This is a genomic window from Campylobacter sp. CFSAN093224 (genome assembly GCF_012897395.1).
Classification (GTDB): Bacteria; Campylobacterota; Campylobacteria; order Campylobacterales; family Campylobacteraceae; genus Campylobacter_D; species Campylobacter_D jejuni.
In genome coordinates this window covers 632940-690610 of record NZ_CP040607.1, presented here as the reverse complement: position 1 = coordinate 690610, position 57671 = coordinate 632940, and the positions used below count along the sequence as shown (strand labels likewise).

The 57671-nt window shown below is 30.5% G+C and carries 58 protein-coding genes and 2 pseudogenes (1 of these 60 only partly in view); 18 read left to right on the top strand and 42 right to left on the bottom strand.

The genetic code is table 11. From position 1 onward, the window contains the following. The first annotated feature begins 24 nt into the window (after window positions 1-24). The 3 genes from tet(O) (at window position 25) to FBF11_RS08630 (ending at window position 2524) form a co-directional block, all read left to right on the top strand. Window positions 25-1944, top strand: coding sequence for a tetracycline resistance ribosomal protection protein Tet(O) (gene tet(O), locus FBF11_RS03600; protein WP_002857791.1), 1920 nt, complete (start codon window positions 25-27; stop codon window positions 1942-1944). 51 nt (window positions 1945-1995) lie between these two features. Continuing rightward, complete coding sequence (locus tag FBF11_RS03595) at window positions 1996-2169, top strand: cysteine-rich KTR domain-containing protein (protein WP_002779755.1); 174 nt, start codon at window positions 1996-1998, stop codon at window positions 2167-2169. Window positions 2170-2338: 169 nt separating this feature from the next. After that, entirely contained in the window at window positions 2339-2524 is a 186-nt protein-coding gene (locus FBF11_RS08630; RefSeq protein WP_237930813.1) for a hypothetical protein, read from the top strand. Here the strand turns inward: FBF11_RS08630 and FBF11_RS03585 are convergent. The 6 genes and pseudogenes from FBF11_RS03585 to FBF11_RS03560 all read right to left on the bottom strand — a co-directional run bounded on the left by FBF11_RS03585 (window position 2483) and on the right by FBF11_RS03560 (window position 8175). Beyond that, complete coding sequence (locus FBF11_RS03585; protein ID WP_227575071.1) at window positions 2483-3367, bottom strand: ABC transporter ATP-binding protein; 885 nt, start codon at window positions 3365-3367, stop codon at window positions 2483-2485. The two genes, FBF11_RS08630 and FBF11_RS03585, sit on opposite strands and share 42 nt — an antisense overlap. 6 nt (window positions 3368-3373) lie before the next feature. Further along, a pseudogene (locus tag FBF11_RS03580) lies at window positions 3374-4150 on the bottom strand (ABC transporter permease); the annotation flags it as partial. Then, the gene (locus FBF11_RS03575) at window positions 4151-4990 is read right to left on the bottom strand and encodes an ABC transporter permease (RefSeq protein ID WP_002784190.1); all 840 of its coding nucleotides are present in this window, start codon (window positions 4988-4990) and stop codon (window positions 4151-4153) included. Then, on the bottom strand, window positions 4987-5796 hold the full coding sequence (locus tag FBF11_RS03570) for an alkaline phosphatase family protein (RefSeq protein WP_010891882.1): 810 nt from the start codon (window positions 5794-5796) through the stop codon (window positions 4987-4989). The genes FBF11_RS03575 and FBF11_RS03570 overlap by 4 nt, the downstream gene beginning before the upstream one ends. After that, entirely contained in the window at window positions 5793-7118 is a 1326-nt protein-coding gene (locus tag FBF11_RS03565; RefSeq protein ID WP_002793291.1) for an esterase-like activity of phytase family protein, read from the bottom strand. Before FBF11_RS03565 ends, FBF11_RS03570 begins: the two co-directional genes overlap by 4 nt. A 10-nt stretch (window positions 7119-7128) precedes the next feature. Next, window positions 7129-8175, bottom strand: a complete 1047-nt coding sequence (locus FBF11_RS03560; protein ID WP_002852095.1) for an extracellular solute-binding protein — start codon at window positions 8173-8175, stop codon at window positions 7129-7131. A gap of 116 nt (window positions 8176-8291) precedes the next feature. On the opposite strand from FBF11_RS03560, the gene corA reads away from it, so the two are divergent. Next, on the top strand, window positions 8292-9275 hold the full coding sequence (gene corA / locus FBF11_RS03555) for a magnesium/cobalt transporter CorA (RefSeq protein ID WP_002799370.1): 984 nt from the start codon (window positions 8292-8294) through the stop codon (window positions 9273-9275). 20 nt (window positions 9276-9295) lie between these two features. After that, window positions 9296-9838 (top strand): molybdopterin adenylyltransferase, encoded by a 543-nt coding sequence (mog, locus tag FBF11_RS03550; RefSeq protein ID WP_002842823.1) that lies wholly within the window; start codon window positions 9296-9298, stop codon window positions 9836-9838. Here mog and FBF11_RS03545 read toward each other — a convergent pair. Continuing rightward, complete coding sequence (locus tag FBF11_RS03545; protein ID WP_002825403.1) at window positions 9835-10020, bottom strand: hypothetical protein; 186 nt, start codon at window positions 10018-10020, stop codon at window positions 9835-9837. The genes mog and FBF11_RS03545 overlap by 4 nt on opposite strands. Before the next feature lie 127 nt (window positions 10021-10147). Between FBF11_RS03545 and FBF11_RS03540 the strand changes: the two genes are divergently transcribed. From FBF11_RS03540 to FBF11_RS03520, 5 genes are read left to right on the top strand one after another with little or no spacing between them, the layout of a single operon-like run. Further along, the gene (locus FBF11_RS03540) at window positions 10148-11335 is read left to right on the top strand and encodes a M48 family metallopeptidase (protein ID WP_038816928.1); all 1188 of its coding nucleotides are present in this window, start codon (window positions 10148-10150) and stop codon (window positions 11333-11335) included. Continuing rightward, complete coding sequence (locus FBF11_RS03535; RefSeq protein ID WP_038816929.1) at window positions 11332-12147, top strand: HemK/PrmC family methyltransferase; 816 nt, start codon at window positions 11332-11334, stop codon at window positions 12145-12147. Before FBF11_RS03540 ends, FBF11_RS03535 begins: the two co-directional genes overlap by 4 nt. Before the next feature lie 12 nt (window positions 12148-12159). Then, window positions 12160-12630, top strand: coding sequence for a DUF4149 domain-containing protein (locus FBF11_RS03530; RefSeq protein WP_168977455.1), 471 nt, complete (start codon window positions 12160-12162; stop codon window positions 12628-12630). A gap of 38 nt (window positions 12631-12668) precedes the next feature. Then, complete coding sequence (gene flaC / locus FBF11_RS03525) at window positions 12669-13418, top strand: flagellin C (RefSeq protein ID WP_168977454.1); 750 nt, start codon at window positions 12669-12671, stop codon at window positions 13416-13418. A 34-nt stretch (window positions 13419-13452) separates the two neighbouring features. Continuing rightward, window positions 13453-14085 carry a YggS family pyridoxal phosphate-dependent enzyme gene (locus tag FBF11_RS03520; RefSeq protein ID WP_002852054.1) on the top strand — a complete coding sequence of 211 codons (633 nt, stop codon included), beginning with the start codon at window positions 13453-13455 and terminating at the stop codon, window positions 14083-14085. 11 nt (window positions 14086-14096) lie between these two features. Here FBF11_RS03520 and dnaE read toward each other — a convergent pair whose 3' ends face one another. Continuing rightward, window positions 14097-17699 (bottom strand): DNA polymerase III subunit alpha, encoded by a 3603-nt coding sequence (gene dnaE, locus FBF11_RS03515; RefSeq protein ID WP_002852165.1) that lies wholly within the window; start codon window positions 17697-17699, stop codon window positions 14097-14099. A gap of 192 nt (window positions 17700-17891) precedes the next feature. Here dnaE and FBF11_RS08575 point away from each other — a divergent pair, with 192 nt between their 5' ends. Continuing rightward, window positions 17892-18134 (top strand): SelT/SelW/SelH family (seleno)protein, encoded by a 243-nt coding sequence (locus FBF11_RS08575; RefSeq protein ID WP_257406500.1) that lies wholly within the window; start codon window positions 17892-17894, stop codon window positions 18132-18134. Window positions 18135-18146: 12 nt separating this feature from the next. Here the strand turns inward: FBF11_RS08575 and FBF11_RS03505 are convergent, their stop codons facing one another. From FBF11_RS03505 to FBF11_RS03420, 18 genes are all read right to left on the bottom strand, one after another. After that, window positions 18147-18476, bottom strand: a complete 330-nt coding sequence (locus tag FBF11_RS03505; RefSeq protein ID WP_002854966.1) for an ArsC/Spx/MgsR family protein — start codon at window positions 18474-18476, stop codon at window positions 18147-18149. Continuing rightward, entirely contained in the window at window positions 18473-19813 is a 1341-nt protein-coding gene (locus FBF11_RS03500) for a 3-deoxy-7-phosphoheptulonate synthase class II (RefSeq protein ID WP_057042317.1), read from the bottom strand. Before FBF11_RS03500 ends, FBF11_RS03505 begins: the two co-directional genes overlap by 4 nt. A 23-nt stretch (window positions 19814-19836) precedes the next feature. After that, a complete protein-coding gene (gene uraH, locus FBF11_RS03495) occupies window positions 19837-20250 on the bottom strand; it encodes a hydroxyisourate hydrolase (RefSeq protein WP_002852246.1) in 414 nt (137 codons plus the stop codon). A 132-nt stretch (window positions 20251-20382) separates the two neighbouring features. Beyond that, entirely contained in the window at window positions 20383-20739 is a 357-nt protein-coding gene (gene rplS / locus FBF11_RS03490; protein WP_002852307.1) for a 50S ribosomal protein L19, read from the bottom strand. Window positions 20740-20749: 10 nt separating this feature from the next. Beyond that, a complete protein-coding gene (gene trmD / locus FBF11_RS03485) occupies window positions 20750-21454 on the bottom strand; it encodes a tRNA (guanosine(37)-N1)-methyltransferase TrmD (protein WP_002868040.1) in 705 nt (234 codons plus the stop codon). Continuing rightward, window positions 21451-21990, bottom strand: coding sequence for a ribosome maturation factor RimM (rimM, locus tag FBF11_RS03480; RefSeq protein WP_002852323.1), 540 nt, complete (start codon window positions 21988-21990; stop codon window positions 21451-21453). Before rimM ends, trmD begins: the two co-directional genes overlap by 4 nt. After that, window positions 21983-22225 (bottom strand): KH domain-containing protein, encoded by a 243-nt coding sequence (locus FBF11_RS03475; RefSeq protein WP_002852144.1) that lies wholly within the window; start codon window positions 22223-22225, stop codon window positions 21983-21985. The genes rimM and FBF11_RS03475 overlap by 8 nt, the downstream gene beginning before the upstream one ends. A gap of 2 nt (window positions 22226-22227) precedes the next feature. Next, the gene (gene rpsP / locus FBF11_RS03470) at window positions 22228-22455 is read right to left on the bottom strand and encodes a 30S ribosomal protein S16 (protein WP_002852274.1); all 228 of its coding nucleotides are present in this window, start codon (window positions 22453-22455) and stop codon (window positions 22228-22230) included. A 64-nt stretch (window positions 22456-22519) separates the two neighbouring features. Beyond that, window positions 22520-23857 (bottom strand): signal recognition particle protein, encoded by a 1338-nt coding sequence (gene ffh, locus FBF11_RS03465; protein ID WP_057097092.1) that lies wholly within the window; start codon window positions 23855-23857, stop codon window positions 22520-22522. Between the two features lie 67 nt (window positions 23858-23924). Then, the gene (locus tag FBF11_RS03460; protein WP_002868042.1) at window positions 23925-24677 is read right to left on the bottom strand and encodes an RluA family pseudouridine synthase; all 753 of its coding nucleotides are present in this window, start codon (window positions 24675-24677) and stop codon (window positions 23925-23927) included. Beyond that, on the bottom strand, window positions 24658-25815 hold the full coding sequence (waaA, locus tag FBF11_RS03455) for a lipid IV(A) 3-deoxy-D-manno-octulosonic acid transferase (protein ID WP_002868043.1): 1158 nt from the start codon (window positions 25813-25815) through the stop codon (window positions 24658-24660). Before waaA ends, FBF11_RS03460 begins: the two co-directional genes overlap by 20 nt. Further along, entirely contained in the window at window positions 25812-26528 is a 717-nt protein-coding gene (locus FBF11_RS03450; RefSeq protein WP_002868044.1) for a zinc ribbon domain-containing protein, read from the bottom strand. Before FBF11_RS03450 ends, waaA begins: the two co-directional genes overlap by 4 nt. A 9-nt stretch (window positions 26529-26537) precedes the next feature. Further along, complete coding sequence (locus tag FBF11_RS03445; protein ID WP_002868045.1) at window positions 26538-27263, bottom strand: Nif3-like dinuclear metal center hexameric protein; 726 nt, start codon at window positions 27261-27263, stop codon at window positions 26538-26540. Next, window positions 27250-28113 carry a glycine--tRNA ligase subunit alpha gene (glyQ, locus tag FBF11_RS03440; protein ID WP_002868046.1) on the bottom strand — a complete coding sequence of 288 codons (864 nt, stop codon included), beginning with the start codon at window positions 28111-28113 and terminating at the stop codon, window positions 27250-27252. The genes FBF11_RS03445 and glyQ overlap by 14 nt, the downstream gene beginning before the upstream one ends. 11 nt (window positions 28114-28124) lie before the next feature. After that, window positions 28125-28661: a DUF3972 domain-containing protein gene (locus FBF11_RS03435; protein WP_002871931.1), complete on the bottom strand. Its 537-nt coding sequence runs from the start codon at window positions 28659-28661 to the stop codon at window positions 28125-28127. Between the two features lie 9 nt (window positions 28662-28670). Next, on the bottom strand, window positions 28671-29165 hold the full coding sequence (purE, locus tag FBF11_RS03430) for a 5-(carboxyamino)imidazole ribonucleotide mutase (RefSeq protein ID WP_002868048.1): 495 nt from the start codon (window positions 29163-29165) through the stop codon (window positions 28671-28673). Next, window positions 29166-30419 carry a peptidase U32 family protein gene (locus tag FBF11_RS03425; protein WP_002868049.1) on the bottom strand — a complete coding sequence of 418 codons (1254 nt, stop codon included), beginning with the start codon at window positions 30417-30419 and terminating at the stop codon, window positions 29166-29168. It abuts the gene before it with no gap. Beyond that, window positions 30416-31111, bottom strand: a complete 696-nt coding sequence (locus FBF11_RS03420; RefSeq protein WP_002852254.1) for a chemotaxis protein — start codon at window positions 31109-31111, stop codon at window positions 30416-30418. The genes FBF11_RS03425 and FBF11_RS03420 overlap by 4 nt, the downstream gene beginning before the upstream one ends. 203 nt (window positions 31112-31314) lie before the next feature. On the opposite strand from FBF11_RS03420, the gene glnA reads away from it, so the two are divergent. Next, on the top strand, window positions 31315-32745 hold the full coding sequence (glnA, locus tag FBF11_RS03415; protein ID WP_002868405.1) for a type I glutamate--ammonia ligase: 1431 nt from the start codon (window positions 31315-31317) through the stop codon (window positions 32743-32745). Between the two features lie 66 nt (window positions 32746-32811). Here glnA and flgG read toward each other — a convergent pair whose 3' ends face one another. From flgG to FBF11_RS03390, 5 genes are all read right to left on the bottom strand, one after another. Next, complete coding sequence (gene flgG / locus FBF11_RS03410; protein WP_002852142.1) at window positions 32812-33603, bottom strand: flagellar basal-body rod protein FlgG; 792 nt, start codon at window positions 33601-33603, stop codon at window positions 32812-32814. A 30-nt stretch (window positions 33604-33633) separates the two neighbouring features. Continuing rightward, a complete protein-coding gene (locus tag FBF11_RS03405) occupies window positions 33634-34446 on the bottom strand; it encodes a flagellar hook-basal body protein (protein ID WP_002868406.1) in 813 nt (270 codons plus the stop codon). 155 nt (window positions 34447-34601) lie between these two features. Next, window positions 34602-35714 (bottom strand): cell division protein FtsZ, encoded by a 1113-nt coding sequence (gene ftsZ / locus FBF11_RS03400; RefSeq protein WP_002852071.1) that lies wholly within the window; start codon window positions 35712-35714, stop codon window positions 34602-34604. Between the two features lie 15 nt (window positions 35715-35729). Further along, window positions 35730-37118, bottom strand: a complete 1389-nt coding sequence (gene ftsA / locus FBF11_RS03395; RefSeq protein WP_072223311.1) for a cell division protein FtsA — start codon at window positions 37116-37118, stop codon at window positions 35730-35732. After that, the gene (locus tag FBF11_RS03390; RefSeq protein ID WP_002874881.1) at window positions 37115-38605 is read right to left on the bottom strand and encodes a peptidylprolyl isomerase; all 1491 of its coding nucleotides are present in this window, start codon (window positions 38603-38605) and stop codon (window positions 37115-37117) included. Before FBF11_RS03390 ends, ftsA begins: the two co-directional genes overlap by 4 nt. A 158-nt stretch (window positions 38606-38763) precedes the next feature. Here FBF11_RS03390 and rsmH point away from each other — a divergent pair, with 158 nt between their 5' ends. Together rsmH and FBF11_RS03380 are read left to right on the top strand one after the other, a co-directional pair. Next, window positions 38764-39702 carry a 16S rRNA (cytosine(1402)-N(4))-methyltransferase RsmH gene (rsmH, locus tag FBF11_RS03385; RefSeq protein WP_002859605.1) on the top strand — a complete coding sequence of 313 codons (939 nt, stop codon included), beginning with the start codon at window positions 38764-38766 and terminating at the stop codon, window positions 39700-39702. After that, window positions 39702-40640, top strand: coding sequence for a hypothetical protein (locus FBF11_RS03380; protein ID WP_002868409.1), 939 nt, complete (start codon window positions 39702-39704; stop codon window positions 40638-40640). Before rsmH ends, FBF11_RS03380 begins: the two co-directional genes overlap by 1 nt. On the opposite strand, the gene FBF11_RS03375 is transcribed toward FBF11_RS03380, so the two are convergent. Further along, window positions 40628-41119, bottom strand: a complete 492-nt coding sequence (locus tag FBF11_RS03375) for a hypothetical protein (RefSeq protein ID WP_002852223.1) — start codon at window positions 41117-41119, stop codon at window positions 40628-40630. The genes FBF11_RS03380 and FBF11_RS03375 overlap by 13 nt on opposite strands. 149 nt (window positions 41120-41268) lie before the next feature. On the opposite strand from FBF11_RS03375, the gene FBF11_RS03370 reads away from it, so the two are divergent. Then, the gene (locus tag FBF11_RS03370; protein ID WP_002868410.1) at window positions 41269-45021 is read left to right on the top strand and encodes an Eco57I restriction-modification methylase domain-containing protein; all 3753 of its coding nucleotides are present in this window, start codon (window positions 41269-41271) and stop codon (window positions 45019-45021) included. 27 nt (window positions 45022-45048) lie between these two features. Here the strand turns inward: FBF11_RS03370 and FBF11_RS03365 are convergent, their stop codons facing one another. Beyond that, a complete protein-coding gene (locus FBF11_RS03365; RefSeq protein ID WP_057097091.1) occupies window positions 45049-46239 on the bottom strand; it encodes an acetate kinase in 1191 nt (396 codons plus the stop codon). 13 nt (window positions 46240-46252) lie between these two features. Further along, window positions 46253-47758, bottom strand: coding sequence for a phosphate acetyltransferase (gene pta, locus FBF11_RS03360; RefSeq protein ID WP_072223312.1), 1506 nt, complete (start codon window positions 47756-47758; stop codon window positions 46253-46255). An 89-nt stretch (window positions 47759-47847) separates the two neighbouring features. Between pta and flgH the strand changes: the two genes are divergently transcribed. Further along, a complete protein-coding gene (gene flgH, locus FBF11_RS03355; RefSeq protein WP_002852146.1) occupies window positions 47848-48546 on the top strand; it encodes a flagellar basal body L-ring protein FlgH in 699 nt (232 codons plus the stop codon). 29 nt (window positions 48547-48575) lie between these two features. Here the strand turns inward: flgH and ispG are convergent, their stop codons facing one another. After that, window positions 48576-49649, bottom strand: a complete 1074-nt coding sequence (ispG, locus tag FBF11_RS03350; protein WP_002854766.1) for a flavodoxin-dependent (E)-4-hydroxy-3-methylbut-2-enyl-diphosphate synthase — start codon at window positions 49647-49649, stop codon at window positions 48576-48578. 145 nt (window positions 49650-49794) lie between these two features. On the opposite strand from ispG, the pseudogene FBF11_RS03345 reads away from it, so the two are divergent. Continuing rightward, a pseudogene (locus FBF11_RS03345) lies at window positions 49795-51193 on the top strand (DUF2972 domain-containing protein). A gap of 9 nt (window positions 51194-51202) precedes the next feature. Here the strand turns inward: FBF11_RS03345 and FBF11_RS03340 are convergent. The 4 genes from FBF11_RS03340 to FBF11_RS03325 are packed head-to-tail and all read right to left on the bottom strand — an operon-like array spanning window position 51203 to window position 53934. Beyond that, the gene (locus FBF11_RS03340) at window positions 51203-53056 is read right to left on the bottom strand and encodes a primosomal protein N' (RefSeq protein ID WP_002860009.1); all 1854 of its coding nucleotides are present in this window, start codon (window positions 53054-53056) and stop codon (window positions 51203-51205) included. Then, window positions 53038-53475 (bottom strand): prepilin-type N-terminal cleavage/methylation domain-containing protein, encoded by a 438-nt coding sequence (locus FBF11_RS03335; RefSeq protein ID WP_002852324.1) that lies wholly within the window; start codon window positions 53473-53475, stop codon window positions 53038-53040. The genes FBF11_RS03340 and FBF11_RS03335 overlap by 19 nt, the downstream gene beginning before the upstream one ends. After that, on the bottom strand, window positions 53472-53714 hold the full coding sequence (locus tag FBF11_RS03330) for a hypothetical protein (protein WP_002854947.1): 243 nt from the start codon (window positions 53712-53714) through the stop codon (window positions 53472-53474). The genes FBF11_RS03335 and FBF11_RS03330 overlap by 4 nt, the downstream gene beginning before the upstream one ends. Further along, window positions 53704-53934, bottom strand: coding sequence for a hypothetical protein (locus FBF11_RS03325; RefSeq protein ID WP_002852327.1), 231 nt, complete (start codon window positions 53932-53934; stop codon window positions 53704-53706). Before FBF11_RS03325 ends, FBF11_RS03330 begins: the two co-directional genes overlap by 11 nt. A 153-nt stretch (window positions 53935-54087) precedes the next feature. Here FBF11_RS03325 and uvrB point away from each other — a divergent pair, with 153 nt between their 5' ends. After that, window positions 54088-56061 carry an excinuclease ABC subunit UvrB gene (gene uvrB / locus FBF11_RS03320; RefSeq protein WP_043012826.1) on the top strand — a complete coding sequence of 658 codons (1974 nt, stop codon included), beginning with the start codon at window positions 54088-54090 and terminating at the stop codon, window positions 56059-56061. A gap of 101 nt (window positions 56062-56162) precedes the next feature. Here uvrB and FBF11_RS08470 read toward each other — a convergent pair whose 3' ends face one another. From FBF11_RS08470 to FBF11_RS08460, 3 genes are all read right to left on the bottom strand, one after another. After that, entirely contained in the window at window positions 56163-56315 is a 153-nt protein-coding gene (locus FBF11_RS08470) for a hypothetical protein (protein ID WP_237916088.1), read from the bottom strand. 80 nt (window positions 56316-56395) lie between these two features. After that, complete coding sequence (locus FBF11_RS08465) at window positions 56396-56806, bottom strand: DUF4118 domain-containing protein (RefSeq protein ID WP_237916087.1); 411 nt, start codon at window positions 56804-56806, stop codon at window positions 56396-56398. A gap of 23 nt (window positions 56807-56829) precedes the next feature. Then, a protein-coding gene (locus tag FBF11_RS08460; protein WP_237916086.1) for a sensor histidine kinase KdpD crosses the window boundary here: on the bottom strand, window positions 56830-57671 show its 3' portion. Its footprint extends 310 nt past the window's final position; the window shows 842 of its 1152 coding nt (coding positions 311-1152); its start codon lies beyond the right edge, outside the window; the stop codon is at window positions 56830-56832.

Genomic DNA, 57671 nt, shown 5'->3' with positions numbered 1-57671 from the left:
GGGTGTTGATAGGAGGAAAATTACATGAAAATAATTAACTTAGGCATTCTGGCTCACGTTGACGCAGGAAAGACAACATTAACGGAAAGTTTATTATATACCAGTGGTGCAATTGCAGAACTAGGGAGCGTAGATGAAGGCACAACAAGGACAGATACAATGAATTTGGAGCGTCAAAGGGGAATCACTATCCAGACAGCAGTGACATCTTTTCAGTGGGAGGATGTAAAAGTCAACATTATAGATACGCCAGGCCATATGGATTTTTTGGCGGAAGTATACCGTTCTTTATCCGTTTTAGACGGAGCAGTATTATTAGTTTCTGCAAAGGATGGCATACAGGCACAGACCCGTATACTGTTTCATGCACTACAGACAATGAAGATTCCGACAATTTTTTTCATCAATAAAATTGACCAAGAGGGGATTGATTTGCCAATGGTATATCGGGAAATGAAAGCAAAGCTTTCTTCGGAAATTATAGTGAAGCAAAAGGTTGGGCAGCATCCCCATATAAATGTAACGGACAATGACGATATGGAACAGTGGGATGCGGTAATTATGGGAAACGATGAACTATTAGAGAAATATATGTCAGGGAAACCGTTTAAAATGTCAGAACTGGAACAGGAAGAAAACAGGAGATTCCAAAACGGAACGTTATTTCCCGTTTATCACGGAAGCGCTAAAAACAATCTGGGGATTCGGCAGCTTATAGAAGTGATTGCCAGTAAATTTTATTCATCAACGCCTGAAGGTCAATCTGAATTATGCGGGCAGGTTTTTAAGATTGAATATTCAGAGAAAAGGCGGCGTTTTGTTTATGTGCGTATATATAGCGGAACATTGCATTTGAGGGATGTTATTAGAATATCTGAAAAAGAGAAAATAAAAATCACAGAGATGTGTGTTCCGACAAACGGTGAATTATATCCATCCGATACAGCCTGCTCTGGTGATATTGTAATTTTACCAAATGATGTTTTGCAGCTAAACAGTATTTTGGGGAACGAAATGCTGTTGCCGCAGAGAAAATTTATTGAAAATCCTCTCCCTATGCTCCAAACAACGATTGCAGTAAAGAAACCTGAACAGCGGGAAATATTGCTTGGGGCACTTACAGAAATTTCAGATGGCGACCCTCTTTTAAAATATTATGTGGATACTACAACGCATGAGATTATACTTTCTTTTTTGGGGAATGTGCAGATGGAAGTCATTTGTGCCATCCTTGAGGAAAAATATCATGTGGAGGCAGAAATAAAAGAGCCTACTGTTATATATATGGAAAGACCGCTTAGAAAAGCAGAATATACCATCCACATAGAAGTCCCGCCAAATCCTTTCTGGGCTTCTGTCGGGTTGTCCATAGAGCCGCTCCCTATTGGAAGCGGAGTGCAGTATGAAAGCAGAGTTTCACTTGGATATTTAAATCAATCGTTCCAAAATGCGGTTATGGAGGGGGTTCTTTATGGCTGCGAGCAGGGGCTGTATGGATGGAAAGTGACAGACTGTAAAATCTGTTTTGAATATGGATTGTATTATAGTCCTGTAAGTACCCCCGCAGACTTTCGGCTGCTTTCCCCTATCGTATTGGAGCAGGCTTTAAAAAAAGCAGGGACAGAACTATTAGAGCCATATCTCCACTTTGAAATTTATGCACCGCAGGAATATCTCTCACGGGCGTATCATGATGCTCCAAGGTATTGTGCAGATATTGTAAGTACTCAGATAAAGAATGACGAGGTCATTCTGAAAGGAGAAATCCCTGCTAGATGTATTCAAGAATACAGGAACGATTTAACTTGTTTCACAAATGGGCAGGGAGTCTGCTTGACAGAGTTAAAAGGATACCAGCCAGCTATTGGTAAATTTATTTGCCAACCCCGCCGCCCGAATAGCCGTATAGATAAGGTTCGGCATATGTTCCACAAGTTAGCTTAACAGCTTGCAAAAGTCATATAAAATGAGATTTGAAAGGATTAGAGACTAATTATGATGAAATGCGAATGGATATTGTGTCCTGTTTGTGGGAGCAAAACCCGTAATAAAATTAGGAAGGACACTGTTTTGGAGAATTATCCCCTTTATTGTCCAAAATGCAGACAAGAAAGATTGATTAAAGTTGACAACTTGAAGATAACTGTCATCAAAGAGCCAGACGCTTAAGACGCAGAGCCGATGAAATTGTGGAACAATTCACGAATCATCGGCTCTTTTTGTTTCGTATTTGAAAGAACAAACTCACCAAATAAAAAAAACGATATTCGGGTGGGTTATTTTGTTATACCCTAAATTACCCTCTGAGTAAGCACGACCTTAAAGACTTAAAGGAACGGTGCAACGAGCAGAGCTGGGAACAGGGCTTGCATGTGCCGGAGAAAGGAAAGACATTTGCTGGAGAAGTCCGGGAAGAAACGGTGGCATGGAGCAAAGACACCTACCAGCTTTTGAAACAGGCAGAGCAGGGAAAGGTCAAAAGCTATGTGCAGGATATTGCCCTATAGCGTATGATATTACCTAGCAATGATTTTTCTTTGATCTTAGCCTCTAAGCCTTCGTTAGAAATTTCTATGGTTTCAGGACGCAAGGCTATATCTTTTTTAAAATCGTGTTTTAAACCCAAGCTATCAAGCTCTTTAGGGCTTAAAATATTGTAATTTCCTATAAAGCTAGCCACAAAATGAGATTCTGGCAAAAGATAAAGATTGTTTGCGTTGGAATTTTGTATGATTTTACCCTCATTCATTAAAATAATCCTATCGGATAACTCTAAAGCTTCTTCTTGATCGTGCGTTACAAAAATAGTGGTGAGTTCAAGTTCTTTTTGAATTTCTTTAATTTGCACCCTTAAATGCTTACGAATTTTAGCATCAAGTGCCGATAAAGGCTCATCAAGCAAAAGTAAATCAGGTTTAGTCACCAAAGATCTTGCTAAAGCCACTCTTTGCATTTGTCCGCCTGAAAGCTTATGTGGATAAGTTTTAGCGTATTCTTCAAGCTCGACGAGTTTTAACATTTTTTTCACTCTTTTTTCTATGTCCTTTTTATCCATTTTTTTGATCTTTAAACCAAAAGCTACATTTTCAAAAACGTTAAGATTTGGAAAAAGAGCGTAATTTTGAAAAACCATACCTATATTTCTTTTTTGAGGACTTAATTTAGTAAGATCTTTATCATTTGAAGAAATTTTTCCTCCATTAATTTGGCTAAGCCCTGCTATACACCTTAAAAGAGTGGATTTTCCACAGCCACTTGGGCCCAAAAGGGTTATAAACTCACCCTTTTTAGCACTAAAATTAATATCTTCAAAAATAATTTTATCCCCATAAGCTTTTTTAAAATTTTTAATCTTTAAATAAGCCATTTTGTACTCCTTAATCAAACTAGCTATAAAAGTTGTTATAAAAATTAACACAAAATAAACTATTACCAAAGCACTAGAATAATGCCCACTTTGATTTTTGATATTATAAAGATAAACTTGCAAAGTCTCATAAGCACTTCCTACAAGAATATTTGCGTATAAAAATTCGCCTATTAAAAAAGAAAAACTTAAAAAAACTGCCACCAAAATTCCATTTCTTAAATTAGGCAAGACAAGCTTAAAAATCGCTCCCATTAAAGAACCTCCAAGCATAGCATTAGATGTGATGAGTTCATTTAAATTGACATTAGATATAGCATTATCTAAAGCCCTATATATAAAAGGTAAAGCTATAGTAAAATAAGTAAAAATGAGTATCCAAGCTGTGCCTCCTATATTGTCAGCATAAAGTTGCAAAAGCCCCACACAGCTAACTATAGGAGGTACAGCAAAAGGCATGATAATAAGTATATTTACAAAGGCTTTTAATTTTAAAAAATAATAATTTAGCACAAAAACCAAAGGGAAAACAAGAATCACAGAAAGTAAAATACTGCCCACACAAACAAGCAAAGAATGCCAAAGAGCAAGTAAAAATCTTTCGTCATGAAAAAGTTCTTGATACCATTTAAGCGTAAGATCATCAGGCAAAACACTTACACCCCAAGAAGTGGAAATAGAATATAAAAAAGTAGCCATTAAAGGCAAAGCTAAAAATAAAAAAACCAAAAACAAAACTGCATAATGATAAATTTTAGCTTTTAAACTCAAATTTTCATTCATTTAAAGCACCTTAAAATTATATTTTTTAGAAAGGAAATTGGCTATAAAGGTAACAACAAGCATGATAATAGTTATAATGATGCTTAAAGCACTAGCCATATAAGGATCAAGATTGATATCGCCTGCGATTAAAGCAGCGATTCTTACAGGAGCGACATTAAAATTTCCCGAACTTAAAGCATAAATAGTCGCATAAGCTCCAAAAGCATTGGCAAATAAAATCACAAAAACACCAAACAAAGCAGGAGCGAGCAAAGGCAAAGCTATTTTTAACCAATATAAAAAATTGCCTCCACCTAACATTTTACAAGCATTTAAATGTGAATTTTCAAGACTTTTAAAAGCTGGAAGCAAAAGCAAGATTGCCAAAGGAATTTGAAAATACACATAAACAATATTTACCCCGAAATTAGCATAAACACTAACAAAAGGCTCTATGCCTAAATTTTTCAAAAACACATTAACTACACCATTGCTTCCAAGAACTATAATGAAAGCAAAAGCTAAAGGAACTCCTGAAAAATTACTTATCATAGTATTTAAAGAAAAAAGAAATTTACATATTTTTGATGGAGCTAAAACAAATAAAGAATAGCTCGCCAAAAGCCCTATTAAAAGTCCAAAAATACTAGAAATAAAACTGATTTGTAAAGAATTTATAATGCTTTGTAGATAGAATTTGGACTCAAAAATATGTATAAAATTGGCTAAAGAATAAATTTCATCCTCTTCTACATAAAAAGCATTAAAAACAATCCAAATCAAAGGCGCTATCATAAAAAAAGTAAAAACTATAAAAAAAGGTAAAATACTTAAAAAGGCTAGAAATTTTTCTTTCATTTTTTGGCCTTTAAAATTTCATCATTATATCTCTTATCGTGTTTAAGTCCTAAAATTTCACAGATACTGCCACAAATTTCATCCTGTTTTATCTTGGCATTTTCATACGAAAAAGCACTACCAAAAGTGAAAAAAGGCACTAAAATTTCATCTTCACTTAAGCCTCCATGACTTTTACCCTCTGTCATACCATGATCGCTTGTGATGATTACATTAATACCTTGTTCTAACCAAGTAGGCAAATACTCAGAAATCAAAATATCAACTTTTTTGGTTTTATTAGCATACTCAATAGAGTGTGAGCCAAATTTATGTCCTGCATCATCTATATTCATAGAATGTATAAGAGTAAAATCTAGATTATATTTGTTTCTTAAATGCTCCCCATCTGCAAATAAATGAGAATCTAAATAATCATCTTCATAATAAAAATGTCCATAAGGCAAAGTTAAATTTTCATCTTCTATGTGGCGATGTAAAGAAGGAATAAATTCTTTTTTATTATAAAGCTCAAAAACCCAATGATAAGCTGCGCCTCCAGCTTTTAAGCCTTGTTCTTTGCAAAGGTCAAAAATGCTTGTTTGTTTTGAAAAACTCAATTTATTATTAATTATCCCACTTAAAACAGGCTTTACGCCTGTTAATAAGCACTCGTATAAAGGACGAGACATACTAGGAAGTTCGCATTCTAAAGAATAAAATTTGCCTAAATTCTCTTTGCAAAGCGCATTTAAATATCCCATATTTATACTAGCACTTTTACAATTTAAGCCATCAAGCACAACTAAAATAGCTTTGGACATCATTTACTCTTTAAAAAATCTTTTACTTCAAGTAAAATAAATTCATTATCATCAGTTTTATTAGGTTCTCTACTTGAAGAATAAGGAAAGTTATTGTCATTTTCTACGACTATATGAGAGTCATCTACTATATCCACACCTTCTATGGTTTCAAAAGGAAAAACAAATTTATCATTTACCAAAGGCTTTTTAGAAATTTTATTTCTATCCTTAATATTTAAAAGATCTATATAAGAAATTTTTTGAGCTTCATGAGTTTTATCATCTAATTTAACCTTATAAATTCTTTTAAATTGAGCTACATTATTAAAACAATGCTTAGTATCTTCACCTTCTTTGCAAGCCTTATCTTTAGTGCCTTCTTTTTGATCTCTTTCTATGATGATGCCGTATTTATCATCTATCATATTAAAATCACCTATGGAATGGCTTTTATCTTCTAAGAAATATTTATAAGTTTTTCCAGTGAATTTTTTATTTTTTACATTAAATTCTATGATTCTTAGATATTCTTTACCTTTTTCATTCTCATAAGCGTTGTTATTATAAATGCTTCCTTCTAAAAGCAAATAAAGTTTAGAACCATCTTTAGAGCTTGCCATAGCTTCAAAGCCTTTAGAACGCTTGATATTAAATTTCTCATTTTCTCCATCAGGCTTATCGCTAAATTTTAAACTTGGATTATCAGGAGAAATAAGTTTTTTACCCTCCACATACACATCAAAAACTTCTTTTAAATTTCCATTCTTATCAAAATGAAGCAAATAAGGACCAAATTCATCACCTATATAAAATTCATCATTGATAACCTGTATACTCTCAGTATCAAAATCAACCCCACTTAAATACCTTTCTTTGGTTGTTTCGGTGGTTATAGGATAGGGGTATTTTTTATCACTATCTTTAAAAAAAACTGTTTTTAAAAGTTCGTATTTTGAGTTTTTAAAATCAAATTTAAACTCGTGAGCATAAAGCATGGCATCATAAGAATTATACTTTTTACCCAAGCCATTATCGCTAATTACCCAAAAAACATCTTTTTTTGGAATATATTTTATCCCACTATGTCCTTGTATAGGTTGATTTTTAAAAGGTAAATAAAAATCTGTTTCCCTGTTTCCCTTAGATTTAAAAGTTCCAATTTTTTCTTCTCTAGCGATATTTGCAAATTTCCCATAAGTTTTAAAAAAATCAGGAGCATCCTTAGGAGGTTTTACTGTACTTTTAGAATCTATGATAATATGCCCTGCTAAATTGGCCTCATACTCTTGAACTCCAAATAAAACACTGCAAAGCATAGCACTTGTTAAAATAACCTTTTTCATCCAATCTCCTTTATTTCATATCCACTATAACTTTTTCTTGCCAAAGTTGTGGCAATTCTTTAGCGCTTTTTTCCCAAGCTTTTTGATCTTTGATTGCTCTTGCATTTTTGTATTGCTCACTTGGTAAAAGTTTAGCTTTTATATCATCTGGCAAGGTAATATGATCAATTCTTATTGGCCTTGCATAACCTTTTGCTAGATTGATTTGTCCTTTATCAGAAAGTATAAACTCACGGGCTAATTTAGCCGCATTTGGATGTTTTGCGTATTTATTGATAATAGTTGTATAACCCGAAATAACACTACCATCAGCAGGGATTAAAACTTCATAACGATCTTTGCCCACTTTATCTCTATAGCCTAAACCATTAAAATCCCAAACTAAACCCACTTCAACTTCACCTTTTTCAAGATTGGCTATACTTACATCATTATTTACAAGTCTTCCTTGTTTGGCTAAAGTATTAAAAAAAGCTAAAGCAGGACTTAAATCTTTTTCATCCCCACCTAAGGCATAATTAGCTGCCAAAACTGCACTCACAGCTTGAGCTGCTACACTTACATCGCCCACGGTAATTTTATAATTTCCCTTAAGCAAATCTTGCCAAGTTTTAGGTATATCTTTTACTACATCTTTATTGACTATAAAAGCTATGGTTCCTGTATAAGCTAAAAGCCAATTTCCATCTTTATCTTTAGCCCAAGTTGGAATTTGATCCCAGTAACTTGTCTTAAAAGGCTGAGCTACTCCTTGTTTAACCGCTATCTCTCCAAAAGACGCCCCTACATCCCCTATATCACCGCTTGCATTTTTCTTTTCGGTTTTAAATTTAGCAATTTCTTGAGCTGAACTCATATCTGTATCACTATGTTCTATGTCATAAAGATTTTTAAGATCTGCCCAAGTATCCTTCCAGTTTGCCCAAGTATCAGGCATAGCTAAAGAATTTACCCTACCTTCTGCTTGCGCAGCTTTAATCAAATTCTCATCAATAGCTTGTGAATTTGAAAACAATAAAGCAACAAGACCTAAACTTAAGAAAAATTTCTTACTCATTTTTTTCCTTTCAAAAAATATTTTGGAAATTTAATGAGTTTTAGAAACATTTTAGAAACAAGTTAATTTTTAAGCAAACAAGGTTATAATTTTAAAGTCATAAACAAGGAGCGATCATGCTTTATATTTATATCAAAACTCAAAATGCTTTAGTTCAAAGAATCAATTTTAATCTCGATAGTCAAGAACTACCGCAAAATATTTTATGGATTGATTTACTTCATCCAAGTGCAGCAGAAATTGCTTTTATATCAAGTGAATTTAATCTTGAGTTTCCTACAAAAGAAGAAAGGGAAGAAATAGAGCTTAGCGCAAAATATTGGGAAGATAATGCAACAATAACCATCAATGCTCATTTTTTAGTAAGAGATCTTAAAAGTGATGAAGAAGATAGAAATTTAATCAAGCTTCGCACAGAAATTGTTACTTTTGCTACCGCTAAAAATATCTTATTTACTATAAGATATAACGAATTTAGCACTTTTGAAGAAATTCAAGCAAGGATTTTAGCTAGTCCGAAGAATTTTGAAGATGGTTTTGATATTATTGATAAAATGTTTGAAGTACGCGTTGAAAAAGATGCGGATTTACTAGAATGGATAGATAAAGAAGCAAGACGCTTAAGAACAAGTGTTTTAGAAAAAAAAGATGAATATAGTTATGATGAAATGCTAAAGGATATTTCAAGTTTGCAAGAGCTTAATATGCGCGTAAGAGATTCTTTATTTGATAAGCGTCGCGCTATGACTTCTTTGTTAAAAAGCGATAAAATCGATAAAGACATAAAACAAAATCTCACTATAGTTTTAAAAGACTTAAATTCTTTGGTTGAATTTAGCGTTTCGCAACTTAATATCTTAGATAATATCCAAACCATTTTAGCCAGTCAAATCAACATAGAACAAAACAAAATCATTAAAATTTTCACCGTTGCAACTGTTGCCATGATGCCACCTACTTTAATAGGAACTGTTTATGGTATGAATTTTAAATTCATGCCCGAACTTGAACTTCACTATGCTTATCCCATAGTGCTTGGCGTGATGGTAATTTCTATCATTTTACCTTTGGTTGTTTTCAAGAAAAAAGGATGGTTATAAAAATTTATTAAGGAGAAACAATGGATACAATAAACATAGGAATTTTAACCCTAAGCGATAGAGCAAGTAGTGGTATATACGAAGATAAAGCCACTGCTGAAATTGAAAGAGTGTTAAATTCATATATAAAAAATGATATTATTTATCATAAAGAATTAATCCCTGATGATTATGATTTGATCATTAAAAAATTACTTTATCTAGCAGATGAAAAAAAATGCGATTTGATTGTTACAAGCGGAGGTACAGGTCCAGCACTTCGTGATGTAACCCCAGAAGCCACGGAAGCCGTGTGTGATAAAATGATGCCAGGTTTTGGAGAACTTATGCGCTTAGAAAGTTTAAAATATGTCCCAACAGCTATACTTTCAAGACAGAGTGCAGGAATTCGCAATAAATCTTTTATCATTAATTTACCAGGAAATCCTAAGGCTATAAAAGAATGCCTAGAGCCTGTTTTTCCGGCTATACCTTACTGTATCGATTTGATAGAAGGTGCTTATATAGAAGCAAATGATGAAGTTATTAAGGTTTTTCGCCCTAAGAAAAAATGTCAAAATTAAAATTTATTAGCTCTGATAAGTCTGCTTAATTGTCTAGCAAGCAGACTTGCCGAAGCTTCATCTTTGCTTATCTTTTGCACTTTATTTTTAAACTTACAAAGTCTGTCATCTAAAATCACATCATTGATTGGAATTTTAGGCTTTTCTTTTTGTTTTTGTGAAATCTTTTTCTTAAAAAACATTCTTTAATCCTTTTTTTATAAATATACACCAACTTAGTTGAAAAGAATATTATTTTAGATTTTAAACTATTAACTTTATTTCATTATTTTAAGCTAGAATTCGCAAAAAACCAATCAAGGAAAAATAATGACTTTAATTGCAATTTTATGTCTTTACACAGCACTTTTATCTTGGATTTCCTATGCTCAAATTCGTTTCTTAGAAAGAGAAAAAGACAAACAAGCTCAAATTTTAAGCGAAAAAGACTATCAAAATGCAGCAGATATTGCCATCGAAAATGAAAAATTTAAACTATTTTCCAATTTTTATAATTTAATCATCAATATTGCATGGATAGGTTTTGGATTTTTATATCTTAAAGAATTGCTTATCTTAAACAACACTCGTTTTGAAAATACTTTATTTTTATTATCTTTTTTAATAATCACAAGTATTTTAAATCTACCTTTAAGTATTTATGAAAGTTTTATCAAAGATAAAGCCCATGGTTTTTCAAATATGACTGTAAAACTTTTTATCAAAGACACTATGAAAAGTCTTATTTTAACTTTAATATTTGGATTTTTAATCCTTTATGCTTTGCTTTTTTGCTATGATTTTTTTGGAACTTTTTGGTGGATTGCGGCCTTTATTTTTGCCTTTTGTATTATAGTGATTATAAATCTCATCTACCCTACCTTAATAGCACCTATTTTTAATAAAATGAAAAAACTAGACGATGAAAATTTGCTGAAAAAAATCAGCTCTTTGATGAAACAATGTGGGTTTAGTGCAAATGGGGTTTATGTTATTGATGCAAGCAAAAGAGATAAGCGTTTAAATGCTTATTTTGGTGGACTTTTTAAAAGCAAAAGAGTGGTGCTTTTTGATACATTATTAAAAGCCTTAAATGAAAGAGAACTTTTAGCTGTTTTAGGACATGAGCTTGGACATTTTGTTCATAAGGATATTATCAAAGCTTTATTTAACGGCGTTATAATTATGTTTTTACTTTTTTTTGTTTTTGCAAATTTACCTGAATTTGTTTACTTAGAAAGTCATCTAGAAGGAGTAAATGGTGGCGTGTTTGCTCTTTTATTTATCTTGGCAAATATTTTTAGCTTTTTAATCTCTCCTATACTTAACGCCTTAAGTAGAAAAAATGAATTTGCAGCTGATCAACACGGAGCTAAAGTTACAAGCAAAGAAGATATGAAAAATGCATTGATAGCTCTAGCAAGAGAAAATAAAGCTTTTATCAAAACAAGTAAAATATATGCATTTTTTTATCTCAGTCATCCAAGTATTAGTGATAGAATCAAGGCTCTTTCTTGACTATAAAAAATGCTCTTATGGAAGCTAAATCTAGCTTAAAAGGTTATGAAAATGAAGCAGTATTTATACTCTGTGAATATCTAAAAAAAGATAAAGCTTGGTTATTTTTAAACCAAGATATAAAAATAGATCATGAACCTTATTTTGAGCTTATAAAGCGTTTTAAATCTGGAGAACCTTTTGAATATATATTTGAAAAAGTGGATTTTTGGGGCTTAGAATTTAATATAAAAAAAGGCGTTCTAATCCCTCGCTATGATAGTGAAATTTTACTTTTTCAAATTTTAAATTTATGCAAAAAAAATACTTTTAATGGGATTTTAGAAATAGGATTTGGAAGCGGAATTTTAAGCATTGTTTTAGCCAAAGAACTTGAATTAAAAATCACAGCCTGTGATATCAATCCCAAAGCCTTAGAATTAGCTTTAGAGAATGCCAAATTACACAAAGTCGATCACTTGATTGACTTTAAACTTTGTCATTTTAAGCAAATTAAAGAAAATTATGATTTTATTTTTTCAAATCCACCTTATATTAAAAATTCATATCCTATAGATATTTGGGTGCAAAAAGAACCGAAAGAGGCTTTATTTGGCGGAGAAAAAGGATATGAAATTCTAGAAGAAATCATACATTTTTCCCTTGATAAAAAAGTTAAATTTTTAGCTTGCGAATTTGGCTATGATCAAAAAGAAATTTTGGAAAAAATTTTATATCAAAATAATTTCATTGTTGATTTTTTCAAAGATGAACAAGGTTATAATCGTGCTTTTATAGCTAAATTTACAAATATGCGTTATGATAAAAAATAAAAGGAGAAACTCTTGAAAGCTGTTAATTTATTTTTACTTGCCTCTATCATAGGGGTTGAACTCATACTAGGAATAGTTGTTGCACCAACAATTTTTTTTCCTCAAAATCTTATAGGAGAAGGAGTGTTGAGCCATTTTCAAAGTGGCTTAATGATGACGCAAATTTTTATTAAGATGGGATATTTGCTGATTTTTGTTTCAGTGGTTAATTTTTTATATGAAATTTATTCTCTTATGAAAGATGAAATGAAATTTCAAATAAAATTTTCAAAATTTATGCTGAGTTTGCTTATTTTGATTTTAAGCTTAATATTTGTTTTTTATTTTACTAATACCATAATTGAACTCCAAAACTTAGGCGAAAACACTACAAAAACTCAAGAATTTATCAGCATCCATAATGCAAGTGAAGTGGTGATTAAAATCATCTTGATAATGCAAGTTTTTTTATATTTCTTAAGCTTTAAAATAGCAAAAAAATGATAAAATATTAAATAAATCCAAAAGAGAAGGAGTAGGCCATGATGATCTCTGATGCAACTATGATGCAACAAAATTATTATTTAAATAATGCACAAAAAGCTAGCGATAAAGCTTTAGAAAATATTGCAGCTGTTCGCGCAATAAGTGGAGTTGATAGTGCTAATTTAGCTATTGCTGATTCTTTAAGATCTCAATCAAGCACTATAGATCAAGGTGTCGCAAATGCTTATGATGCTATAGGGGTTTTACAAATTGCAGATGCTAGCCTTACCAATATCTCTCAAAGCGCAGATAGACTTAATGAACTTTCAGTAAAAATGAACAATGCTGCACTTAATGATTCTCAAAAAGGAATACTAAGAACAGAAGCAACACGCATACAAGAATCCATCAATGATTCTTTTAATAATGCAACTTATAATGGAAAAAATGTCTTTCAAACTATGAATTTTGTAGTAGGTAGCGGAACTGAAACTACAAATTTAAATCCATTAGCAACAGATGGATTAAGCATAGATAATCAAGATAGTATTACAAATTTTATGGATCAACTTGGAAGTTTAAGAAGTGAAATAGGCTCAGGTATCAATGCCATCACATCAAATATTAATGCAAGTGTTCAAAATAGCATCAACTCAAAAGCAGCTGAAAATAATTTACTAAATAATGACATGGCAAAAAATGTCAATGATTTTAATGCCAATTATCTAAAAGAAAATGCTGCTGCTTTTGTTGCTGCGCAATCCAACATGCAGCTTCAAAGCAAAATTGCTAATTTATTACAATAAAATAAGCCCTAAATAGGGCTTATTTTTTATCAAAATGACTTTAGAGCAAATTTTAGAAAAAACCAAAAACGTTCGTCTTGTAGCCGCAAGCAAGTATGTCGATGCAAGTATAATTGAAAAGCTTTTTGATCAAGGTATAGTAGAATTTGGAGAAAATCAAGTCCAAGCTCTAGCACAAAAAAAAGAAAATCTTGATGAAAAAAAACTAGACATAAAGTGGCATTTTATAGGAACGCTACAAAGCAACAAAATCAATCTCTTAATCAAACAAAAACCTATATTATGGCACTCTTGCAATGGTATTAAAATAGCTAAAGCTATGGACAAAAGACTTGATTATAAATTAAATACTTTATTAGAAATCAATAGTGCAAATGAAAATAGCAAAAGCGGTCTAGATCCAAATCAAGCCGTAGAAGAATATTTACAAATACAAGAAGAATGCTCTAATTTAAATCTTTGTGGCGTAATGAGCATAGGATCACACAGCCAAGATAAAGAAAATATTATAAAAAGCTTTGAAACTACATTTAAAATTTATGAAATTCTTCAAAAACATGGGGCTAAGATTTGCTCTATGGGGATGAGTAATGATTTTGAAATTGCTATAAAATGCGGATCCAACTTGGTAAGACTCGGAAGCATTTTATTTAAAAATCTTAAGTAAAACAATCTTACTTAAGCATATTTATTAGAAATTTCCTCTACTATACTATCAGAGATAATAAAATCTGTATGATAAAGCAAGCAAGATCCCGCACTAATAACTTTTAAAACAAGTTTTTTATTATTTTTTTCATTAGGATTATGTGCATTTCTAGCAATTTCATGAATTTCATAGATTAATTCTCTATTCAATCTTGTCAAATCTAGCTCTATGATATTTTTTTCAAATTCCTTAGGTTCTGCGGTAAAATGATTTTCTTCTTTATTTTTAAAATCTTTTTTTGCTCCAAATTTTTTTATAGCTTTAATCTCGCCATCTTCAAGACTTTGCAAATCTTTAATTGCTTTTAAAAAAAAGCTAGGCTTCTCCCCTCCTTCAGCTTTAAATCCCAATACAAAACCATAGGCATTATTTTTTAAATTTTCATCTTTGATGATGTTTTCTATTTCTTCTACATTGCTTTCAAATACAGTAGCATCAAACGAAGAATAATAATCCAAAATTTCAATTCTACCATAACGCTTATTATTTTTACTCATCATGGATTTGAAATCTTCAATTTTACCTATACTTAAAATTTCTCCATTGTTTTTTAAACTTTCAAAATCTAAACTTTTAACATAATCTATGGCATTAATTTGTTCATAAAATCGATCTAAAGGATGGCCTGAAACATAAATTCCTAAAATTTCTTTTTCATATCCTAATTTTTCCATCACTTCAAATTCTTCATTTTTGGGAGTAAAATTTACTTGAACACCTGAAGTTAATTCCTCTTCACCAAAAAGAGAACTTGCAGCATTTTTTCTTACTTCAGCCATTTTACGCGATGCTTCGCTAAGATTTTCCATATTATCAAACAAAGCTTTTCTAGTAAAACCAAACTCATCAAAAGCCCCTGCCTTAATAAGACTTTCTAATGTTCTACGGTTTATTTTGGTGGGATCTATCTTACCTAAGAAATCATTAATATCCTTAAATTCTCCATCTTGTCTTGCTTCAAGTAAATTTTCAACTGCAGGAATACCCACACTTTTTATAGCCCCAAGTCCGTATATAATAGCATCCTTGCCATCTTGCTCTAAAGCACTAAATTCACGGATCGCTTTGTTAATCGATGGAGGTAAAAGTTTAATATTCATTTTTTTCATCTCATCAATATAAACAGCAATTTTATCCACATTGTTTTCTTCGCTTGTTAAAAGCGCTGCCATAAATTCACTAGGATAATAAGTTTTTAAATAAGCTGTTTGAAAAGTAATCAATGCATAAGCCGCAGAGTGAGATTTATTAAAACCATATCCTGCAAATTTTACGATAAGCTCCCATAAATCCTCAGCTTTTGCTCTATCATATCCTTGTTTTTCTGCTCCATCTGCAAAATCAGTTTTAAGCTTTTTCATCTTCTCAGGATCTTTTTTACCCATAGCACGACGCACTACATCAGCACCTCCTAAAGAAAAGCCACCTATAATTTGAACAATTTGCATAACCTGTTCTTGATAAACAATAACCCCATAAGTAGGCTCTAAAACCTTTTCTAAACTGTCAAAAGGATATTCTATACTTTTTAAACCATGCTTTCTGTCGATAAAATCATCAAGCATTCCTGATTCCATAGGGCCTGGACGATAAAGCGCAAGAACCGCAATGATATCTTCAAAACGCTCTGGTTTTAAGCGTGCATTTAAGCTTTGCATACCGCCTGATTCGATTTGAAAAATTCCCAAAGTATTTCCACTTTGTATGGTTTTATAAACTTTGCTATCATTTACATCTATAGTTTCCCAAATAATGTCTTTATTGTAACGCTTTTTAATAAGCTTGATCGCATTATTGATTACTGTTAAGGTTTTAAGACCTAAAAAGTCAAATTTTATCAAATCCACATCTTCTAAATGATCTTTAGAATACTGCGTTACCAAATGTCTTTCATCATTTTTACTTTGTCTAAAAAGCGGAGTTTTCTTCCATAAACTTTCATTAGAAATTACAACACCTGCTGCGTGCATACCCGCATTGCGATTTAATCCTTCTAAAGCTCTTGCATACTCCCAAACTTCAAGACCTTTAGGATGACGATCGATAAATTCTTTGATTTTAGGTTCTTTTTCATAAGCAGCATCAAGAGTGATTTTAAGCTCTTCAGGCACAAGTTTAGCAAGCTCATCAGCATCTTGAATACTCATATCACAAACTCTAGCCACATCACGAATCACCCCTTTAGCCAAAAGTTTACCAAAGGTAATCACCTGTGCAACCTTATCCGCTCCATATTTATCAATCACATAATCAATCACTTCAGCACGTCTGTCTTGACAAAAATCCACATCAATATCAGGCATGCTCACACGCTCAGGATTTAAAAAACGCTCAAAAAGTAGACTATAAGGAATAGGATCTAAATCCGTAATCCTTAAACAATAAGAAACCAAACTTCCTGCAGCTGATCCTCTTCCAGGGCCTACTGGAATACCTTTATCCTTAGCCACTTTAATAAAATCATGAACAATAAGCATATAACCTGAAAATTTCATATTTTTAATGATGTTAATTTCTACTTCAAGTCTTTGTTTGTATTCTTCATGCTTACTTTCATCGATAAATTTTAATCTCTCTTCAAGTCCCTTTTTGCAAAGTTCTTCAAAAACCATGTCATCATTATCAAAGCTAAATTCTTTTGTTTCTTCAGGTAAGATAATATTATGATCTTTAGCATATTCTCTTGTAAATTTAAAATTCGGTGGAGTGGGATTGCCAAGATTAAGCTCTAAATTACATTTTTGTGCGATTTCTTGTGTATTTTCTATAGCTTCTGGAATATCTGCAAAAAGCTCACTCATCTGCTCAGGACTTTTAACATAAAATTCATGCACACTATGACGCATTCTATCAGGATCGTTAAGTTTTTTTCCCATGGCTATACACATAAAAACCTCATGGGCAGCCGCTCTTTCTTTAAAAGTATAATGCGTATCATTTGTAGCAATGATTTTTATATTTAATTCTTTAGAAAGTCTGATAATATCATCATCTATCATTCTTTGATCGCCTATACCATGACGCATGATTTCAAAATAAAAATCATCTTTAAAAACTTTTTTATACCATAATGCCGCTTCTTTTGCTGCTTCATAGCCTTTTGCACCAAAACGCACATTTCTTTCACTATAAGTATTTAAGTGCCAATTTACTTCACCTTGCAAGCAAGCAGAAGAGCAAATAAGACCTTCGCTATAATCTTCCAAAAGCTTTTTATTGATACGCGGATAATAATACAAACCTTTAATATAACTTTGAGAACTTAAATACATTAAATTTTGATATCCAATCTCATTTTTTGCATACAAACAAAGGTGAAAACGCTGACGAGAACTTTTATCATCTAACTCATCATGATTATGCAAATACGCTTCTATACCAATGATAGGTTTTAAACCTTGTGCTTTCATTGTTTGATAAAAATCAATTGCCCCAAACATATTTCCATGATCTGTCATAGCCACACTTGTAGCACCCTGCTCTTTTAAAGTCAAAGCTAATTCTTTAAGCTTATTGGCTCCATCAAGCAAAGAATATTCTGTATGTAAATGCAAGTGTGTAAATTGACTCATTTTCTTCCTTTAGTTTTTTAAGGCTTATTTTAATTTTGATAAAAATTATAAATTTTTCTCGCTGAATTTGAAAGAAATTGACCCTAAATTTCAACTTAAATTTTACAAAAAGGCAAAAATTCAGCCAAAATAAACTATAATAAAATCTAAGATTTTAATCTTAATAAAAAGAACTTCTCAAAGGATGAAATGATGAAAGTAAAAATTGCTTATTGCAATCTTTGAAATTATCGCCCACAAGCTGCAAGGGTTGCAGAAGAACTACAAAGCGATTTCAAAGATGTTGAAGTAGAATTTGAAATTGGCGGCAGAGGTGATTTTATCGTTGAAGTAGACGGAAAAGTTATCTTCTCTAAAACACAACTTATTAATTGCGAAAGTGAAAGATTTCCATATCAAAATGAAATTAATCAATTAATAAAAAATAGAGTGTAATCAAACACTCTATCATAACATTTTCTCATATTCCTTACCAATATATATGTTTTGCTCATACTCGATAATAGGACGCTTAATACAACTTGGATTTTCCAATACAATTTTTTCAAGTTCTTTTTCATTTAAATTTTTAACTTTTTCTTTGTTTAAGCCAAGTTTTTTAGAAGTTAATCCAGCAGTATTGATAAGTTCTTCAAAAGATTTTTGTTTTAACCATGTGTATAAAATATCTTGATTAATCTTTTTAATATCCATAAAATCAAACACAATACCTTTTTGTGTTAAAGCATCCATAGCTTTCTTTACAGAATTGCAATTTTTAATACCATAAAGTTTCATTTTCTAGTCTTTTTTACCAAATCTGCGATTAAAAAAGCAAGTTCTAATGCTTGATCCGCATTAAGTCTTGGATCGCATTGAGTCTCATAACGATCTTCCAAGCTTTGAGCAGTAACATTGCTTGCACCACCTGTGCATTCTGTTACATCTTTCCCAGTCATTTCAAGATGCACTCCACCTGGATAAACCCCTTCGCTTGTTGCAATCTCAAAAAAAGATCTCACTTCTTGCATAATTTTATCAAACTCACGTGTTTTAAAATTGCCTGCTTTTACCGTATTTCCATGCATAGGATCTATGCTATATACTAAATTTAAACCTTCACTTTTAAGTTTAGAGAAAATTTTTGGCAAATTATTGATAATTTTATCTGCACCCATGCGGATAATAATATTTAATCTTCCTTCTTCATTGTTTGGATTTAAAACATTTGCTAAAGCTATGATATCATCAGCACTTGCACTAGGTCCTATTTTAACCCCTAAAGGATTTTTTACTCCACTTAAAAAATGCACATGAGCTTCATCAAGCGCCCTTGTTCTTTCACCTATCCAAAGCATGTGAGCTGAACAATCGTAAATTTCTCCACTTAAACTATCCACTCTAGTTAAAGCTTCTTCATAAGGCAAAAGTAAAGCTTCATGTGAAGTATAAACACTAACTTCTCTTAGACTTGGAGTATTACTTGTATTAATTCCACAAGCTTCCATAAAAGCTAAAGCTTGTGAAATTTTTTCACTGATATCAGTATATTGCTTATGGAGTTCACTCTTTTTTAAAAAGCCCAAATTCCAACGATGTACTTCATGTAAATCTGCTAAACCACCCTTAGCAAATCCACGCAACAAATTTAGCGTTATTGCGCTTTGATAATAAGCTTCAAGCATTCTATGTGGATCAGGAATGCGTGCTTGTTCACTAAATTCAAAACCATTAATAATATCACCACGATAACTAGGAAGACTTATACCATCTAACTCTTCAAAATCACTACTTCTTGGCTTGGCAAACTGCCCTGCAATACGACCAATTTTTATAACAGGACATCCACCAGCAAATGTAAGTACTATAGCCATTTGAAGTAAAATTTTAAACATATCACGGATATTTACAGCGCCAAAATTTTCAAAACTTTCAGCGCAATCTCCACCTTGAAGTAAAAAAGCTTCTTTTTTACAAACTCTTGCTAAAGACTTTTGAAGATTTCTCACTTCTCCAGCAAAAACCAAAGGAGGAAGTTTCTCAAGTCTTGCTAAAACTCTATTCATTTCCTCTTGATCTGGATAGATAGGTTGCTGTTTTATAGGATAGTTTTTCCAAGAATTCTTAGCCCACATGGTTTTTTCTTTCGTTTTATTTATCAGCTTCCTCTATAAGTTGAATAACCAAAAGGAGAAAGGGTTATTGGAACATGATAATGTTTCTGATCTTTAGAAAGCTCAAAACTTACCTCTACAAAAGGATAAAAAGTATTTATTTTGTGTGATGTGTAATAGTCTTTTGTAAAAAATTTAAGCTTATAAATTCCAAAAGCCCTATTTTCAGCTTTTTCATATGGTAATAAATCTCCTATTCTACCATTTTCTTCGGTAAATTCTTCACTTACTTTTTTCCACTGTTGATTTGCTTCCAACTTATAAAGCTCAACTTTTACTTTAGGAGCAGGTTGTCCAGAAGTAATATCCAAGACATGAGTACTTAATTGATATTCAGTAGCACTCAAAAACATTGGCACGCTTGCTAGTATTAATAAAGTTTTTTTAATAGAAAACATTTTCTCTCCTTGTATAATATTTACAAGGAATATTATACAAGAGTATTATTAATAATTAAAATCAAATAAATAATAATTATAAATTAATTATAATTATTTAATTGTTAGACTTATAATAAAAATAATTATAAATTATTTTTTAAGCTCTTTAATACGCGCTGCTTTACCGCGTCTATCTCTTAAGTAGAATAATCTTGCACGGCGTACACGACCACGACGCAAAACAGTAATACTTTCTAAACTTTCACTATAAATAGGAAAAATTCTCTCAACGCCAACATTATTAGCGCCAATTTTACGCACGATAAAAGTTTCACTTACGCCATTACCTCTTCTAGCAATACAAATACCCTCAAAATTTTGGATTCTTGTTTTATCTCCTTCTTTGATGCGAATTGCAAGCTTTAAAGTATCACCAGCACGAAAATCTGGAACATTTTTACCTTCAATTTGTTTTGCTTCAAATTGTTCTATATATTTATTTTTCATAAAAAATCCCTTATTTTTTGCGTTCATGCTCTAAAAATAAATCTGGACGAAAAAATTTCGTTTTGCAAGACGCCAAAGTAGTTTTTAAACTTGCAATTCTAGCGTGATTACCCTTTAAAAACTCTGAAGGAGTATAAAATTTTTTATTTTTTTTCTCAAAAATAAAAGGTTTTGAAAAAGCAGGCGCTTCGAGTAAATTATTTTCAAAGCTTTCTTCTTCCAAACTTTCCATATTTCCTAAAACCCCGTTAACATTTCTTAAAATTGCATCACACATTACAAGCGCAGGTAATTCTCCTCCAGTTAAAATAAAATCCCCTATACTAAAAACTTCATTCGCAAAAATTTCAAGCACTCTTTCATCTATACCTTCATAGCGCCCACATACAAAAACTATATGTTCTTTTTTACTTAAGCGTTTGGCGTCTTTTTGATTAAAGGTTTTACCACTTGGATTTAAAAAAATAAAATAGGGATTTTCTTTTTTTTCTTGAATACTTCTTAGCACCTCATACATAGGTTCAGCTTGCATCAAAAGTCCAGCTCCACCACCTATTTTATAATCATCGACTTTATGATAAGAATTTTTAGAAAAATCTCTTGGATTATAAAAATTAAGTTTGAAAAGTTTTTTTTCTTTTGCTCTTGCAAGTATAGAATCTTGAAAGTAAAATTCCATAAGATTAGGGAACAAAGAAACGAAACTAAATTTCATGAATTTTCTAAAATTAAAAAAGCATCTTGCGTGCAAAAAATCTGTCGTTTTTCTATATCTATATTTTTAACAAATTTATCCAAATATGGAATAAAAAATATTTTAGGATATTTTTTTTCAACCCATTTTTCATCACTTTGAATTTCAAATAAATAAGAAGCTCCAGTTTCCAAGATATCAACCACTTTACCTAATCTTTTATCTTCTTCAAAAACTTCACACTCTAAAATATCAAAATAAAAAAACTCATCTTTTTTTAATTTACAAGTTTGTCTGCTTTTCTCGATACTCTGAAAAAGAATAAGATTAGTTAATTCTTTGGCCTTTTCTATATCTTCATAATTTTCAAATAAAACAGTAGAATTGTTTGCATTATAATGCTTAATCTTTAACATTTCTTTGGTGTTTTTTATAAAAAAAGTAGCATCTTTTTTAAATTGAGAAGAAAAGTCGCTCAGGTTATGCAATTTTACATAACCCTTAAGACCCACAGTTTTACCAAGTTTTGCAACTTGAACAAAATCTTTTTCACTCAAGTGCTTTTACCGTTACTCTATAAGAACTTGCATCCTTGCTCTTATAAGCAGAGATTACGGTTTTTATAGCATTGATCATTTTTCCATTTTTACCTATAAGCTTACCTGTATCAACCTTATGTGCAAAAAGAACAATCTCAAAAAAATTTTCACTTAATTCAATTTTTTGAGTATCAATCTGTTCAGGATAATCTGCAATTAATTTTGCGTATTCTCTAAGAAAATTCTCTACCATGATTATTTGCTAGTGATAGAAGCAACTTTATCGCTAAGTTTTGCACCAACACTTTTCCAATAAGCTAAACGCTCTGCATCAACTTTAATTACCTCAGGTTCTACCATAGGATTATAATACCCGATACTTTCTATCCAACCACCATCACGACGTTTTCTACTGTCTGTAACTACAATACGATAAAATGGTCTTTTGGTTCTACCCATTCTTGTAAGTCTAATAACTGTCATTTATACTCCTTAAAAATTAAAAATTTTATTTATAGATACTATAAAAAGTATTTATAAATAAAATTTAAAATTGCCTTCTAGCTTGACTCATCATCTGTGTTAAACTTTCCATTCCTTTTTTACCTGAAAATCTTTTTGCAAGTTTTGCTGCATTGCTAAATTGTTTTAAAAAACGATTGACTTCTACCTGAGAAAGACCTGCTCCCTCTGCTATACGACGCTTTCTAGCATTATTTAATAAATCAGGATTTTCTCTTTCTTTTGGAGTCATTGAAGAAATCATTGCTTTAATGCGTATGATTTCTTTAGAATTATCCAAATCTATATCTTTTACCACATTTGCCATTCCGCTAAGTCCTGGTATCATACCGATTAAAGACTTCATACTTCCTAATTTTTTAATACTTTCCATTTGATTAAGAAAATCATTAAAATTAAATTCACCTTTTTTAATTTTTTGATTGAGTTTTTTAGCCTCTTTTTCATCAATAATCGCAGCAGTTTTTTCAGCTAAAGTTGCCAAATCACCCTCACCCATAATACGACTTACTATACGATCTGGTATAAAAACTTCTAAATCTGCTACTTTTTCACCCACACCAATAAATCTTAAAGGAATACCGATTTGTTTTGCTATACCTAAGGCTACTCCACCTTTAGTATCTGCATCAAATTTTGATAAAATTACCCCACTGATACCTAAAACTTCATTAAAACTAGCAGCAGCCTTAACCCCATCTTGACCACTCATTGCATCAGCAACATAAAAAATCTCATCAGGATTTAAGACATCCTTAACTGCTCTTAACTCATCCATCAAAGCTTCATCTATAGCCAAACGTCCAGCAGTATCCACAAGCAAAACATCCACCATAGAACTTTCAGCCTTTTTTAAAGCCTCTTTAGCAACCCTAATAGGATCTTTTTCATTTTCTATGAAGAAAAGTTCAATTTCATTAGTTTCACAAAGTTGTCTTAGTTGCTCCACTGCTGCTAAACGCTGCAAATCACAAGCTGCAACTAAAACTTTTTTATTGCGTAATTTTAAATAATTTGCGAGTTTGATAGTGCTTGTAGTCTTACCGCCTCCTTGCAAACCTGCCATTAGAACTACTGTTGGGGGTTTAGAAGTAAAAACAAAACCTTGATTCTTACCATTGACACTTAAAATATTTTCTAAATTTATTTTAATGGCATTTAAAAATTGTTTTTGACCTATGCCATTTTGTTTTACATCTTCTTCTATTAAAGTCAAAAGCTCTTTAGTTACCTTATGATGAACATCTGCTTTTAAAAGAGCTTTTTTTAAGGTTTCTAAAGCGTTCTTAAGTGCTTTTTCATCATCAACAAAACGTAATTTATTAATCGCTGATTTAAAAGATTCGCTGACTAACTCAAACACTTTATCACCTTTCTATAAAATTTTTAAATTAAACCTTGCATTATACAAAATTTTTTCTTAAATGGCTTTAAAAATCTAAATTTTTTATATCAAAGCCAAATTTTGCAAAACCACTATCTAAATTAGCCCTAAAATGATAATTAAAAATTTTAATTTCATAGCTATGCAAATACATTCTATCGCTTGAAATTTTAGCATATTTTTCATCACCTACAACGCCATGTTTTATAAATTTAGCATGCACTCTGATTTGATGAGTTCTACCTGTTTGAATAACTATTTTTGCTAAGGTTTTTTTTGACTGCATCATGATAGGAGTAATGATACTTAAAGCACTTAAACCATCTTTTGAAACTTTACTTAACGCCCCGCCTTTTACTTTTATAGTAAAAATAGGTTCATTCACTTCAACCTCTTCAGCCAAAACCCCATCTAAAACCGCAATATAACTTTTATAAACCCTGTGTTTTTTAAATTCTTCTATACAAAGCTTTCTAAAATCTTCATCTTTACAAAGCAAAATCACACCACTTGTTTCTTTGTCTAAACGATTTAAAAGCTTGGCATTAAATTTTTTCTCTAAATCTTCACTCACATAAGCATAAGGTTTATTAATAGCAATAATCTTATCATCTTCAAAAATAATTTGAGGATTTTTAGCTTTTATCACATTAAATCTTGCCTTATCGCTCATCAAAGCTCTAGCAACCACAACTTTTTTTCCATGTGAAAAAACACAACCCTTATCAATCAAATCTTTAGCTTCACGATTTGAAATTTTTTCTTGCAAAGCTAAGAGTTTATAAGCTTTTTCTTGCATCAATTCCCTTTTGTATAGTTTGTATGATAAGATCTAAATTTTCTTTTTTGGAAATTTTAGCTTTTAAATTTAAATAATGAATTTTATCATTTAAATCTTTTAATTTTTCACAAAAATATACATTTTCCACTTCTTCAAACAAAACCTTTTGATTGTGAATAAATTTCCCGCTGATTAATACATTATCAAAATATGCCGCTTCTATAGGATTGTGTCCTCCTATGCCTTCTATGAAAGAACCTCCAAGCACAACAACATCAGAAATTGCATAAAAATTTACAAGCTCCCCTAAAGCATCTAAAAGCAAAATTTTTTTAGAAAATTTCTTATTTTCATCTTTTAAAGAACTAAATTTTTCAAATTCTAAACCTTTGTTTAAAAGCAAATTTTCAACTTCTTTAAAACGTTCAGGGTGTCGTGGGGCGATAATGAGTTTTTCATTTTCTTCTAGTTTAAAATAATCAAGCAAAAGCTCTTCTTCGTCCTTATGAGTACTGGCAAAAATGATAAGTTTTTCCTTAGGTTTGGCATAAATTTTATTATTTTTAATTTCTAAATTTGCCTTAATATTTTTAAAAATTTTAACATTTTTAGCTCCCAAACTTTCAAGTCTTGCTTTATCTAAATCGCTTTGAGCAAAAACTTCATCAATATAAGAAAAAATTTTTTTATAAAAAAAAGAAAATCTTTGATAAGAATGATAAGACTTATCAGATATTCTCGCATTAAGCAAAACAATCTTAGCCTTATAAATACGTGCCATAAAAACAAGCATAAGCCAATATTCTGCTTCAAAAATTACCAAAACCTTGCAAGGCTTAAGCCAAAAAGGCAAAAAATTTTCAAAAGCAAGATAATTTACCTTTTTACAAAATTCTTTTGCACATTCAAAACCTGTTTGAGTAATAGTAGTTATTCTTGAATCAAATTTCAAAACCAAAGTTTTAATACTTCTTACCTCCCCATAAGAACAAGCATGAAAATGTACATCAGCTTTTTCTTGATGTAAATTTTTATAAAGAAAAAATCGGGATTTTAAACTAGTTTTGTATTTGGATTTAAAAAAAGAAAACAAAAGAATAAAGACGGCACAAAATAAAAATGCCGTCCAAGTTAAAAAATAATAAAAAAAGATCAATTTTGTTCTTCTTGCTCTTTATAAAGAATTCTTCCACAATGGGGGCAAGTTACAATCTCTTCACCTTTTACAACAGACAGATAAGTCTTATCGTAAATTTTCATAAAACATCCATAGCATGCTTGTTTTTTAACAGGAACTACAGCAGTATTTTTCGCCCATTTACGAATTTTTTCATAAAAACTTAAAACTTTTTGATTCATCTCGCCCACAAGTTTGGTTTTTTTATCATAAACACTCATTCTATCTTTTTCAAGAACTTCCATTTCAGATTTAATGCTTACTCTAATCTCATTAATATTTTGCTCTTGTTTGATTTTTTCTTCTTCAAGTTCTTTTTTATAAGTTTCTTTATTGTCTAAAATTTTATCCAATCTTACAATCTCATCATTTGCAGCGTCTAATTGCTCTTTTGCAATATCTTCTTCAATTTTTAAAGCATTAGCTTCTTTTTCTGTTTTTACCGCACCACTTTTTTTAGAAAGCTCTTTAATTTTTGCTGAAAACTCGGAAATATGAGCATTATTTTGCACTTTTTGATTTTCTATATCTTTGATTTCTTCATCGATTTTTTCTAAATCTGTGTTGATTTTTCCTATTTTTAACTCAGCATCTTTTAAAGTCTTATTAATACTGTCTATTTTTGGTTCATAACTATCAATTTCTTGATCTATTTTTGATAAAAGCACTAATTGTTCGAGATATTTATTCATTTATTTTCCTTAAAAATATTGAAATGGATTTTTTGAAACTGTTATTATAACTTGTAGCGGCAAATTTTTCAAGTCTTTTGCTAAACATTGAGAAAAATATCTCTCACTTTCAAAATGACCTAAATCAATAAGACTGATTTGATTGCTAAGCGCCTCTAAAGCTTGATGATATTTAAAATCTCCACTTAAAAAACAATCTGCATCTACTTTAGAAATTAAATCCCCGCCACTTCCAGTACATATAGCAATACGCTTAATGTCTTTTTTACCACAATCGCTTACACGTAAAATTTGTAAATTTAACTTTTTTTTCACCCAGTCACACAAAGTTTCAAAAGACATAGAATTTTCTACATAAATTAAAAATTCGTCTTTAAAAAAAATTTTAAAACCTAAAATTTCTTCCGTAAAATAAGTATTTAAATGACTTAAATCATAATTTGTATGCATACTGATTAAAGAAATATTTTTACAAATCATTTCTTTAATAAAAGCCCTAGGATAAGTCTTGTCATATAAATCTTTTAAACCTTTAAATATCAAAGGATGGTGTGTGATAATTAAAGAATTTTCACTCGCTTCTTTAATAATATTTTCATCAATATCTAAGCTTAAATAAACAGTTGAAATTTCACTATCCTTATCTCCAAGCAAAATTCCACTATTATCCCATGATTCTTGGATATTAAAGGGACTTAATTGATCTAAAAAATTATAAATTTCACTCAGCTTCATTTAAATTTTTCTTATAAATTTCAGCACAATTTTTCGAAAGCTCACGAATTTTTAACATATAATCTTGTCTTTGTGCTACAGAAATTGCTCCTCTTGCATCTAAAAGATTAAAAGTATGTGCAGCAAGCATACAATAATCATAAGCAGGTAAAGCTAATCCTTGTTCTAAAATATTTTTACATTCTTTGTAAGAGTTTTCAAACTGCTCATTTAAGATTTTAATATCACTTACTTCAAAATTGTATTTACTAAATTCATATTCACTTTGCTTATGCACATCTGCGTATTTAATTTTTTCTCCATTAAATTCACTCCAAACTATATCATAAACATTATCAACATTTTGAAGATACATGGCTATTCTTTCAAGACCATAGGTAATTTCAGCACTTACTAAATCTACTGCTATACCACCAACTTGCTGAAAATAAGTAAATTGAGTGACTTCCATACCATCAAGCCATACTTCCCAGCCTAAACCCCAAGCACCCAAACTTGGACTCTCCCAATTATCTTCAACAAAACGAATATCATGACTTTTTAAATCAAAACCCAAATTTTCAAGACTTTTAAGATATAATTCTTGAATATTATCAGGACTAGGTTTAATCAAAACTTGAAATTGATAATAAGCACCTAAGCGATTAGGATTTTCACCATAACGTCCATCAGTAGGCCTTCTACTTGGAGCCACATAAGCAGCTGCCCAAGGTTTTTTTCCTAAACTTCTTAAAAAAGTTGCTGGATGAAAGGTTCCTGCACCTGCTGGCATATCATAAGGTTGCATAATCGCACAACCTTGCTCTTGCCAATAATTTTGCAAATTAAGTATCATTTGTGAAAAAGTCATTGTATCTCTCTTTATTGTTCCATATTTTCAATAGGTTTTTCTAAATTTTTATTCATTTCCAAATCAGGCTCTGTCTTAGCTCCAAAAATTTCTGCGGTTTTACTCCACATTAATTTATATTTACGCTTGAGAAATTCTATCTCTTCACGCGCATGTTTTAGCTCATTGTTTAAGGTTTCTATAGTTTTTCTATCTTCATCATAAAGTTCTTGCATAGAATAAAGGGCGTCTTTTAAAAATTTATTCTCATTTTTTAATGCTTCAAGTGTTTCATCTTTAGCATCTAAAACTTTTTCATGCAAATTTAAAATAGTTCCTATTGTTTTTTCAACAAAACTTTCTCCTGCTAAAGTCATTGAATTTACCATTGCAGTTTGAGATTTTGCAGAACCAGGTACTACACTAAAAGTACCTTGATGAGCTTCGATGTAAATTTTACCCTCTTCTTCTTTAAAATTTAAAGCCCCATTGGCCATCATACCCTTAACCACATCTTCATTTAAATGCACAAGTTTACAAAATTCTTCAAGTTCAAGATAGGTTTGCATTTTTATCCCTTATAATAAAACTTCTACTTCTTTTGAATCAGATACAAGTTTTTTTTCTTTTTCAAGACGATCTTCTTTAAGCTTTTGTGCTAAATCAACATCATAAATAGCTAAAATTTGCATAGCCAAATAAGCAGCATTGATTGCTCCAGCCTTACCAATAGCTAAAGTTCCTACAGGAATTCCACTAGGCATTTGCACCGTAGAAAACAAAGAATCCATACTTGCAAGATTGCTTCCTGACATAGGCACTCCCAAAACAGGTTTTGTTGTATAAGCTGCAACAGCTCCAGCTAAATGCGCTGCCATTCCAGCTGCTGCTATAAAAACTTTCACACCTTTTTTTTCAGCATTTGCAATATACTCTTTTGTTCTTTTTGGACTACGATGAGCTGATGAGATAATAAGTTCATACTTTACCCCAAAACTTTCTAAAGTTTTAGCAGCCTCTTTCATAGTCTCATAATCACTCTTGCTTCCCATTAAAATAGAAACAAAATTCATCTATATTTCCTTTCTTAAAAAACTTAATGCACTGATTTTATTTGGTAATTGGATTTCATGTTCATTGCCGCTATGAATTTCGCTAAATTCTTTATTGTTTTTAGCAATGAGTTTTTTAAACTCTATAAAATATTTATCCTCTTTTTGATAAATTTTACCTAGTTCATTATCGCAAGTTTGAATCACATCGCCTAAAGGGGCTAAAATTTCATAAGGCGTGTTTAAAACGATTTTCCCTTTACATTTAAAAAAGCTTCCATCTTCGCTTATAGCATGCACTTGATGAGAACCTTCTTCTATGCTTGTATTATGATTTTGCGTGTCGGTTTTTTCTAAAGGACGAGAAACAAGATAACCATCTGTAAAACCACGATTTTTAAGTGTAGTAATCTCTTTTTCATACTTACTTGACTCAAATTTACTCTCTAAAGCATCTTGTATGGCCATTTTATAAGTCCTTGTTGTAAGCGCAACATAATATTCGCTTTTAGTACGCCCTTCTATTTTAAAAGCACTGATACAATTTTCTTGCATGATTTTTTCTATATAAGAACAAAGATTTAAATCCTTAGAATTAAACACATGAGTACCATTTTCATCTTCTTCTAAGCGAAATAAAGTGCCATTTTCTGGATTTTTAGCATAAAGCTCATAATTAAATCTACAGTCATTTGCACAAGATCCACGATTGCTCATTCTTCCACTTTGCACAGAGCTTATTAAACAACGCCCTGAATAAGCAAAACACATAGAACCATGCACAAAAGCTTCTAATTCTATATCACAATTTTGCTTTAAATTTTTAGCATCCTTAAGCCCTAGTTCTCTCGCAATTACAACCCTTTTAGCACCCATATCCTTATAGACTTGAGCATCTAAATAATTTAAAATATTTGCCTGAGTAGAAACATGCAGGGAAATTTCAGGTGCAAGTTCTTTAACAAGACGCATAGCTCCAACAGAAGCTACAATAAAAGCATCGGGTTTCATCTCGCGTAATTTTAATATATGTCTTTTTAAGCCTTCAATTTGAGAGCTTAAATGAAAACCATTTAAAGTAACATAAATTTTCTTACCACGCTCATGAGTATATTTGATAGCTTCTTCAAAACTTTCATAATTAAATTCTCTTGCAGTGCGTGATCTTAAAGAAAAATTATTCACACCCGCATAAACCGCATCTGCGCCATAAGCTAAAGCAATTTTTAATTTTGTGAAATTTCCTGCAGGAGCTACTATTTCAGGAATGATCATTTTTGCCCTAAACTTGCAATTAAAGCTTCTATATCATCATTACTTACAACATCAGCAGTACTATCACCTTCAATATGCACTGCAGAACTTACACGTTTTTTATCATCAATTTTACCTTCAAATAAAGAACTCATATAACGGCTTAAAGCACGCATTACATTAATAACACGCTCGATTTTTTGACGATGTATATCTTGATACTGCATTGCATCCATTGCCATCATCACTTCATCTTGTCCGCTTTGAAGATTTCCGACAATCTCCTTAGAACTTTTTTTAGCTTGATTGTTTAATTCTAAAGCTTCACTGAAACTTTCCACATTAGGAAATTTTTCATTAAGTTTAGAAAAAATATCAATATTTTTTTCTATTGCTTTATTTATTTCTTTGAGTAAACTTTCAGAATCCGCAAAAAAATTATTAATACTTTCAAGCTTATCCATCATTTCCGTTGCTTTAAGCTCGCTATCTTTTGTAACATCATCTAACTGATGTACAACTTTATGCTCCTGATTTGGTGGGGGTGGTGGCCATACCACGCTAGGATTAGGTTTGTAATCAGCTATTTTGACATCTTCTAACATCAAAGCATCTTCTTCGGTATTCGATTCTTCGGTTTTTACCTCTGCTTCTGTCTCTGAATCAAGATCAACATCACCATTCATCAAAGCATCAAGCTCTTCTTGAGTCATTTTTTTTCCCTTTTTTAAATCTAGATTTTCAATAATTGCTCAAAATTATAATCAATTTTATCTAAAACAAAAATATAAATTTTTATTTTTTAATCTTTTTAAATTAAATTTTTAAATTTATTAAAAAAAATATATTAATTAAATCTTAATTAAAAATTTTATGATATAATTTTATAAATTTAATTACATAAAGGAGTAAAAATATGGGAAAATTTGTTAATAATATAGATGATTTTTTCAAATTTTGCAAACAAAATGAAGTGCTTTTTGTTGATTTTCGTTTTACAGATATGATAGGAACTTGGCATCATATTACCTATAATCTTCATACAATCAATGAAGAAACATTTCAAACTGGCATTCCATTTGATGGAAGCTCAATTCATGGATGGCAACCTATAGAAAAATCAGATATGATTTTAAAACCTGATGCTCAAAGTGCTTTTTTAGATCCTTTTACAGCTGACCCTACTATCATAGTGTTTTGTGATGTGTATGATATTTACAAAGGACAAATGTATGAAAAATGTCCAAGAAGCATAGCAAAAAAAGCAATGGAATACCTTAAAAATAGTGGCATAGCTGATACTGCTTACTTTGGACCAGAAAATGAATTCTTTGTTTTTGATAGTGTAAAAATAGTTGATACTGCTCATTGTTCTAAGTATGAAGTTGATACCGAAGAAGGAGAGTGGAATGATGATAGAGAATTTACTGATAGCTACAATACTGGACACAGGCCAAGAAACAAAGGTGGATATTTTCCAGTTCAGCCAATTGATTCTTTAGTAGATATTCGTTCTGAAATGGTTCAAACTCTTGAAAAAGTAGGCCTTAAAACTTTTGTTCATCATCATGAAGTTGCACAAGGACAAGCTGAAATAGGAGTAAATTTTGGCACGCTTGTAGAAGCGGCTGACAATGTTCAAATTTATAAATATGTTGTAAAAATGGTAGCTCATTTAAATGGTAAAACTGCCACTTTTATGCCAAAACCTTTATACGGAGATAATGGCAATGGTATGCATGTTCATATGAGCTTATGGAAAGATGGGGTAAATTTATTTTACGATAAAGATGGATACAGTGGACTTAGTCAAACTGCTATAAATTATATAGGTGGAATTTTAAAAAATGCTAGAAGTGTCGCAGCTTTTACAAATCCAAGTTCCAACTCTTACAAAAGAATAGTTCCTGGCTTTGAAGCTCCTTGTATTTTAACTTATTCTTGTCAAAACAGATCAGCAAGTTGTCGCGTTCCTTATGGCATAGGTAAAAATTCAGCTCGTATAGAAATTCGCTTCCCTGATAGCACTGCTAATCCTTATTTAGCTTTTGTTAGTCTTTTAATGGCAGGTCTTGATGGAATCAAAAATAAAACCATTCCTGTGGGTCCTATGGATGAAAATTTATTTGATCTTACTTTGGATGAAATACGTGAAAAAGGGATAGAGCAATTACCGCATACTCTAAGAGGAAGTTTAGAAGCTTTAATCCGACATAATTCTTATTTAAAACCTGTAATGAGCGATATTTTTATCGATGACTATCAGCATTTAAAATTTGAAACACAAGTTTGGCCAGTAGAAGCTCGTCCAACTGCTTATGAATTTAAAACTTGCTACTCTTGCTAAAAATTTAATGGCGTTTAACACGCCATTAAACTAAAAAAGAATTAAAAATTATTTATTTTATATCAACTATCGCTTAAGCTGATTTACAATTCCTAGCATATCATCACTTGTTGTAATTGCCTTAGAACCCGCTTCATAAGCTCTTTGTCCTGTGATAAGATCTGTCATTTCTTCAACAAGCTGAACATTACTAAGTTCTATAAATCCATGTCTTATTGTTCCAAGCCCATCTTGTCCTGCTATACCCGCAACAGGTGCACCACTTGCTCCTGTTTCGAGATAAAGATTATCACCCATAGAATGAAGACCCGCTGGATTTATAAACTGAACTAGCTCCACTTGGCCAATTTGAGTTTCTTGTTGCTCCCCTGGCAACATTACAGAAACGGTTCCATCTGTAGCAACATTAATTGCTGTTGCGCCTTCAGGTATTGTCATTTCAGGTAAAAGTCTATAACCATCTGAATTTACAATATTACCTTCATTATCTTTTGTAAATTGCCCATTTCTAGTATATCCTATAGTGCCATCAGGAAGTTGTATTTGAAAAAACCCATTACCTGCAATAGCCATATCAAGACCATCAGTACTTGTTGATTTTAAATTTCCTTCAGTAAAAACTTTAGTTACCGCTGTTGGACGCACACCCACACCCACTTCTATACCCGAAGGAGAAAGAGTAGTAGCTGAAGTTGAAGTTCCTGCATACTTCATAACTTGATACATAAGATCAGCAAATTCTGCGCGACTTTTCTTAAAACCTGCTGTATTAACATTGGCGATGTTATTTGAGGTAACATCAATTTGTGTTTGCTGTGCTACCATTCCCGTAGCAGCAGTATGAAGTGATCTCATCATTTTTAATCCTTTTTTTTATTTTATTTTAAATTATTTAACAGATGCAAGCTTATTGATAGCTTCTTGATTTAAGTCATCCATATGAGCTGTCATAACTTTTTGATACATTTCTACCATTCTGTTTGCTTCAATCAGTCCTACCATTTCAGTAACTGGATTAACATTTGATCCCTGAGAAAAACCTTGGCGAATAGCATTGGAGTTTTCCAAATCTCTAATGCGGGTTAGATCATCTATTTTATAGACATTATCCCCATCTTTTTGCAAAGCTCTTATATCATCTACTTGTGCTACAAATAATCTTGCATTTTGAGCTCCATCAACCTCAATGCTTCCGTTTTTATCAACGCTAATTTGAACAGCACCATTAGGAATGCGTATGCCAGCATTCTGAGGATTATTAAAATAATCACTACTTAATACCTTGTATCCTTGCTTATTTACCAAATAACCCTCATCATCAAGTTGAAAATTTCCATCTTTAGTTAATCTTACTTCTCCATCTTTGGTTTGAACCAAATAAAAAGCATCTTCTCTAGTCATTGCCAAATCCAAAGGATTGTTTGTGGCCTTTAAAGAACCTAGGCTAAAATCCGTATATTCTTGAGAAACTTGTGGGATTCCATCTATTGTAGTATTTACAAAACGAGATGCATCTCTTGTGTGATTTTCTATAGGCAACTCATCCTGAGTTTCTTTAAAAATCCTTTTAAAATCTGCAATAACCACATCATCTCTTTTGTATCCGCTTGTATTAATATTGGCAAGATTATTAGTAATCACATCAAGTTTATTAAACTGAGTTACCATTCCGCCAGTTGCTTGATAATATCCATTTTGCATATTTTCACCTATAAAATTAAGATTTTATAGCTATAAAAGCAAAGAGTGTTCCAATTTTTAAAAACAAAGAAAAATAAATATTTGAAAGATTATTAGGAGAGAATTTTAAACTATAAAAAGCAAGATTTGACTCAATCTTGCTTTAAAAATCAATTTTAATCCATTTGACGACGCAAGAAAGTTGGTGTTTCAATTTGCGCCATTATCTCTTCATCATAACCACCGCTTACCTTTTTAAGACTTAAATAAGGATTTTTCTTAGAAGCTTGAGCTTCTTCGGTAGATTTTTTAGCTACTGTATCTTTATCTTCAAACCCTGTCGCAATAATAGTTACTTCAACTCTATCTTCCATGCTATCATCTGTAGTAGAACCAAAAATAATCTTAGCATTTTCATCAACAATTTCTTGTATACTATTTGCTGCTGCCGAAATTTCAAACAAAGAGCAATTAGAACTTGTTTTAAAATGCAAAATAACTCCCTTGGCACCTTTAATATCCATTCCATCAAGCAAAGGAGATTCTATAGCGTTTGAAAGAGCCTCTTCTATAGCATTTTCACCACTAGCGCTACCAACACCCATAAGCGCGAGTCCGCGATGACTCATGATGGTTCTTACATCCGCAAAGTCAACATTAATATCTCCATTATCAAGCAAGATAGACACCATACCTTTTACAGCACGAGCTAAAATATCATCAACCAATCTAAAAGCATCTTTAATGCCTGCTTTTTTATCAATAATGCTCAATAATTTTTCATTTTGAATTACAAGAATAGAATCACTTTCTTTTTTAAGCTCAAGGAGACCGCTTTCAGCAAGTTTTTTTCTTTGTTTTCCTTCGAATGCAAAAGGCATAGTTACAACAGAAACAGTTAAAGCTCCAATCTCTTTAGCTGCTTGTGCAATAACTGGAGTGGCACCCGTTCCAGTACCTCCACCAAAACCTGAAGCAATAAATACAATATCACTTTGACTAAGACTTGCTTTTATTTCTTCAAAACTTTCTCTAGCACTTTCTGCACCTACTTCAGGAAGCATACCAGCGCCTAAACCTTTAGTTTTTTTCTCGCCAAGTTGAATTTTAGTTTTTGCTAATGAAATTGAAATAGCTTGTGCATCAGTATTTGCTGCAATTAAATCAAGATCATTTAATCCCATTTTAACCATATGGTTGATCATATTACCGCCACCGCCACCGCAGCCTATAACCTTAATTTTTGCACCTTTATTATGTTGCATTTCTTCTACTAAAAATTCACTCATAAAAATTTCTCCTTGTTAAAATTGATTCATAATTTTATGCCAGATATTTGAAAAAACGCTAGGTTTTTTTTCTTTTGGCTCTTTAAAATCTAATTGTTCTTGTATTGCAATTGTATCATTTTCTTGCAAATTTTCATCAAAAAAATCAGATTTTATTTCACTTTCTGTATCTTTTTGCAAAACAATATCTTGTTTAATTTGACGATTAAAATTTTCAATTTCCCCTTTATATCTTAATTTTTCATTAGAATCAAGTTCATAAGGCGTAAAATACCCTGCTCCATATAAACAAAGTCCTATAGCACAAGTATTTTCAGGATCATTAAAAATTTCACTAAAACCAGTAATCAAATCTTTTCTTGCAGTAGCCAGTCTAACTGAGCGATTATCAAATGTTGCAGGAGCTAGCTCATCAATACCTGCTAACTTAGTCATTCCACCTGTTAAAACAACTCCACCGCCTATAGCATTGGCATAACGATTATCACTTAAGATTTTTGCCAAAATCATCAAAGTTTCTTCCGCTCTTGCATAAATTACGTTTGAAATAATATCCAAAGAAACTTCATTAACCTTTCTTTCATCACCCATTGAAGGAATTTGTATAAGGGTATTAGGCTGTTGCGAAAGAGCTGCATAATTAAGCTTGATTTTTTCTGCTTCTTTTAAAGGTGTATGCAATGCCATTGATAAATCTTGGGTGATATTAATCGAGCCAATTTGCAAACAATCATTATATCTAATTGAATTTCCAGTATGAACAACCATATCGCAAATCGCTCCACCCATATCAATCAAAACAGCACCTAATTCCTTTTCGCTATCATCTAAACAAGCTATAGCTGAAGCATATCCTGAAAGAACTATATTATCCACTCTTAAATCAGCTAATTCAACTGCTTTCTTAAGATTTTTAATATGAGATTCTTGTGAAATCACTATATGGGTTGAAACTTCTAAACGATTGCCACTCATTCCCAAAGGATCATCAACATGTTCAAGATCATTAACCTTAAAATTATAAGGCAAAACATGGATAATTTCATAACCACTTGGTAGATTGGCAGTATGCTTAGCTGTACTTACAGCACGATGAATTTCTTTAATGCCTATTTCATGATTTGGAATATTAACAACACCTATGCTATCAACGCTTTTAGTATAAGCACCTGATATAGATACCACAACCTTATCATAATGAACTCCGCTCATCATCTCAGCACTTCTAACAGCCTCTTCAATAGATTTAGAAGCAAGCTCTATATTGGTAATGGCACCTTTTTTAACCCCGTTGGTTTTCGACTTGGAAAAACCAATAATTTTTAATCCATCTTCATCTTTTTGAGCAATAATGGCACAAGTCTGGGTTGAGCCTAAGTCAATTCCTAATATATTCAAAATCAATTCCCTTTATAATAAATTTTTATCGGATATATCTTTTTAAGTTCATCAACAAGTTCTTGCTTAAGCTCATTTGCTTTTAAATTTTGCAAATTTTGTTCAAGCATAGTTTTGTATTGTTCAAATTTATCGGAGTTCATATCTAATTTTTGTTTATTTATTTTATATAATATTGCTTTATTGTCATTAATGACCACATAAGAACTATTTTGATCAGTATTAAATACATTCATTAAAAAATAAGCAAATTCAGAATCGTTTAATATTTTATCGCTAACCTTTACACTCTCGCGAGAACTATCTCGACTTACAAAGCCTATATCATCGCCTTTAAAATTTACTAAACTATTTTTAGCTTTTTCTTCTAAATTTTTTCTAGCTTGTTCGCTTAAATACATAGGTAAAACTTCTTCTCTAGCTTCTTCAAAAGTTTTATTTCTTATAGGATCTACTTTATTTAGTTTAACTATGATATATCCGTTATTATAAGGTGCTGGCCGTAAAACATCTCCATTTTTAGCTTTATTTAAAAGATCAATTGGATAATAAACATCAGATTCACTAATATTTTGATCTTTTTGAAAATTATCTTTCCCATTTTTTAAATCTAAAAATTTAGCATTAGCCACATTCTTTAGTTGCATTAAGGCGTAATCTTTAGCAACTTCATTTTTAGCAGACTGAAAATCCATCACTTTACCTGCAAAATCTTTATATTTTAGTTTATTTTCATCTTGATTATAAAATTTTTCTAATTCTTTGTCGTCAATTTTCTCATTGCTAACTGGCAAAAAATAAGTTGAAATTTCATATATTTTTTTAGTTTTATAATCTTCTTTATGTTCATTCCAAAGCTTTTTTAAATCCTCTTCGTTAATCTTAATATTTTTTTTGTCATAATCAATTTTTGCAATACTTAAAGCATCTTGCATAAAATAACTAGAAGCTAACATTTTTAATTCCTCATCTTTGCTAGGAATATTAAAAATTTGATTAAGTTTATCGGTAATTACTTCATTTGCAAGTTGTGTTTCATAATCTTTTGGAGTTAAATTATTGGCATTTAAAAGTTCATAATAAATTGTTTTGTTAAAATCCCCTGTAGGATCTTGAAATTCTCTAGTATTTGCAAGTTTTTGTAAAATTTCATTCTCGTTTACGCCAATACCCAAATCTTTGGCAAAATTTAACAAAAGCTTATCTTCAACAAGAGAGCTTAAAGCTATATTTTTAATGCCTAGTTGCTCAGCATTTTCTGGAGTTAAAGCACCATTGCTAATTTGATTATAATAACTTACAATTTGTCTATATCTAGTATCAAATTCACTAAAACCTATCTTTTCATTTCCTACAGTTGCAACACTCGAACTTCTATTGAGATTAAAATCATAAGCACCCCAACCTAAAAAGCCAGCGCCAACAAAAGCTATAGTACTAACCCATATAGTAACAACAAGATATTTTTTGTGATGTTGCATCCAAGTAAGCATATCATTCCTTGATTAAATTTAAACTAGATATTGTATCGTAGAAGTGTTTAAGTGGAGTTTAATTATAAAATTTTTACCAAAAAATATTTGTTCTTTAAATTTTATGATTTTTACAATGAAATTTAGTTATAATTATAGTTTATAAAAATTTATTAGGATTGATTTTGGAAATTCCTCATATCCCAGTTTTGCTTAATGAAGTTCAAGAGATTTTTAAAAATCTTAAAACAGGTTATTTTTTAGACTGCACTTTAGGATTTGGCGGACATAGTGAAGCTTTGCTTAAAAATCATCCTGATCTTAAATTCATTGCTTGTGATCAAGATCAACAAGCTTTAGAATTTTCTAAAAAACGCCTTAAAGATTTTCGCAATAGGATAACTTTTATGCAAAGTAATTTTAGTGAAGTTTTAGAAAAAATTTCACATAAAGAAGAATTAAGAGGTATTTTAGCAGACATTGGAGTTTCTTCATTTCAGCTTGATAATAACGAAAGAGGTTTTAGTGTAAATTCTGACTTTTTGGATATGAGAATGAATCAAAACTCCAAAATATCGGCTTATGAGATTATTAATACTTATACAAAAGAGCAATTAACTTCCATTTTTAAAGATTATGGAGAATTACATGATGCGCATTTTATTGCTGAAAAAATTTGCCTAGAAAGAAGTAAAAATCCAATCAAAAGTGCCAAAGAGCTTTATCAAATCATAGGAAAAGGTAAACAAAATCATAGAAAAATTTCCAAAGCTACTTTAGCATTTCAAGCCATTAGAATAGAAGTAAATCAAGAACTTAAAGTGCTTAAAGATTTTCTTGAACATTTAGAAAATTTAAAACCAAAAAATTGCATTTTAGCTATCATTAGCTTTCATTCTTTAGAAGATAGAATAGTAAAACAATTTTTCAAAAAATGGTCAAAAAACTGCATTTGCAATGAAAAAATAATGCGTTGCGAATGTGGAAATAACCATAGCCTAGGACAAATAATAACTAAAAAAGCTATAAGTGCGAGCAAGGAAGAACTTTTAAAAAATTCTCGCTCTAGTTGTGCTAAAATGCGGGCTTTTTATTTTAATAATTTGGACAATAAATAATGCTAGAAGATGATTTTATAAAAGAACGCCAAAACATACGCCAAAAAATGCTGAAATTTTCTCGCGCCATAAATCAAGGCAAACCGCTTGATGATGATTTAAGAGATGAAATTTCTAGCGATGATATTTTAAGACGTCGTTTTAAAAAAAAGACTCCTAATAAATTCTTAGAAGAACTCGATGAAGAGTATGAGTCAAAACATACTAAAAAATCAAATATATATTTAAAAGAAGATCTAATCAATGTTAAATTAGAAGAAAAGCAATCTCTTGCTAAAAAAATTTTTTCCAAAATGAAAGAAAGAAGAAAAGAAGAAAATAAAAAAACTAAAAAAAATTTTTTATTTAGCAGAAAAAAAGCAAACGAAATAAAAAATATCCAAACCAAAACACAAATTCAAACAAAAAGCAATCAAGCTACCACTCAAACAAAACAAGAAAAAAAGGGACTTACAAATTCTATAGAAAAAATTCAAAAAACAGAAACTAAAATACAAAAACCTCTAATTATAGAAAAAAAACTAGATGTTAAAAATCAACCTAATATCAAGAAAAGTTTAGAAAATTTACAAAAAAAAATAACACCACAAGAAAATAAACAAGAACTTCCAAAACCATCTAATCAAGCTCAAGAAAAACAACAAAATGATGAAGATGCTCAAAAGGCAAAAAATATTTTACTAGAAGGCTTCTCTAATGCTACCAAAGAAGATAGAAACCTAAACTTCAATCATCTTCTTTTTGCAGCTTTACTTGTTAGTTTTGCATTATTTTTATTTGCCCCACAAATTTATATTAGAAATCAAATTTATTATCTTAGTAGAGAGATTGCTACATTAAGAACAGAAGAAAGTGTTTTAAACGAGGAAAATAAAGACTTAAAAAGAAGACTTGAAAATATGCGATTCCAAAATCAAATTTTAGATTATTTAGAATGAATAATCTTATCTAAAACATACTGCTCTAAATTTGCTTTTGGAATTTCTTCTTTTAAAGCTTCTTTATAAAATTCACCCGCCATTGTAGAGTACTTTTCATAAGCAAAATAAGGAAAGTGTAAAGCCCAGGCTTTTTGTATTATTTTTTTTGAGATTATTTTGCGAGTATAAACTTTAAAAATATCATATCCTATAAATACACAAGCAGTAACCATAACAGCGCTCACTATGCTTATATGAAAGTCAAGCTTTGTTAAAAAATAATGAGTAATCAAAAGCAATGGCAATAAAATCACAGCGCAAAAAACACCAAAATAAATATAAGAATTTAGAATTTTGAAATTAAAATTTAGCTTAGAAGGATCTACAAGCATTCCATCGTTAAAAAGTGCATTTGCCTCTAATAAATCTCTTATAAGAACAGGTTGCTCTGATACTTTAAATAAAAAACGAAGGCTAAATTCTTTAAATTTTTTCATAATCCACGCTTTATTTTTTAATTAAAATTTTATCCAAAGAAAATTAATTCCAACTAAAAAATCATTTTCATAAATAAGCACAAGTCTTTAAAGTTTTTTAGATATAATTTAAAATGTCAAATTTTTAAAAATACTTTAGAAAGAAAGCCATGAATTACTATCAAGAACTTAAAAAATACCTCAACAATAATCTTTTTACAAGCTATTCTTTAGAAATTGACTTTCCTAAGATTTATAATTTCAACGCAAATCAAAAAGCCTTTAGAGATATTTTAACTAAAATTACAAAAATTTACGACAAAAATAAATTTATAAAACAAAACGAACATCAATTTGAAGATGAATTTATATCAAAAGTATTAGAAATTTTAGGGTGGTGCTTTGTAAGACAAGATGAAAAAATCATACAAGGAAAATTGGAAAAACCTGATTTTCTACTTTTTAGCAATGACAAATTAAAATCAAAATACGAAAATTTAGACAAAGAAACAAAAAAATCAAGCAATGATTTCACAATCATTTTAGAGTCAAAAGCTTATAATATAGAAATAGACAATAAAAAAGTAAAAGACAACCCTCACTTTCAAATTCTAAGATATCTAGGCAATCTTAAGAAAAATTATGGTTTTTTAACCAATGGTAGATTTTGGCGTTTTTATGATAATTCTATACTGAATTCAAACAAAGTTTTTTACGAAATCAATCTAGAAAAAATCATTGAAGATCAAAATATTGAAGCTTTTGCGTATTTTTATAGTGTATTTAGCGCTTTTAATTTCACAGAAAAAGAAGATCATTTAGAAATAACTCTACAAAACAATAAACTTTCAAAAATCAAAATAGAAGATGATTTAAAATCTATCATTTACGGAACCAATGGAAATGAATCTTTATTTGAATTCATAGGCTCTAGAATTTACAATAAAACAAAGGCGGATTTAAAACTAATCTATGAAAATTCTTTATATTTTATCTTTAGACTTTTATTTATTGCTTATTTTGAGGATAAATTTGAAATTATACTAGAAAAACATAAGTATTTTAAAAGTAAAATCAGTCTTAGAACCTTACTTGAAAATTTACAAGAGGATGAAAGCTCAAGTGGTGGTTTTGGAGAACTTGAAAATATTTTCAACATTTACAACAAAGGCAAAGGCAATTTTGATATGCCTGTTTTCAATGGTGGGTTGTTTGATGAGAGTAAAACCGCTCTTTTAAGCACACCAAAAATCTTTAATGATAAAGATTTAAAATTCATTTTAAACCAATTATTAAATTTTAAAGATAAAAATCTAAGCTTTAAAAGAGATTACAAAACTTTAAGTGTAGAACATTTAGGCACGATTTATGAAGGCTTGCTTTCTTATTTTTTTGAAATAGCAAATGAAGATATTTACTATGTAAGCTATAAAGAAAAATCAAAAGAAATAGAATGTTATTTTGATAATTATGATTTTAAAATTTTAGAAAAATCAAAAAAAGTAGAAAAATACACCTTTTACAAAAAAGGACAAATTTATCTTAAAAATTCTAGTAATTCAAGAAAATCAACAGCAAGCTTTTATACACCTCAATTCATAGCTAATTTTTTAATCCAAAGTGCTTTAAAAGACAAACTAAACAATGAAAACATTTTGAAATTTAAAATACTAGACAATGCTTGCGGTAGCGGGCATTTTTTAGTTGGAGTTTTAAATGCTATTACACACATTGTTTTATCAGATTTTGATCATTTTACAAATTTAAAAGAACTTTATGAAGAAGAAAAAGAAAATATTTTAAACTATATAAAAGATTTTGTGCAAGACTATGAAGTAGATGAAAGTGATATTTTAAAACGACTTTTACTAAAACGCATTATTTATGGGGTGGATTTAAACCCTTTTAGCATAGAGCTTACTAAACTTAGCCTTTGGATAGATAGTTTTATCTTTGGAACCCCACTTTCTTTTATAGAACACCACATAAAGTGCGGCAATGCTTTGATCAATTCTAACCTAAGTGATTTTAAAGATTTGATAAAACAAAACTCAAGCAACCTTTTTACAAATTCCATAACACAAGAATTTGAAATTTTACAAGAAGTATTTGAAAAACTTGATAATCTAAAAGATACCAACGAAGAACAAATCAAACAATCTAAACAAATCTATCAAAATGAAATCACACCAAAACTTGATAAGTTAAATTTATATCTAAACTATATCAACACGCTTCATTTTGTCAACAAAGAAGAATTACAAATTCTAAAAGCCCTAAGTCAAGATGATATACAAAATTTAAGCCAAAATGAACAAGCAAAAGCTATCATTAGCAAATATCAAAAAGAATTTAATTTCTTTAACTATGAGTTAGAATTTCCTGAAATCGTAGAAAATCAAGTCTTTAAAGGCTTTGATATCATCATAGGTAATCCACCTTGGGATAAAACTAAATTTAGTGATAGTGATTTCTTTCCGCAATATAAAAGCGATTATAGAAGCTTAATCGCTAGCAAGAAAAAAGAAATTCAAGATAATTTGCTAGCGAAAGATTATATAAAGCAAAATTACGAAAAACAAAAAGCATATATAAATGATTTAAGCGAGTATTATAAAAAAGCCTATCCTTTAAATAAAGGCAGTGGAGATGGAAATTTGTTTCGTCTTTTTGTAGAAAAAAATCTTTCTCTTTTAAAACAAGATGGAAATTTAGCTTATGTGCTTCCTAGTGCTTTGATGTTTGAAGATGGAAGCTTAACTTTAAGAAAAGAAATTTTAGAAAATAAAACTTTAGAGTATTTTTATAGTTTTGAAAATAGACAAGCTATATTTGCTGATGTGGATTCAAGGTATAAATTTGCTCTTATGCTTATAAAAAACACGCAAGCAAATCACACTCATAAAATCAAAATGATGTTTTATAAAACAGATATAAACTCATTAAAAAACAAAGATGAAATTTTAACTCTAAATTTAAAAGATATCAAAAAGCTAAGCCCAACTCACCTAGCCTTAATGGAGTTAAAAGACAAACAAGCTTTAGAAATTCTAAGAAAATCTTATAATGCTTTTCAAAACTTGTCTTTTGATTATATAGATTTTAGAAGAGAACTTGATATGACAAACGATAAAGATTTGTTTATAGAAGAGTTTAGGGAAGGACTTTTACCCTTATATGAAGGTAAAATGATACATCAATTTGATGCAAATTTTAGCCAAACTACTTATTTTTTAGAAAAGGCTAAATTTGACGAGCGATTAAAAAGTAAAGAACTTTATAGAGCTAAAAAAGCTACTGGGAAAGAATTAAATCCTAAATTGATAAAATACGATAGAGAATTTTTTAGACTTGGATATAGAAAAATTTCAAGAGATACCGATGAGAGAACTTTGATAGCTTCTTTATTGCCAAAAAATTGCGGTGGAGCTGATAGTACTTATAGTAACATTCCAAAACAATATGTTTTAAAAGATGATGTAATTTGCATGGATATAGTGCCTTATGAAAGAATTTTATTTGTTTTAGCTTTGTTTAATTCTTTAGTGGTTGATTTTATCATAAGAAATATGGTACAAATCAATGTAAGCAAATCTTATTTAGAAAGAATTCCCCTGCCTCAACCAAGTGATGAAGAAATTCAAAACAATGAAATTTATAAAACCCTCGCTAAAAATGCTTTGCTTTTACAGCTTTACAATGATCAAAATCATCATTTTGATGAGCTAAAACAAGAATTTAATATAAAAAATGAAGAAATTCCAAAAACTAAAAAAGCTTATGATATCTTAAGAGCAAAAAATGATTTATTGGTTAAAGAACTTTATGGTTTAAGTGATGATGAATTTTCTTACATGATAAGCACTTTTAAAGTTTTAAATGAAAAGCAAAGTGAATATATAACCTTGCTAAAAACTATATAAATGAAAGATTTATATAGTTTTTAAAATTTAATTTTTACCGATAAGTTCTTCTGTAATTCTAGCGATTTCTAATTCTTCATCTGTAGGAATAACAAGCACTTTAACTTTAGAATTTGCATGATTTATCATTCTTTCGCCCGAAATCCTTTGTTTGTTAAGTTCAAAATCTAACTCGATACCAAGATGAGCTAATCTCTCGCATACTTTTTGTCGAACCAAACTATCATTTTCTCCTATACCACCTGTAAAAATAATAGCATCGGTTTTTGGCAACACAGCAAAGTAGGATCCTATATATTTAACAAGACGATAACAAAACATATCAAGAGCCAAGCGTGCTTTATCATTACCTTGTTCTATCTCTCTTTCTATATCTCTAAAATCATTATAACCGCAAATTCCATATACTCCACTTTTTTTATTCATCAGTGTATCTATTTCTTCTATAGTTAAACCCTTAAGATGACTAACAAAAGGTAAAATAGCAGGGTCTAAATCTCCACAACGCGTTCCCATAATAAGTCCTTCAAGTGGAGTAAAGCCCATAGAAGTATCCATACTCTTACCTTTTTCTATAGCACATACACTTGCACCATTTCCAAGATGAGCAGAGATGACATTTAATTCATTTTGATCTTTTTGAAGAAATTTTACCGCTCTAGAACTAACATAAGCATGAGAAGTCCCATGAAAACCATATCTTCTAATATTATGCTTATCATAAAAATCATAAGGCAAAGCATACATATAAGCAAAATCAGGCATAGTGCGATGAAAAGCTGTATCAAAAATAGCTGCATTAGCAACACTAGGTGCAGCTTTGATCATTGTTTTTATACCTGCTAAATGCGCAGGATTATGCAAAGGAGCAAAAATACTAACCCTATCTATCTCTTTAAGAACATAATCATCCACTAAACAATGCTCGCTTAAATTTCTTCCCCCATGAACTATACGATGACCGCAGCCATCAAGTGCATTTAAATCTGCTAAAATTCCTGATTCTTTAAAAAGCTCATTAACTATACTAAGGCCTTCTTCGTGATTATTTATTGTTAATTCTCTTTCAAAACTTTCATTATTTAAAGTATTTTTTAATACAACCTTTGAATTTTGCTCTCCAATTTTTTCTACTAATCCACTGGCTTTAACGATTTTATTATCAAAAAATTTAAATTTAATCGATGAAGAACCTGAATTTAAAACCAAAATTTTCATTTATCATTCCTTTCTATTGAGCTTGTATTGCACTTAAAATTACGGTATCTACAATATCATCTACCAAACATCCACGACTTAAATCATTAACAGGTTTTTTAAGACCTTGCAAAATAGGACCGATTGCTAAAGCATTAGCAGTTCTTTGAACTGCTTTGTAACAAATATTTGCTGCGTTAAGATCAGGAAAAATATACACATTTGCATGACCTGCTATCTTAGAATTTGGCATTTTCTTTGCTGCAGTTTTTGGATCATAAGCGCAGTCAAACTGCATAGGACCATCTATATTCAACTCAGGATATTTTTCTTTAGCAATCTTTAATGCTTCTTTTACAAGATCTACGCTTTCTCCTTTACCGCTATCACCACTAGAATAAGAAAGCAAAGCTATTCTTGGTTCAAGTCCAAAAGATTTAGCAGTCATAGCACTTACATAGGCACTAGTTGCAAGTTGCTCAGCACTTGGGCTTGGATTTACAGCACAATCAGCAAAAGCTAAAACTTGATCTTCAAGTCCCATAAAGAAAATTCCTGAAACGGAACTAATACCTTCTTTAGTTTTAATAAGCTGTAATGCAGGGCGAATCGTTTCAGCCGTAGTAGTTGATGCTCCACTAACCATAGCATCAGCTTTTCCAGTGTGTATAAGTAAAGTTCCAAAATAAGTTTTATCTTGAACTAGCTTCCTAGCCTCTTCTAAACTCATACCTTTAGATTTTCTTGCTTCATAAAGAATAGAAGCAAATTCTTGATTATATTCTGATTTGAGTGGATTTATAATCCGTATAGTATTTAAATCAAGACTTAATTTAGCACTATCTTGCTTGATTTTTTCTTCATCACCCAATAAAATAAGATCAACAACTTTACTTTTCAATAAAATTTCAGCAGCTTTTAAAATTCTCTCATCATTACTTTCTGGCAAAACAACGGTTTTTTTATTTTTTATACTTTGTTTAATCAATTCATATTTAAAACGATGAGGAGTTATAAAATCATATTCTTTAAGTTTTTGCACTTCTTCAAAATTAAAATTTTCATTAATCAAAACATAATTACGACCATCTAGAGCATGATCGAAATATTTTTGAGCTATAAGTTTATCTTCATCATTGATAATAGCAGCAATAGGTGTATTAAGATTTTTAGCTAATTTTATACTAAGATCAAATCCATCAAGTATTCCAAATTCGCAAAAACTATTTACAAGCACAAAATCGTATTTGCGTTTTAACTCTTCGTATTCTTCTAAAATAACATTAAAAAAATTATGAGGATCTTTGCTAAATTCTTCCATTGCCTCTCTAAAGGTAAAACCATAGGCGCTTTTTACGGTTTGATTGATATTAAATTCTTCCAACCAACCCTGCAAAACAGGAACGCGATGTATGTATATCACAGGGCAATAAATTGCGATATTTTTGTAAATTTTGCTATAATTTTTAAGCAAATTTGTACTAATAATAGTATTTAACTCATCACTTCTAGATCTCATCAAATAAAGATTTGCCATCATTTTCTCCTTGAATTTATAAATGTGGAACACTCTTTGCTTTTTCTAATTTTAACAAAGAAAAATAAAAATTCATATTTTAAAGGACGAAAATGAAAAAAGTTTTATTTTATGTGTTACCGTTTGTGTTTTTTGGTTGTTCTGCAACGGTTGATCCGCAAATTTCAATGAAACCACCTGCTTATGTAGAAGAACTTGCACCAAAACAAAGTAATAATATAGAAAGTGCGCCAGGATCGCTTTTTGGCAAAGGAGATAATCCTTTATTTTCAGATAAAAAAGCTATGAATGTAAATGATTTAGTTACAGTTGTTATACAAGAAAGTACCACTCAAAGCACACAAGCTAATAAAGCAACAAGCAGAACTAATACCTCAAATTTAGGCGGAGGTGCTTTAACAGGAAGTTCAGGAGTGGTAGCTAATGCTCTTAATAAAGTCAATGCTTATTCTAATATAGGCTTTCAAACCAATAGTTCAAACAACTACACAGGAACAGGCTCGCAAAGCAGAAATGAAAGTTTCAATACTACAATTTCAACACGTGTAATTAAAATTTTATCAAATGGTAATTATTTTATCGAAGGTTCAAGAGAGCTTTTAATCAACGGAGAGAAGCAAATCATACAATTAAGCGGTGTTATTCGTCCTTATGACATCGGTCAAGACAATACTATAGATAGTAAATATATAGCAGATGCTAAAATTCTTTATAAAACAGAAGGTGAAGTGGATAGAAGCACAAGAAAACCTTGGGGTAGCAAAGTTATAGAAGCGATATGGCCATTCTAAAAGCAAGGTTAAACCTTGCTTCTTGGCTTTTATTCTTTTACAGCCCTACTTTTAACCTCATCTTCAACTTCAGCTAAAAATCTATCTACAAGTTCACTTTCTTTCAGTTTAGCTACAACTTCACCATGTCTTATAACAAGTCCTTGATTTTTCCCAAAGGCTATAGCCACATCAGCGCCCTTAGCTTCACCTAAAGCATTTACCACGCAACCCATGACACTGATATTTAAAGGTTCTTTTATATGCTTGGTTTTTTCCTCTACGATTTTAATCGCACTTAACAAATCACTTTGAATCCTACCGCAAGTTGGACAAGAGATGATATTTACTCCGCTTTTTTGCACTCCGCTATCTTGTAAAATCGCCCTTGCTACACGAATTTCTTCTTCAAGTTCGCCAGTCATAGAAACACGCATAGTATCGCCTATACCTTTAAGAAGTAAATTTCCTAAAGCTATAGAACTTTTTACAGTGCTATGAAATTTAGTTCCTGCTTCAGTTACCCCTAAGTGAAAAGGATAATCACAAAGCGGTCTTAATCTCTCATAAGCTTCTATAGTTTTTTGAGCATCTGAAGTCTTCATGGAAATTTTAATATCAAAAAAGTCTAAATCCTCTAAAAGCTTGATATTATACATCGCACTTTCTAGCATGGCATCGACACCATAACCAAATTTATCACTAAATTGTTTTTCTATGGAGCCGTGATTTACACCGATGCGTATAGGGATACCCCGTTCTTTACATGCTTTTACCACTTCTTTAATATTTTCTTTAGAGCCTATATTGCCAGGATTTATACGCACGCCATCGATAAATTCAGCACAATATACAGCCAAATTATGATTAAAATGAATATCTACGATTAAAGGTAGAGGACTTTTAGCTTTAATCTCTTTTAAAGCCCTTGCATCAGCCATATCCAAGCACGCCAAACGCACTATGTTTGCTCCTGCAAAATAAAGACGATTGATTTGTTCTAAAGAACCTTCTATATCTCTTGTTTTAGTAAAAAGCATAGATTGAACTGAAATGGGTGCATCACCGCCTATTAAAACATTTCCTACTTTGATTTGTCTGGTTTTAAATCTTTTATACTCCATAACTTCACTCTTTGAAAAATTTTAATATCAAATTTTAACTTTTTATTGCTTTAATTAAAGTTTATTTTTGATAATATATTTAAATTTCATGACATTTAAATATTTATGAATTATATATAAATTAAATACAATTAAAAGAGGTTATATGCAAAATCTTTTACTCTATATAAAAAATAACCTAACTCCAACCCTAGCTCAAATTCTTTTACAAGCTTTAAAAAATTCGAATAATGAAAAATTTTTTACCTTTGTTTTGGAAAATATTGAAACAATTTGCACTTGGCTCAATTCTAACGAATTTAGGGATAGATATTTATCAACAAAACATCCTTATCCACCTTTAATCAATCCTAATTTTATAGAAATAGATTCTAGTCGACATTGCGCAGAATTAGCTTGGGATTTAAATTTACCCCTGCCTAAACACTATAAATTTATCTATATTTCTCCACATGGCGTTGGAGCAGCAGCATTTTTAAGATACCTTAATCAATGTTGCGATGTAACTTGTTTTGCCTCCTGGGGGGTTTTACCACCTGATAGCAAAGAGAGATATTGTATTAATTACATGTGTCTAAATGATAATACAATTGCTCAATATGCTATTAATATATCAGAAATTAATCTACCTTATTTTGATAAATATCTATCTTTATTAGATTTTAATTCTAAGATTATTTGCGGAGTTCGAGATCCAATAGGACTTTTAAAGCATAGCTGGGGAAGAGATTGGAGTAAAGTTTTAAGAAACTATCCCCCTGAATTTAATCTAACTTATGATTGGCGTTATTACATCAACTATCTTACTCATCAAAATCATAAAATTAAAATCGATATAAATGAACTACAACAAGGAGTTTTTATCATCTCTTATTTATTAAAATATTTTAACAAAGACAATGTATACTATCTTGATATGGAAGAAATCCGCCAATCAAAGGCCTTCGATACCATGAATTTACTTGCTATAAATTTTAATTTTACCCCCCCCCCATAAAGATAAATTAGATTTATTTAAAATTAAAGAATTTAGAGGTTATATTCGCTATCTTTTTCCTATTACACTTTATGCAAATTCTAAAGATATTAATAACACCTTTTATCTTAATACTCCTAAAAATAATAAAAATTTCAATATTGATAGAACTTCTAGCATTCCCATAATTTTAGACAGAAAACATATCAATCATGAAAAAATAGACATAATACAAGAAATTATAAAAAACGACCTATGTAATGATATGGGTGTATATATTGATAAAAATGATTTTAAGCAATTAGAACAAAACAATCTTTTATTTTCAACAATTAAACATTATTTGTATGATTTTTTATATCAAATTAAAATAACCATAGATGAAACAGAATCAAAAATGATGAAAGAAAAAGATGTAATAGATTATTTTATAAAAAATAAATCACTTATTTACACTTTTTTTAATATATTTGAAAATGAACTAAATCATTTAAAACAAACACATCCTCATATTATTGATTCTTGGAAATATTATAAAGAATTTGAAAAAATATACAAAGATAAATAATCATATCACTTACACAAAATCAATAGGATCAATATCCGCACTTGCATTTTTAAATTGCAAAATATAATTTTCAATTGCCACTAAAGCTTTATGATTTTCACTTCTAAGCAACAAATAAAAACGATATTTTCCATACAGCATTTCAACTCCACAAATTCCATAGCCTACCAATTCTACCTGTTTGATATTTCTAAATTGAGAAGCAAATTTTTCACAAAGTTTTTGTGCACTTTTTTGATCTTTATCTTCTATAAGAACTCTTAAAAGGCGTTTAAATGGGGGGTAAAGATCTTTTCTATTTTCTAACTCATCTTTTAAAAAAGCATCATAATTCTCTATATACCTTTCAAAAAAAGCTCTATTTTTTGTTTGCAAAAGTACTCTTGCTTCGCCTTTACGCCCTGCCCTGCCTGCAACTTGCATAGCTAAAGCTAAAGTTTCTTCACTCGCTCTAAAACTAGGACGCAACAAATATTCATCAAGCCCTAAAATCACACTCAAATCCACACTATGATAATCATGTCCTTTAGCAAGCATAGAAGTGCCAATAAGTATATCGATCTTATTTTCATTAAAGTTTTTTAAAATAGTATTAAGCTTTTTAACGCTTGTGATTTCATCGCTATCAAATTTTGCTATTTTTGCTAAAGGCAAAGCATTTTGCAAAAGCTCTAAAAGTTCAGCAGTCCCAATTTTTCTAGCTTCTAACATTTCTCCTTTGCAACTTGGACAATTTTGCTCTATTAAAGAAGTATAATTACAATAATGACATTTTAAAATATTTTTCTTTTTATGCATACTCATAGCAATAGAACAAAAAGGACATTTTATCGTTTCTCCACAATCCTTGCAAATGATTTGCCTAAAATTAGCCCTTGTAGGTAAAAACACTATAGCTTGTTTTTGATGTTTTAAACTTTTTTCTAATTCGCTTAAAAGCATAGGTGTTATACCGAGCTCATTTTCATCATATAAAAAATGTTTTTTACTCTCAAAAAAAGTTCCTTTTAGTCTAAAACTTTTTTGTTTATAAAAGCTCGTTAAAGATGGGGTTGCAGAACCTAAAACCACTTTAATATTATTTTTTTGACCCAAAAAAAGTGCTAAATCTCTTGCATTGATAAAAGGCTGGTTAGAAGCCTTGTAAGAATTATCATGTTCTTCATCTACTACAATAAGTCCTAAATTTCTAAAAGGTAAAAACAAAGCCGATCTTGCACCCGCTACTAAAAGCACTTCTCCCTTGCAAAAACACTCTAAATATTCTTGCTTTTTTTTCTTTGAAATTTTAGAATGCCACAGGAAAAAATTATCCTTAAAATATACTTCTAAACGCTTTTGCATTTGTGGAGTAAGTGCGATTTCTGGCATCAAAAGTAAAGCTTGCTTACCCTGTTCTAAACACTCTTTTATTAAAGAAATGTAAATTTCAGTCTTACCACTACCTGTGTCAGCAAAAAGCAAAGAATTATTTTCTTTTTGAAGAAAACTTAAGGCATTTTGTTGTTGATTGCTTAGCTTAGGGGTATCTTTAAAAAACATTTTTTGACATTCATACTTAGGACTAGTTTCGAAAAAGCCCAAAACAAAACCAAGTTTTGAAGCATAATAATAAACAATAAAATTTGCCAATTCAAGTTGCAAAGGAGTTAGAAAATACTTTGTAATTTCTTTAATTTCTATAGTTTTAAAATCAGGTTTTTGACATTCTTTAAGTACGATGGCTTTAAGATTTTTTTTAGATTTTAAATCCACTAATACCTGTGTTAAAGGTTTGATTTCATCAAAACTATGAAAAGTTAAATTATCCAAATACAAACCACAAATTGCAAGTTCATAATATCTTATATCAGATCTTTGCATCTAGAACTTCCTATACACTTTAACAAACCTTCTTTAGAATCATAAATAAATTCAACCATCTCTTTAGCATTTAATGCAAATCTATAGTGATTTTTACCTATTTTTATCCAAGATTTAAAATCAGAATAAATAGGTGTATCAAGCAAAGAATAATCACAATCATTTAAACAATAAAAGAGTTTTTCTTTGGCTTGATTGTTTTGCGCATTATCTAAAATTTCTGGAAAATTTAAATTTTTAAGTCTCATTTGACTACGCATTAAAGCAAGAGCTGAGCTTAGCATTTCATAGTCCATTTTTAATTTTAAAATTTTAACCTCATCTTTTGTAGTATTGATAAAAGATAAAGATAAGCTTGATAAAATTCCCAAAATCAAAATCACAAAAACAAGCTCAAGCAGAGTAAAAGCTTTGTTCATTTTGTCGGGAGTTCTTCATTGATTGCTTTTATTAGTTTCTTAAGTTCTCTTTCTAGAATATAATTTTCATAACTTTTTTTAACAAACGCATCTACAAAGCGTTTAAGTTCTATTTTTTTAGTACCCCCTGAAATCAAAGCGATATCATCTTCTAAAAAATTTGCAAATTCTTCACTGCACTTAACAATGAAATCTTTTGCATTAACATTAACAATGACTTGTTTTAGATTATCTGCCAAGAACAGCCTCTATTTTCTTATAAATATCTTCGCTTTCTATATTGCGAGATTTAAGTTCTTCTTCTAAACGCATGATTTGATTACTTTTTGCTTCATTTTGTGCTTTAACGCTTACAAGCTCATTTCTTAAAGCCTCATTGGCTTCGCAAACTTCGTTATACTTTTCAATTAATTCATTTACTTTATCTGTCATAGTATTGATTATTTTTTCATCAAACATATTTTTGCCTTCTTAAGAAATTTGTAATTTATGGAAAATATTATTTGATATTGTAGCAGAAAAAAATTTAAATTTAGGTTTTTATTGTCAATTAATTTTTAATTAAAGCATTTTCTTTTAAAATTTTTTCAAAAATAAAAATAAAGTAGAAAAATGTTAGAACTTACCAGCGAATTTAAACCTAGTCCTGATCAACAAGAAGCCATAAAAGGCATAGTAAAAAGTATAAAAAAAGGCAATAAATATCAAACCTTACTAGGCGTTACAGGAAGTGGAAAAACCTTTACCATGGCAAATGTCATTAAAGAACTTAATATGCCCACTCTTATCATGAGTCACAACAAAAGCCTTTGTGCACAACTTTATAGCGAATTTAAAGGCTTTTTTTCTAAAAATCATGTGGAATATTTTATATCTTATTATGATTATTATCAACCTGAAGCCTATATTCCACGCACTGATGTTTTCATAGAAAAAGACAGCTCCACTAATGAAGACTTAGAGCGTTTAAGACTGAGTGCTACTGCTTCTCTTTTAAGTTATGAAGATGTAGTTTGCATAGCTAGTGTTTCGGCAAATTATGGACTTGGTAATCCAAATGAATACATAGGCATGGTTTTAATCTTTGAACTAGGTATGCAAATTTCACAAAAAGAACTTTTAAAAAAACTTGTAGATATGGGTTATAAAAGAAATGATAATTTTTTTGATCGTGCAGATTTTAGAGTTCAAGGAGATATTATAGACATTTATCCAGCTTATTATGAAGATGAAGTAGTAAGACTTGAATTTTTTGGCGATGAGCTTGATGCTATGTATCATTACAATGTTTTAGAAAATAAAAAAGGCAAAGATTTAAAACGCTTCATACTCTATCCTACAAGCCAGTTTAGTGTAGGTGAAACAAGACTAAAACAAGCGATAAAAGACATAAAAGCAGAACTTAACGAACGCCTTGCTTATTTTGAACATGAAAATAAACTCGTAGAATATCAACGCCTTAAACAACGGGTTGAATTTGATCTTGAAATGCTTACAAGCACAGGAATGTGTAAAGGAGTTGAAAACTATGCAAGGCATTTAACAGGACTTAAAGAAGGTGATACTCCTTATACGCTTTTTGATTATTTTGCGATTAAAGATAGAAAATTTCTTGTTATAGTCGATGAAAGCCATGTATCTTTACCACAATTTAGAGGTATGTTTGCAGGAGATAGAAGCAGAAAACAAACCTTGGTGGACTATGGTTTTCGTTTGCCTTCAGCCTTGGATAACCGTCCTTTAATGTTTGATGAATTTATCCATAAAAATTGTCAATTTCTTTTTGTTTCAGCCACACCTGCACCTTTAGAACTTGAACTGAGCAAAGAAAACATCTTTCATCAAATCATGCGTCCTACAGGACTGCTTGATCCTTTGATAGAATTAAAAGATAGTGATAATCAGGTTGAAATTTTATTTGATGAGGCTAAAAAAGTCATACAAAGGAATGAACGTGTTTTAGTGACTGTGCTAACTAAAAAACTCGCTGAAGAACTTACAAGGTATTATTTAGAGCTTGGTATAAAAGTCAAATACATGCACTCAGACATCGATGCCATAGAACGCAATGAAATCATAAGAGGTTTAAGAAGCGGTGCTTTTGATATGCTAATTGGCATTAACTTACTTAGAGAAGGACTTGATTTGCCTGAAGTTTCACTCATTGCCATTATGGATGCAGATAAGGAAGGATTTTTAAGAAGCACTACAAGTTTAATCCAAACCATGGGAAGAGCAGCTAGAAATGTCAATGGTAAGGTTTTGCTTTTTTGCAAAAAAATCACAAAATCCATGCAAGAAGCTATGGATACCACCAATGAACGCCGCAAACTTCAAATGGCTTATAATAAAAAACACAATATCACACCAACTTCAGTCAAACGCCATATTGAAGAGAGTTTGAAAAATGAAGAGGATTTAGGCGAAATTTATCGCAAAGGTAAAAAACTAGAAAAAATGCCTGCTAGCGAAAGAGCTAAACTTGTCAAAGAGTTAAGAAAACAAATGCTTGAAGCAGCTAAAGCACTTGAGTTTGAAAAAGCTGCTGCTATTAGAGATGAGATTAATAAATTAAGGGATTTATAATAAAAATATATCCCTTGTTCTAACTCCTGCCTCATTAAGTAAAGCACTTAAAATTTCATACTGAAAGTCTTGCAAGGGACGTTTTTCTTTTAAAACTATACCTATAACCCCTTTAGTTTTTTCCCATCTTCTATAGGTAAATACGTAGCATTAGCATTAGGCAGGGTATTTGTACAAACACCTGCTCTTTCTTTATTTGTTGCAACCCATTGAGCAATAGCAATCTCATCAGCACTAAAACAATTTTTTAACATTTGCTTATCATCGTTAAAAAACAACAAAGGTTTCGATAAAATATTGTTTTTATTTATAGGATAAATAATAATGGGTAAATTTATAATTTTAAAGCTTGATTTCCAAGTTGTTCCCAAAGCTCTTGTTTGCTTTTTACTCTTGCTAATTTTTCACTATTTTCAAGTAAAATAGCTGTTCTATAAGCTCTTTTAGTGAGTTCTTTAGATTGCAATTTTAATCTTCTAGTAAAAACAGCTGTTAAAAATCCAACTATAAACATAGTTGTAAAAGTAATAATATTTCCACTATCATGAACTTTAAAACTAAAAATAGGTTCTAAAAAGAAAAAATTATAAATCAAAACACTTACCAAAGAAGAATAAAAGGCGAAAATTTTATTGTCAGAAATAAAAGAAGAAGCAAAAACTGCTAAAATCAAAATCATAACTATATTACTTGGCTGAGTATTAAATTTATGAAATACAAAAGCTATAAAAGTTGCTAAAAGCAAAACTCCTGTGATTTTTAAAAAACCTAAAAAATCAAAACCTTTTTTACTTCGTATTTTAGGAGTAGAAATTTGATTTTCATTGACAAGATATAAATCAATATTGGGTGCTTTTTTAGCAACAGCTTCAAAAATCTCTTCTTTAAACTTTTTTTATCTTTATTTTTACCTAAAACAATTTTAGAGACATTGCTAAGGCTTGAATACTCTGCAATTTGTCTTGCTATATCATCATATACGCTAATGATTTCAGCATCAAAACTTTTAGCTAGTTCTATATTTTCTTCTAAGGCTTTTTCTTCTTTAATATTGGGATTTTTTATATAAAGCGCACTCAATTTAGCATGAAAAGCTAAAGCAAGTCTTGCAGCTGCACGAATAACCTTTGCATTTGAAGCATTAATACAAACTAAAATATGCTCTCCAGTATGATAAGCTAAATCATCATTAATAAGCCTTTGTTCACTTGCTCTTAAATTCACTCTTGAAGCAAGTCTTCTTAAGGCAATCTCACGCAAAGCTATAAGTCTTTCTTGGCGAAAGAAATTTTCAAGTGCTAGTTTAGCTTGTTTTTCCTTATAAATTTTACCATCTTGTATTCTTTTTAAAAGCTTATTAGGTTCAATATCAACAAGTTCAACCTGATCAGCCTCATCAAAAATACGATCAGGAATACGCTCTTTAACTTCTATCTTACTGATATTAGCGACTAAATCATTTAAACTTTCTAAATGTTGTATATTTAAAGTAGTATAAACATCAATCCCTGCTTTTAGAAGTTCTTCTATATCTTGAAAACGCTTTTCATTACGCAAGCCTTTAGCATTAGTGTGTGCAAGCTCATCTACTAAAACCAAAGCAGGCTTTC

Coding starts and splice junctions, on each gene's coding strand:
- FBF11_RS03595 (WP_002779755.1), top strand. CDS start 1,996: ATGATGAAATGCGAATGGATATTGTGTCCTGTTTGTGGGAGCAAAACC.
- FBF11_RS03585 (WP_227575071.1), bottom strand. CDS start 3,367: ATGGCTTATTTAAAGATTAAAAATTTTAAAAAAGCTTATGGGGATAAA.
- FBF11_RS03575 (WP_002784190.1), bottom strand. CDS start 4,990: ATGAAAGAAAAATTTCTAGCCTTTTTAAGTATTTTACCTTTTTTTATA.
- FBF11_RS03570 (WP_010891882.1), bottom strand. CDS start 5,796: ATGATGTCCAAAGCTATTTTAGTTGTGCTTGATGGCTTAAATTGTAAA.
- FBF11_RS03565 (WP_002793291.1), bottom strand. CDS start 7,118: ATGAAAAAGGTTATTTTAACAAGTGCTATGCTTTGCAGTGTTTTATTT.
- FBF11_RS03560 (WP_002852095.1), bottom strand. CDS start 8,175: ATGAGTAAGAAATTTTTCTTAAGTTTAGGTCTTGTTGCTTTATTGTTT.
- corA (WP_002799370.1), top strand. CDS start 8,292: ATGCTTTATATTTATATCAAAACTCAAAATGCTTTAGTTCAAAGAATC.
- mog (WP_002842823.1), top strand. CDS start 9,296: ATGGATACAATAAACATAGGAATTTTAACCCTAAGCGATAGAGCAAGT.
- FBF11_RS03545 (WP_002825403.1), bottom strand. CDS start 10,020: ATGTTTTTTAAGAAAAAGATTTCACAAAAACAAAAAGAAAAGCCTAAA.
- FBF11_RS03540 (WP_038816928.1), top strand. CDS start 10,148: ATGACTTTAATTGCAATTTTATGTCTTTACACAGCACTTTTATCTTGG.
- flaC (WP_168977454.1), top strand. CDS start 12,669: ATGATGATCTCTGATGCAACTATGATGCAACAAAATTATTATTTAAAT.
- FBF11_RS03520 (WP_002852054.1), top strand. CDS start 13,453: ATGACTTTAGAGCAAATTTTAGAAAAAACCAAAAACGTTCGTCTTGTA.
- dnaE (WP_002852165.1), bottom strand. CDS start 17,699: ATGAGTCAATTTACACACTTGCATTTACATACAGAATATTCTTTGCTT.
- FBF11_RS03505 (WP_002854966.1), bottom strand. CDS start 18,476: ATGAAACTTTATGGTATTAAAAATTGCAATTCTGTAAAGAAAGCTATG.
- FBF11_RS03500 (WP_057042317.1), bottom strand. CDS start 19,813: ATGTGGGCTAAGAATTCTTGGAAAAACTATCCTATAAAACAGCAACCT.
- uraH (WP_002852246.1), bottom strand. CDS start 20,250: ATGTTTTCTATTAAAAAAACTTTATTAATACTAGCAAGCGTGCCAATG.
- rplS (WP_002852307.1), bottom strand. CDS start 20,739: ATGAAAAATAAATATATAGAACAATTTGAAGCAAAACAAATTGAAGGT.
- trmD (WP_002868040.1), bottom strand. CDS start 21,454: ATGAAATTTAGTTTCGTTTCTTTGTTCCCTAATCTTATGGAATTTTAC.
- FBF11_RS03475 (WP_002852144.1), bottom strand. CDS start 22,225: ATGGTAGAGAATTTTCTTAGAGAATACGCAAAATTAATTGCAGATTAT.
- rpsP (WP_002852274.1), bottom strand. CDS start 22,455: ATGACAGTTATTAGACTTACAAGAATGGGTAGAACCAAAAGACCATTT.
- FBF11_RS03460 (WP_002868042.1), bottom strand. CDS start 24,677: ATGCAAGAAAAAGCTTATAAACTCTTAGCTTTGCAAGAAAAAATTTCA.
- FBF11_RS03450 (WP_002868044.1), bottom strand. CDS start 26,528: ATGAATAAATATCTCGAACAATTAGTGCTTTTATCAAAAATAGATCAA.
- FBF11_RS03445 (WP_002868045.1), bottom strand. CDS start 27,263: ATGAAGCTGAGTGAAATTTATAATTTTTTAGATCAATTAAGTCCCTTT.
- glyQ (WP_002868046.1), bottom strand. CDS start 28,113: ATGACTTTTTCACAAATGATACTTAATTTGCAAAATTATTGGCAAGAG.
- FBF11_RS03435 (WP_002871931.1), bottom strand. CDS start 28,661: ATGCAAACCTATCTTGAACTTGAAGAATTTTGTAAACTTGTGCATTTA.
- purE (WP_002868048.1), bottom strand. CDS start 29,165: ATGAATTTTGTTTCTATTTTAATGGGAAGCAAGAGTGATTATGAGACT.
- FBF11_RS03425 (WP_002868049.1), bottom strand. CDS start 30,419: ATGATCATTCCTGAAATAGTAGCTCCTGCAGGAAATTTCACAAAATTA.
- FBF11_RS03420 (WP_002852254.1), bottom strand. CDS start 31,111: ATGACTCAAGAAGAGCTTGATGCTTTGATGAATGGTGATGTTGATCTT.
- glnA (WP_002868405.1), top strand. CDS start 31,315: ATGGGAAAATTTGTTAATAATATAGATGATTTTTTCAAATTTTGCAAA.
- flgG (WP_002852142.1), bottom strand. CDS start 33,603: ATGATGAGATCACTTCATACTGCTGCTACGGGAATGGTAGCACAGCAA.
- FBF11_RS03405 (WP_002868406.1), bottom strand. CDS start 34,446: ATGCAAAATGGATATTATCAAGCAACTGGCGGAATGGTAACTCAGTTT.
- ftsZ (WP_002852071.1), bottom strand. CDS start 35,714: ATGAGTGAATTTTTAGTAGAAGAAATGCAACATAATAAAGGTGCAAAA.
- FBF11_RS03390 (WP_002874881.1), bottom strand. CDS start 38,605: ATGCTTACTTGGATGCAACATCACAAAAAATATCTTGTTGTTACTATA.
- FBF11_RS03380 (WP_002868409.1), top strand. CDS start 39,702: ATGCTAGAAGATGATTTTATAAAAGAACGCCAAAACATACGCCAAAAA.
- FBF11_RS03375 (WP_002852223.1), bottom strand. CDS start 41,119: ATGAAAAAATTTAAAGAATTTAGCCTTCGTTTTTTATTTAAAGTATCA.
- FBF11_RS03370 (WP_002868410.1), top strand. CDS start 41,269: ATGAATTACTATCAAGAACTTAAAAAATACCTCAACAATAATCTTTTT.
- FBF11_RS03365 (WP_057097091.1), bottom strand. CDS start 46,239: ATGAAAATTTTGGTTTTAAATTCAGGTTCTTCATCGATTAAATTTAAA.
- pta (WP_072223312.1), bottom strand. CDS start 47,758: ATGATGGCAAATCTTTATTTGATGAGATCTAGAAGTGATGAGTTAAAT.
- flgH (WP_002852146.1), top strand. CDS start 47,848: ATGAAAAAAGTTTTATTTTATGTGTTACCGTTTGTGTTTTTTGGTTGT.
- ispG (WP_002854766.1), bottom strand. CDS start 49,649: ATGGAGTATAAAAGATTTAAAACCAGACAAATCAAAGTAGGAAATGTT.
- FBF11_RS03340 (WP_002860009.1), bottom strand. CDS start 53,056: ATGCAAAGATCTGATATAAGATATTATGAACTTGCAATTTGTGGTTTG.
- FBF11_RS03335 (WP_002852324.1), bottom strand. CDS start 53,475: ATGAACAAAGCTTTTACTCTGCTTGAGCTTGTTTTTGTGATTTTGATT.
- FBF11_RS03325 (WP_002852327.1), bottom strand. CDS start 53,934: ATGTTTGATGAAAAAATAATCAATACTATGACAGATAAAGTAAATGAA.
- uvrB (WP_043012826.1), top strand. CDS start 54,088: ATGTTAGAACTTACCAGCGAATTTAAACCTAGTCCTGATCAACAAGAA.
- FBF11_RS08470 (WP_237916088.1), bottom strand. CDS start 56,315: ATGTTAAAAAATTGTTTTAGTGCTGATGAGATTGCTATTGCTCAATGG.